At 70.4% G+C, this 57,671-nt stretch carries 48 protein-coding genes and 1 pseudogene (1 of these 49 running past the window's edge); 19 read left to right on the top strand and 30 right to left on the bottom strand.

Annotated features, from left to right (window positions below; all coding sequences use genetic code 11):
• The 3 genes from ADK57_RS33115 to ADK57_RS33105 all read right to left on the bottom strand — a co-directional run.
• Positions 1-628 carry the start of an ABC transporter substrate-binding protein gene (locus ADK57_RS33115; RefSeq protein ID WP_053753341.1) on the bottom strand. The gene continues 698 nt to the left of window position 1, outside the view, so the window shows 628 of its 1,326 coding nt (coding positions 1-628); the start codon lies at positions 626-628; the stop codon falls past the left edge of the window.
• A 38-nt stretch (positions 629-666) separates the two neighbouring features.
• The gene (locus tag ADK57_RS33110) at positions 667-2,322 is read right to left on the bottom strand and encodes a glycoside hydrolase family 13 protein (RefSeq protein WP_420711934.1); all 1,656 of its coding nucleotides are present in this window, start codon (positions 2,320-2,322) and stop codon (positions 667-669) included.
• A gap of 166 nt (positions 2,323-2,488) precedes the next feature.
• On the bottom strand, positions 2,489-3,760 hold the full coding sequence (locus ADK57_RS33105) for an ABC transporter substrate-binding protein (RefSeq protein WP_053753340.1): 1,272 nt from the start codon (positions 3,758-3,760) through the stop codon (positions 2,489-2,491).
• Between the two features lie 120 nt (positions 3,761-3,880).
• On the opposite strand from ADK57_RS33105, the gene ADK57_RS33100 reads away from it, so the two are divergent.
• Genes ADK57_RS33100 through ADK57_RS33090 form a run of 3 tightly spaced genes read left to right on the top strand, consistent with a single transcriptional unit; the run spans position 3,881 to position 7,778 of the window.
• Entirely contained in the window at positions 3,881-4,396 is a 516-nt protein-coding gene (locus ADK57_RS33100) for a PadR family transcriptional regulator (RefSeq protein WP_053753339.1), read from the top strand.
• Positions 4,366-5,142 (top strand): ABC transporter ATP-binding protein, encoded by a 777-nt coding sequence (locus ADK57_RS33095; protein WP_053753338.1) that lies wholly within the window; start codon positions 4,366-4,368, stop codon positions 5,140-5,142. Before ADK57_RS33100 ends, ADK57_RS33095 begins: the two co-directional genes overlap by 31 nt.
• Before the next feature lie 53 nt (positions 5,143-5,195).
• On the top strand, positions 5,196-7,778 hold the full coding sequence (locus tag ADK57_RS33090) for an ABC transporter permease (protein WP_053753337.1): 2,583 nt from the start codon (positions 5,196-5,198) through the stop codon (positions 7,776-7,778).
• 114 nt (positions 7,779-7,892) lie between these two features.
• Here the strand turns inward: ADK57_RS33090 and pgi are convergent, their stop codons facing one another.
• From pgi to ADK57_RS51565, 13 genes and pseudogenes are all read right to left on the bottom strand, one after another.
• Complete coding sequence (gene pgi / locus ADK57_RS33085) at positions 7,893-9,548, bottom strand: glucose-6-phosphate isomerase (RefSeq protein WP_053753336.1); 1,656 nt, start codon at positions 9,546-9,548, stop codon at positions 7,893-7,895.
• A gap of 53 nt (positions 9,549-9,601) precedes the next feature.
• Positions 9,602-10,870 carry an MFS transporter gene (locus tag ADK57_RS33080; protein ID WP_199830736.1) on the bottom strand — a complete coding sequence of 423 codons (1,269 nt, stop codon included), beginning with the start codon at positions 10,868-10,870 and terminating at the stop codon, positions 9,602-9,604.
• A 136-nt stretch (positions 10,871-11,006) separates the two neighbouring features.
• Complete coding sequence (locus ADK57_RS33075) at positions 11,007-11,342, bottom strand: RNA polymerase-binding protein RbpA (RefSeq protein ID WP_078615979.1); 336 nt, start codon at positions 11,340-11,342, stop codon at positions 11,007-11,009.
• A gap of 213 nt (positions 11,343-11,555) precedes the next feature.
• Positions 11,556-11,786, bottom strand: coding sequence for a preprotein translocase subunit SecG (secG, locus tag ADK57_RS33070; RefSeq protein WP_053753335.1), 231 nt, complete (start codon positions 11,784-11,786; stop codon positions 11,556-11,558).
• Positions 11,787-11,888: 102 nt separating this feature from the next.
• A complete protein-coding gene (gene tpiA / locus ADK57_RS33065) occupies positions 11,889-12,644 on the bottom strand; it encodes a triose-phosphate isomerase (protein WP_053753334.1) in 756 nt (251 codons plus the stop codon).
• Between the two features lie 39 nt (positions 12,645-12,683).
• Entirely contained in the window at positions 12,684-13,895 is a 1,212-nt protein-coding gene (locus ADK57_RS33060) for a phosphoglycerate kinase (protein WP_053753333.1), read from the bottom strand.
• 143 nt (positions 13,896-14,038) lie between these two features.
• Positions 14,039-15,049 (bottom strand): type I glyceraldehyde-3-phosphate dehydrogenase, encoded by a 1,011-nt coding sequence (gene gap, locus ADK57_RS33055; protein WP_053753332.1) that lies wholly within the window; start codon positions 15,047-15,049, stop codon positions 14,039-14,041.
• 226 nt (positions 15,050-15,275) lie between these two features.
• Positions 15,276-18,227: a M14 family metallopeptidase gene (locus ADK57_RS33050; RefSeq protein ID WP_053753331.1), complete on the bottom strand. Its 2,952-nt coding sequence runs from the start codon at positions 18,225-18,227 to the stop codon at positions 15,276-15,278.
• 152 nt (positions 18,228-18,379) lie between these two features.
• Positions 18,380-19,369: a DNA-binding protein WhiA gene (gene whiA, locus ADK57_RS33045; RefSeq protein WP_030039584.1), complete on the bottom strand. Its 990-nt coding sequence runs from the start codon at positions 19,367-19,369 to the stop codon at positions 18,380-18,382.
• Positions 19,360-20,427: a gluconeogenesis factor YvcK family protein gene (locus tag ADK57_RS33040; protein ID WP_053753330.1), complete on the bottom strand. Its 1,068-nt coding sequence runs from the start codon at positions 20,425-20,427 to the stop codon at positions 19,360-19,362. Before ADK57_RS33040 ends, whiA begins: the two co-directional genes overlap by 10 nt.
• A complete protein-coding gene (rapZ, locus tag ADK57_RS33035) occupies positions 20,424-21,383 on the bottom strand; it encodes an RNase adapter RapZ (RefSeq protein WP_053753329.1) in 960 nt (319 codons plus the stop codon). The genes ADK57_RS33040 and rapZ overlap by 4 nt, the downstream gene beginning before the upstream one ends.
• On the bottom strand, positions 21,380-23,422 hold the full coding sequence (gene uvrC, locus ADK57_RS33030; protein ID WP_053753328.1) for an excinuclease ABC subunit UvrC: 2,043 nt from the start codon (positions 23,420-23,422) through the stop codon (positions 21,380-21,382). The genes rapZ and uvrC overlap by 4 nt, the downstream gene beginning before the upstream one ends.
• Before the next feature lie 66 nt (positions 23,423-23,488).
• A pseudogene (locus tag ADK57_RS51565) lies at positions 23,489-23,710 on the bottom strand (response regulator transcription factor); the annotation flags it as partial.
• 436 nt (positions 23,711-24,146) lie between these two features.
• Between ADK57_RS51565 and ADK57_RS33020 the strand changes: the two are divergent.
• The 3 genes from ADK57_RS33020 to ADK57_RS33010 all read left to right on the top strand — a co-directional run bounded on the left by ADK57_RS33020 (position 24,147) and on the right by ADK57_RS33010 (position 27,283).
• Positions 24,147-25,103 (top strand): hypothetical protein, encoded by a 957-nt coding sequence (locus tag ADK57_RS33020; protein ID WP_053753326.1) that lies wholly within the window; start codon positions 24,147-24,149, stop codon positions 25,101-25,103.
• Positions 25,104-25,241: 138 nt separating this feature from the next.
• Positions 25,242-26,381, top strand: a complete 1,140-nt coding sequence (locus ADK57_RS33015; RefSeq protein WP_053753325.1) for a LacI family DNA-binding transcriptional regulator — start codon at positions 25,242-25,244, stop codon at positions 26,379-26,381.
• A complete protein-coding gene (locus tag ADK57_RS33010) occupies positions 26,378-27,283 on the top strand; it encodes a carbohydrate kinase family protein (protein WP_053753324.1) in 906 nt (301 codons plus the stop codon). The genes ADK57_RS33015 and ADK57_RS33010 overlap by 4 nt, the downstream gene beginning before the upstream one ends.
• A gap of 125 nt (positions 27,284-27,408) precedes the next feature.
• On the opposite strand, the gene ADK57_RS33005 is transcribed toward ADK57_RS33010, so the two are convergent.
• From ADK57_RS33005 to uvrA, 3 genes are all read right to left on the bottom strand, one after another.
• Entirely contained in the window at positions 27,409-29,361 is a 1,953-nt protein-coding gene (locus ADK57_RS33005; protein ID WP_053753323.1) for a tetratricopeptide repeat-containing protein, read from the bottom strand.
• Positions 29,358-29,813, bottom strand: coding sequence for a DUF4231 domain-containing protein (locus ADK57_RS33000; protein WP_063786044.1), 456 nt, complete (start codon positions 29,811-29,813; stop codon positions 29,358-29,360). Before ADK57_RS33000 ends, ADK57_RS33005 begins: the two co-directional genes overlap by 4 nt.
• 184 nt (positions 29,814-29,997) lie before the next feature.
• The gene (gene uvrA / locus ADK57_RS32995; RefSeq protein ID WP_053753321.1) at positions 29,998-33,051 is read right to left on the bottom strand and encodes an excinuclease ABC subunit UvrA; all 3,054 of its coding nucleotides are present in this window, start codon (positions 33,049-33,051) and stop codon (positions 29,998-30,000) included.
• Positions 33,052-33,275: 224 nt separating this feature from the next.
• On the opposite strand from uvrA, the gene ADK57_RS32990 reads away from it, so the two are divergent.
• The 5 genes from ADK57_RS32990 to ADK57_RS32970 all read left to right on the top strand — a co-directional run bounded on the left by ADK57_RS32990 (position 33,276) and on the right by ADK57_RS32970 (position 37,621).
• The gene (locus tag ADK57_RS32990) at positions 33,276-33,962 is read left to right on the top strand and encodes a maleylpyruvate isomerase family mycothiol-dependent enzyme (protein ID WP_053753320.1); all 687 of its coding nucleotides are present in this window, start codon (positions 33,276-33,278) and stop codon (positions 33,960-33,962) included.
• A gap of 54 nt (positions 33,963-34,016) precedes the next feature.
• Positions 34,017-34,673: an MBL fold metallo-hydrolase gene (locus ADK57_RS32985; RefSeq protein WP_053753319.1), complete on the top strand. Its 657-nt coding sequence runs from the start codon at positions 34,017-34,019 to the stop codon at positions 34,671-34,673.
• A 376-nt stretch (positions 34,674-35,049) separates the two neighbouring features.
• Positions 35,050-35,934, top strand: a complete 885-nt coding sequence (locus ADK57_RS32980) for an ABC transporter substrate-binding protein (protein ID WP_053753318.1) — start codon at positions 35,050-35,052, stop codon at positions 35,932-35,934.
• Entirely contained in the window at positions 35,931-36,872 is a 942-nt protein-coding gene (locus tag ADK57_RS32975) for an amino acid ABC transporter permease (protein WP_053753317.1), read from the top strand. Before ADK57_RS32980 ends, ADK57_RS32975 begins: the two co-directional genes overlap by 4 nt.
• Positions 36,869-37,621, top strand: coding sequence for an amino acid ABC transporter ATP-binding protein (locus ADK57_RS32970; protein ID WP_053753316.1), 753 nt, complete (start codon positions 36,869-36,871; stop codon positions 37,619-37,621). The genes ADK57_RS32975 and ADK57_RS32970 overlap by 4 nt, the downstream gene beginning before the upstream one ends.
• A gap of 27 nt (positions 37,622-37,648) precedes the next feature.
• Here ADK57_RS32970 and aroQ read toward each other — a convergent pair whose 3' ends face one another.
• Positions 37,649-38,122: a type II 3-dehydroquinate dehydratase gene (gene aroQ / locus ADK57_RS32965; protein WP_053753315.1), complete on the bottom strand. Its 474-nt coding sequence runs from the start codon at positions 38,120-38,122 to the stop codon at positions 37,649-37,651.
• Between the two features lie 102 nt (positions 38,123-38,224).
• Between aroQ and ADK57_RS32960 the strand changes: the two genes are divergently transcribed.
• Positions 38,225-39,271, top strand: a complete 1,047-nt coding sequence (locus ADK57_RS32960) for a S66 family peptidase (RefSeq protein WP_053753314.1) — start codon at positions 38,225-38,227, stop codon at positions 39,269-39,271.
• Between the two features lie 436 nt (positions 39,272-39,707).
• Here ADK57_RS32960 and ADK57_RS32955 read toward each other — a convergent pair whose 3' ends face one another.
• The 5 genes from ADK57_RS32955 to ADK57_RS32935 all read right to left on the bottom strand — a co-directional run bounded on the left by ADK57_RS32955 (position 39,708) and on the right by ADK57_RS32935 (position 47,058).
• The gene (locus tag ADK57_RS32955; RefSeq protein WP_199830734.1) at positions 39,708-40,709 is read right to left on the bottom strand and encodes a TerC/Alx family metal homeostasis membrane protein; all 1,002 of its coding nucleotides are present in this window, start codon (positions 40,707-40,709) and stop codon (positions 39,708-39,710) included.
• 226 nt (positions 40,710-40,935) lie between these two features.
• Entirely contained in the window at positions 40,936-43,116 is a 2,181-nt protein-coding gene (locus tag ADK57_RS32950; RefSeq protein ID WP_053753313.1) for a TerD family protein, read from the bottom strand.
• A gap of 49 nt (positions 43,117-43,165) precedes the next feature.
• Complete coding sequence (locus tag ADK57_RS32945) at positions 43,166-43,732, bottom strand: TerD family protein (RefSeq protein ID WP_053753349.1); 567 nt, start codon at positions 43,730-43,732, stop codon at positions 43,166-43,168.
• Positions 43,733-43,968: 236 nt separating this feature from the next.
• The gene (gene uvrB, locus ADK57_RS32940; protein ID WP_053753312.1) at positions 43,969-46,107 is read right to left on the bottom strand and encodes an excinuclease ABC subunit UvrB; all 2,139 of its coding nucleotides are present in this window, start codon (positions 46,105-46,107) and stop codon (positions 43,969-43,971) included.
• Positions 46,108-46,188: 81 nt separating this feature from the next.
• Entirely contained in the window at positions 46,189-47,058 is an 870-nt protein-coding gene (locus tag ADK57_RS32935) for an MHYT domain-containing protein (protein ID WP_053753311.1), read from the bottom strand.
• A gap of 280 nt (positions 47,059-47,338) precedes the next feature.
• On the opposite strand from ADK57_RS32935, the gene ADK57_RS32930 reads away from it, so the two are divergent.
• From ADK57_RS32930 to fdhA, 3 genes are all read left to right on the top strand, one after another.
• The gene (locus ADK57_RS32930) at positions 47,339-48,214 is read left to right on the top strand and encodes a glycerophosphodiester phosphodiesterase (RefSeq protein ID WP_053753310.1); all 876 of its coding nucleotides are present in this window, start codon (positions 47,339-47,341) and stop codon (positions 48,212-48,214) included.
• Positions 48,215-48,295: 81 nt separating this feature from the next.
• Positions 48,296-48,850, top strand: a complete 555-nt coding sequence (locus tag ADK57_RS32925; RefSeq protein ID WP_053753309.1) for a methylated-DNA--[protein]-cysteine S-methyltransferase — start codon at positions 48,296-48,298, stop codon at positions 48,848-48,850.
• Between the two features lie 131 nt (positions 48,851-48,981).
• Positions 48,982-50,208 (top strand): formaldehyde dehydrogenase, glutathione-independent, encoded by a 1,227-nt coding sequence (gene fdhA / locus ADK57_RS32920; RefSeq protein WP_053753308.1) that lies wholly within the window; start codon positions 48,982-48,984, stop codon positions 50,206-50,208.
• 70 nt (positions 50,209-50,278) lie between these two features.
• Here fdhA and ADK57_RS32915 read toward each other — a convergent pair whose 3' ends face one another.
• Complete coding sequence (locus ADK57_RS32915; protein ID WP_053753348.1) at positions 50,279-50,707, bottom strand: VOC family protein; 429 nt, start codon at positions 50,705-50,707, stop codon at positions 50,279-50,281.
• Between the two features lie 99 nt (positions 50,708-50,806).
• Between ADK57_RS32915 and ADK57_RS32910 the strand changes: the two genes are divergently transcribed.
• Positions 50,807-51,715 carry a pseudouridine-5'-phosphate glycosidase gene (locus ADK57_RS32910; RefSeq protein WP_053753307.1) on the top strand — a complete coding sequence of 303 codons (909 nt, stop codon included), beginning with the start codon at positions 50,807-50,809 and terminating at the stop codon, positions 51,713-51,715.
• A 50-nt stretch (positions 51,716-51,765) separates the two neighbouring features.
• A complete protein-coding gene (locus tag ADK57_RS32905; protein WP_053753306.1) occupies positions 51,766-52,674 on the top strand; it encodes a carbohydrate kinase family protein in 909 nt (302 codons plus the stop codon).
• 202 nt (positions 52,675-52,876) lie between these two features.
• On the opposite strand, the gene ADK57_RS32900 is transcribed toward ADK57_RS32905, so the two are convergent.
• Entirely contained in the window at positions 52,877-53,671 is a 795-nt protein-coding gene (locus ADK57_RS32900; protein ID WP_053753305.1) for a methyltransferase domain-containing protein, read from the bottom strand.
• Positions 53,672-53,908: 237 nt separating this feature from the next.
• On the opposite strand from ADK57_RS32900, the gene ADK57_RS32895 reads away from it, so the two are divergent.
• On the top strand, positions 53,909-55,036 hold the full coding sequence (locus ADK57_RS32895) for a magnesium and cobalt transport protein CorA (protein ID WP_053753304.1): 1,128 nt from the start codon (positions 53,909-53,911) through the stop codon (positions 55,034-55,036).
• Positions 55,037-55,063: 27 nt separating this feature from the next.
• Here the strand turns inward: ADK57_RS32895 and ADK57_RS32890 are convergent, their stop codons facing one another.
• The 3 genes from ADK57_RS32890 to ADK57_RS32880 form a co-directional block, all read right to left on the bottom strand.
• Positions 55,064-55,495: a CBS domain-containing protein gene (locus tag ADK57_RS32890; protein ID WP_053753303.1), complete on the bottom strand. Its 432-nt coding sequence runs from the start codon at positions 55,493-55,495 to the stop codon at positions 55,064-55,066.
• Positions 55,496-55,618: 123 nt separating this feature from the next.
• On the bottom strand, positions 55,619-56,032 hold the full coding sequence (locus tag ADK57_RS32885; RefSeq protein ID WP_053753302.1) for a PPOX class F420-dependent oxidoreductase: 414 nt from the start codon (positions 56,030-56,032) through the stop codon (positions 55,619-55,621).
• A 69-nt stretch (positions 56,033-56,101) separates the two neighbouring features.
• A complete protein-coding gene (locus ADK57_RS32880) occupies positions 56,102-56,743 on the bottom strand; it encodes a uridine kinase (protein WP_053753301.1) in 642 nt (213 codons plus the stop codon).
• 97 nt (positions 56,744-56,840) lie between these two features.
• Here ADK57_RS32880 and ADK57_RS32875 point away from each other — a divergent pair, with 97 nt between their 5' ends.
• Entirely contained in the window at positions 56,841-57,545 is a 705-nt protein-coding gene (locus ADK57_RS32875) for a DUF2293 domain-containing protein (protein ID WP_053753300.1), read from the top strand.
• The last annotated feature ends 126 nt before the right edge of the window (positions 57,546-57,671 follow it).

Genomic DNA, 57,671 nt, shown 5'->3' with positions numbered 1-57,671 from the left:
TGTTCTCGAACCAGTCGGTGAGCGTCCAGCCGTCCTGCCCGGCCACCGAGAAGGCGGCGAGGCCGGAGTCGGAGACGGTGTGCCCGGCCTTCAGCATCTGGTCGTACGTCGTCGGCGGCTTGACGCCTGCCTGGGTGAGGGCGTCGGGGCTGTACCAGACGGTCGACTTGTGGGCGGCCTTGAAGTAGAGGCCGTAGAGGGTGCCGTCGACGCTGCCGTACGTCTTCCACACGTTCGCGTAGTTGGCATCGACGGACTGCCGGGTCGTCTTGGACAGGGGCTTGAGCCAGCCCTTCTCGGCGAACTGCTGGAGCACGCCGACCTGCGGGACCATCACCACGTCGGGGGCGTTGCCGCCCTCGATCTTGCTGCCGACGACGGTGGAGACGTTGTCCCCGGTGGACACGAACTGCGTCTTGGCGCCGGTCTTCTCGGAGAAGGCCGCCAGGACCTTCTGGAAGTTCTTCTGTTCGCTGCCCGACCAGACGCCGGCCACGGTGACCGTCTGGCCACTGAGCGCCTTGTCGCCGCCTCCGGCCGTGACGGGGCCGCCGCCGCAGGCGGTCGCACCGAGCGTCAGGGCGAGGGCCGTACAGCTCGCGAGCAGGGTCGTACGTCGTCGCATCATCGTTGATGTCCCTTCGAGGGTTGGAAGTTGACGGAATGTCAGAGGATGGAGCCGTCGCTGATCCACCAGGCGGCGGTGGAGCCGGGGAGCACTCCGGCCGGGCAGGGGCCGCTGGACAGCAGCGGTGTGCCGGAGACCGGCGCGGGCGTGGGCGCCGTACCGAAGTTGACGGCGCATACGAAGTCGTCGTCGCGGACGAAGGCGAGGACGCCGGGCGGGGTGTCCAGCCAGCGCAGCGTGCCCTCCCCCAACTGCGATAGTGCGGCGCGCAGTTGGAGGCCGTCGCGGTACAGGTGCCAGAAGGAGCGGGTGTCGGCGAGGGCACGGTCGGTGGCGTGCTCGGCGAACCACTCGGGCTGCGGCAGCCACGGCTTGGCGCCCTCGGCACCGGAGGTGAACCCGAACGGTGAGGCCTGCCCCGACCACGGCAGCGGCACCCGGCAGCCGTCGCGGATCCGGGCGCGGCTGCCGGTGCGGCGGAAGATCGGGTCGGTGAGCACGTCGTCGGGCAGGTCGACGACCTCGGGCAGGCCCAGTTCCTCGCCCTGGTAGATGTACGCGGCTCCGGGCAGCGCCAGCATCATCAGCGCGGCGGCGCGGGCGCGGGCGGCGCCGAGGCCGCTGCCGTCGATGGCGGGTTCGCCGTAGCGGGTTACGGTGCGGACCTGGTCGTGGTTGTTGAGGACCCAGGTGACCGTCGAACCCGTGCCGGCGATGTCCTGCATGGCCTCGGAGATGACCTTGCGGAAGGCGTCGGCGTTCCAGGGCGCGCTCAGCAGGTCGAAGAAGAAGGCCTGGTGCAGTTCGTCGGGGCGTACGTACTGCGCGTGCTCGCGGGCCGTCGGGACCGAGACCTCGCCCACCAGGAGCCGCTCGCGGCCGTCGCGCTCCGTGTACTCCTCGCACACCGCCCGCCAGTGCCGCCACACGTCGTGCACCTCGGGCTGGTTCCAGGCGAGCGGGTTGACCGAGTCGCGGGTGCGGGCGTCGGCCTCGGGGTCCGGCGAGTCGGGCAGCTCGGGGTGCTTGAAGAGGCCGGCGGCGACGTCGATGCGGAAGCCGTCGACGCCCCGGTCGAGCCAGAAGCGGAGGGTGCGGCCGAACTCCGCGGCCACCTCGGGGTTGCGCCAGTTCCAGTCCGGCTGTTCCGGCGTGAACATGTGCAGGTACCACTGGCCGGGGCGGCCGTCCGCCTCGGTGACGCGGGTCCAGGCCGGGCCGCCGAACATGGCGTGCCAGTTGTTGGGCGGCTCGGCGCCGTCCGGGCCGCGGCCGTCGGCGAAGTGGAAGCGGGCGCGAGCGCGGGCCGCCTGGCTACCGGGAGGAGAGGCGAGCGCCTCACGGAACCACGGGTGCTCGCTGGAGCAGTGGTTGGGGACGATGTCCAGGAGTACCTTGACGCCGAGCCGCCGTGCGGACGCCACCAGCAGGTCGAACTCGGCGAGGTCTCCGAAGACCGGGTCGACGTCGCAGTAGTCGGCCACGTCATACCCGTGGTCGTGCTGCGGCGATGGGTAGAAGGGGCTCAGCCAGATCCCGTCGACGCCGAGCTTCTTCAGATACGGCAGTCCGGCCCTGACCCCGGCGAGATCGCCGACGCCGTCGCCGGTGCTGTCCAGGAAGCTGCGGACGTACACCTGGTAGATCACTGCGTCACGCCACCAGCGGTGGATGTCGATGCGCTTGGGACTCACCCCGTAGACCTGTCTGTGCGTGCTGACGGTTATGCATGCATGTTAGGTAGGGGTTTCGAGGGAGTGTCAACGAGTAGACAGGAGTTACTTGGAAGTTGGGCAGTAAAATCAGTATTTATCGGGCGCGAAAGGCGCGACCGAGATGGGCCCGTTACCTAACAGGTAACTATCGCTGGGGAATGGCCGCAAGCTCCCGCGCCAGCCGCCGCACCGCGGCCTCGGGCGTCTCGTGCCCCGCCATCGCGTCGTGCACGACCGCCTGCACCACCAGGCTGACCTGGTCGTAGCGCGGGCTCTTGGGGCGCGGCTCGGCCGAGCGGATGCTCGCGCGCAGGGTCGGCAGGTACGGGAACTGCCGGATCAGCTCGGGGTCTTCGTACATCGCGGCCCGTACGGGCGGCAGCGCGCCGCGGGTGAGGACCTGGCGCTGGACACCCTCGCTGGTGAGATACGCGATCAGCCGGGCGGCCGAGTCGGGGTGCCGCGCGTGCGAGCTGACGGCCAGGTTCGAGCCGCCGAGGACACTCGTCCCCGGCCCGTCCCGACCCGGCAGCGGTACGGCGCCGATCTTGCCGGCGACCTTGGAACCCTTGGCCGAGGCGACGACGTAGGCGTACGGCCAGTTGCGCAGGAAGAGGAGCCGGCCGTCCTGGAAGGCCTGCTTGGACTCCTCCTCCTTGTACGTCAGCGCCTGCTTCGGTATCCAGCCCTCGCGGACACCCCTGGCGAGGAACCCGATGCCCTCGCGGGCGGCGGCCGACTTGACGGTGACGCGCTCGCCCTCGTCGCCGAGGATGCTGCCGCCCGCCGAGTAGACGGCCTCGGCCGCGTTGACGGTGAGGCCCTCGTACGGCAGGAACTGGCCCGCGTAGCCGTCGAGTCCGTACTTCGGGGCGATGGTCCTCGCGTCCCGCTCCAGTTCGGCCCAGGTGCGCGGCGGTGGGACGCCCGCCTTGGCGAGGACGTCCTTGCGATAAAGGAGAAGCCCGGCGTTGGTGACGTACGGGACGGCGTACAGCTGTCCTTCGTAGGTGGCGGTGTCGACGACCGGCGGCAGGAAGCTCTTCAGCGGGAAGCGGTCGCGCGGCAGCGGGCGGATCCAGTCGGCGGCGGCGAACTCCGAGGTCCAGTTGACGTCGATGTTGAGGATGTCGAACCGGCTGCGGTCGCCGTCGCGCAGGTCGGTGGCCATCTGGGCGTGGGTCTCGTCGGCGGAGTCCGGAAGTTCGACGAGGGTCACTTTCTCGCCGGGGTGGGTGCGGTTCCAGCCCTCCAGCAAGGGGCCGAGATAGCCGGTGAGGTCTCCGGCAGTGGCGAGGGTGAGCGGGCCACGGCTGCCCCCGAGCCCCTCGTCGGCCCGCGCGCCGGAGGCGACGTACCCGGTCAGGACCACGACAAGGACGAGAAGGCCCCTACCGGCGGCGTGTATCCACCGCATAGGTTCCTCCCTGTACACCGGCACCGGGCACCTTCGCCCGGGTCAGAGGCCATGTATACCTGTTAGGTATGGGCGATACTAGGGCCTGGAGCACATTCGAAGACTAGGAGGACAGCACGAGTGCGCCTGCCCCTCCTGGCTCTCCTCGCACGCGGCCCGGCCCACGGCTACGAGCTCAAGCAGGACCTTGAGCAACTGCTGGGCTCCGCGTACCCTCAGCCGAACGTCGGCCAGATCTATGTGACCCTCGGCCGCCTCGAGAAGTCGGGACTGATCGAGGGCGAGGAAATCGAGCAGTCCAGCCGACCCAACAAGAAGATCTACCACCTCACCGACGCCGGGCGTGAGGCGCTGCGCGCCTGGTACGAGGAGACGGCGGACGAGCCGAGGGTTCGGGACGAGTTCTTCATGAAGCTGGCCCTCGCTCCGCAGACCGCTCTCGCCGACCAGATCGCCCTCATCAACAAGCAGCGGCGCCACTACCTCAACACCATGCGCGGTCTGTCGAAGCTGGCCGCCGCCGAGAACCGGGACAACCGCATCGCCCACCTGCTGATCGAGGGTGCGATGCTGCATCTGCAGGCCGACCTCGACTGGCTGGAGCGATGCCAGGAAGAGCTGGAGGAGCTGGAGTGAGCAACAGCCCCACTCCTGTGCTGCGCGCCGACGGCCTGGTCAAGACGCACCACGGCGAGGGAGCCCCGGCACATGCCGTGCGCGGGGTCGATCTGCGCGTACGGCACGGCGAGTTCGTGGCGATCACCGGCCCGTCCGGCGCCGGGAAGTCGACGCTGCTGCACCTGCTGGGCGGCCTGCAGCGGCCGGACAGCGGCAGCATCTGGCTGGACGGCGAGTGCACCGACTCCTACAGCGAGGCGCGCTGGGCCGTCGAGCGCAGGAAGCGCATCGGGATCGTCTTCCAGTTCTTCAACCTGGTCTCGAACCTTTCGGTCGCCGACAACGTGGAGCTGCCGGCGCTGCTCGCCGGGGTCTCCCCGAAGCGGGCGCGCGCCGAGCGGGAGGAACTGCTGGCCGAGCTGGGCCTCGGGGGCAAGGAGCGGAGCATGCCGGGCGAGCTGTCCGGCGGTGAGCAGCAGCGGGTGGCGCTGGCCCGGGCGCTGGTCAACCATCCGCCGCTGCTGCTGGCCGACGAGCCCGCGGGCAGCCTGGACAGCAAGGGCACCCGCGAGGTGATGCGACTGCTGTCCCGCTTCCACCAGCGCGGCCAGACCATCCTGCTGGTCACCCATGACGCACGGCTGGCGAGCGCCGCGGACCGGGTGATCAGCTTCTTCGACGGACGGATCGCCGATGACGCGGAACTGGACGGCACGCAGTCGCCCGGCACCGGCATATCCGGTGTGCTGCAACTCAAGGACTGACATGCGGGTGTACGACCGTTCCCTCACCGTGCGCGAGCCGAGGGGCTGAGGCCGTGCGAGCCACGTTGCGCTGGGCGCACTCCGATCTGCGCACGCACCGCGGTGAAGCGCTGTTCCTCGTGCTCGCCACCGCGGGCATCGTCGCCTCGCTCCTGCTCGCCACGGCGCTGTTCGGGTACGCGACCAATCCCTGGCAGCGGGTCTTCGCGCAGTCGCGCGGCGCGCACGTGTGGATCCACACCGGCCAGTCCGCGCAGGTGCGGAAGCTGGCGGGGCTGGACGGCGTCGAGTCCGTCTCCGGCCCCTACTCCACCGCCTCCACCACCCTCTCCTCCCGTGGCGCGCGCGCCACGGTCGAGCTACGCGGCACGGACGAGCGCCCCACCGTCGACCGCCCGCTGGTCACCTCCGGCCACTGGCTGGACCCCGCGACCCCCGACGGGGTGGTCGTGGAGAGCCGCCTCGCCCGCGCGTTGCTGGCCGAACCCGGCGACACCCTCACTCTCCCCGGCACCGCGCGGAGACTGACCGTCCTCGGCATCGCCGACAGCGCCGAGCCGCGCTACCGACCGGGCGAGCAGCCGGGGCTGGTCTGGGCACTCCCCTCCGCCGTACCCGACCCCGCCGGCCAGGCGATCGGACTGCGCCTGACGAACCCCGACGACACGGACTACGTGGTCCAGCGCGCCGTCACCTTGCTGGGCGCCGGCGCGGTCAGCGAGGTCTCCACCTGGCAGCAGGCTCGCGCAGAAGCGCAGGGCGACAACCGGCTGCTGGGGCAGGTGCTGGGCCTGTTCGGCCTGGGCGCGCTGATCGCGGCCGGGCTCGCCGTGCACGGCGCGATCGGCACCCGCATCCGCGGCCACCTCCGGGACATCTCCATCCTCAAGGCCATCGGCTTCACCCCCGGTCAGGTCGTCCGCGTCTTCCTGCTCCAGCACATCGCCTACGCGCTGATCGGCGCCGTGGCCGCGGCGGCGCTCGCCCAGGCTCTCGGCAGCCGGATCCCGGGCCGCCTCGGGGACGCGGTGGGCGTGTGGCAGGGGCTGCCCGGGCACACAGTGGCGCTGTTCGCGGTACCGGTGGGCGCGGTGCTGTTCATCGTCGCCACCACCGGACTCGCGGCCTGGCGAGCGGGCCGCGTGCCTCCGGTACCGGTGCAGCGCCCCGCAGCCGCACCGACCGTCCGGCTGACGGACGTGGCACGCCGAGTCCTCGGCCTGCGGTCCTCGGCTCCATCGGCCGGACGACCGACAGACCCGACACGCCGAGTCCTCGGCCTGCGGCCCTCGGCTCCCCCCACCGGGCAACACCCCGACACCGCACACCAGGCCCCCGTTCCCCGGCCACCGGCCCCGTCGGCCGGACGGCAGCCCGACGCGGCACGCCAGGTCCCTGGTTCGCGGCCCGCGACCCGGCACATCGGGCAACAGCCACACGCGGCAGGCCCGGCCCCCGGCCTGCGGCCTTCGGCCTCGCCCGCCGGGCAGCTGGGCGGTCTGGCGCGCCGGGCACTCGGGCTCGGGCTCCCGCCCGCGCTGGTGCTGGGCTGGCACCGGGCCTTCCCGCGCCGCGCGCGGTCGCTGGGGACGGTGGCCCGGCTCGCGCTTCCGCTCCTGCTGATCGTCGTGGCGATGAGTGCGTGGACCACCATCGACCGCTTCCACAGCAGCCCTGAGCAGATCGGTCTCCCGACCGCGCTCACCGTCCACGCGGACGCCGGTCTGACCGACCGGAAAACACTGACGCTGCTGGACCGTGACCCGCAGGTGGCCGCCGCCTACCCGGGAGTGGAGGTGGCGGCCCTGGTCCCGGGCCAGACGGCCACCATCGCTCTGCGCGGCCTCGGCACCCGCCTGGACCCGTACCCGTACACCCTGGCCGAGGGACGTCCCGCGCGCGGCCGCGACGAGGCGGTGGCCGGGCAGGGCCTGCTCGACCTGCTGGACGTGCACGTCGGCGACTGGGTGCGGATGACGGTGGGCGACCAGCCCCAGATCCTGCACATCGTGGGCCGCAGCATCGAGCCGGAGAACGCCGGCCGGGTCATCTCCACCTCCCTCGACACCCTCCGCGAGAACGACCCGGGACTTGGCCCGACGCTCTACCAGCTCCGGCTGCGCGCGGGCGCCGACCCGCACGAGGTCGCCGGCCGGCTGGCCACGGCCGGCCGTGGGCACCTGGACGTGCACGCCGTGACGAACCCGGCCGACGGGCTCTCGCCGCTGCGCGGGGTCGTCGTGGGTCTGATCGCCGTACTGGCCCTGATCGGGCTCATCGAGCTGCTGACCGCGATCGGCGGCACCGTGCGCGAGGGCGAGCGGGACCTGCTGGCGCTCAAGGCCATCGGCCTGTCCCCACGGCAGATCACTGCGATCACCGTCACGGCCACCGGCTGCACCGCCCTGGCCGCCGTCCTCGTCGGTACGGCGCTGGGCACGCCCCTCGCTCACTGGCTGATCGACGCCCAGGGCAGGTCGAGCGGCATCGGTGCCGGCCTGGCCCAGAGCCCGTCCCCCACGCTCCTGGTGCTGTTCGGGGCGGCCGCGGTGCTGGGCGCGGCCGCGCTCGCCGCCCTGCCCGCGGCCCGCGCGGCACGCCGCCGGCTCGCGGACACGCTCAGCGCGGTGGCCTGAGACGACGCCGTCCAGCCAGGTCGGGCCTCTTGAGGAACTGTAGGGGGCGCATGGGAAGCGGACGGTCGCGCGCCGCCCGCTTCCCGCGGTCATGTCACCTCTGACCGCTCGGCTTCACTGCCGGCCGCGCAGCTCCCGGTACGTCGCCACCAGGGCCTTCGTGGACGCGTCCAGGCCCGGCACGTCAGCGCCCTCGGTGAGCGCCGGCTCGACGCGCTTGGCGAGGACCTTGCCGAGTTCGACGCCCCACTGGTCGAAGGAGTCGATGTTCCACACCGCTCCCTGGACGAACACCTTGTGTTCGTAGAGCGCGATGAGCTGGCCGAGGACCGACGGGGTCAGTTCGCGGGCGAGGATCGTGGTCGTGGGGTGGTTGCCCTTGAACGTCTTGTGCGGCACCAGTTCCTCGGGCACGCCCTCCGCGCGCACCTCGTCCGGCGTCTTGCCGAACGCCAACGCCTGCGTCTGGGCGAAGAAGTTGGCCATCAGCAGGTCGTGCTGGGCCACCAGTGCGGGCTGAAGGTCGGCGACCGGCTCGGCGAAGCCGATGAAGTCCGCCGGGATCAGCTTCGTGCCCTGGTGGATCAACTGGTAGTACGCATGCTGCCCGTTGGTGCCCGGGGTGCCCCACACGACCGGCCCGGTCTGCCAGTCGACGGGCTTTCCGTCCCGGTCCACCGACTTGCCGTTGGACTCCATGTCCAGCTGCTGGAGGTAGGCGGTGAACTTCGACAGGTAGTGACTGTAGGGCAGTACCGCGTGCGACTGGGCGTCGTGGAAGTTGCCGTACCAGATGCCCAACAGGCCGAGCAGCAACGGCACGTTGGACTCGGCGGGCGCGGTGCGGAAGTGCTCGTCGACGAGCCGGAAGCCGTCGAGCATCTCCCGGAAGCGGTCCGGGCCGATGGCGGTCATCAGCGAGAGGCCGATCGCCGAGTCGAAGGAGTAGCGGCCGCCGACCCAGTCCCAGAACTCGAACATGTTCGCCGTGTCGATGCCGAACTCCGACACCTTCTCGGCGTTGGTCGACAGCGCCACGAAGTGCCGGGCGACGGCTTCCTGAGAGGCCTTGAGTTCGGTGAGCAGCCAGTTGCGCGCCGATGTCGCGTTCGTGATCGTCTCGATCGTGGTGAAGGTCTTGGAGGCGATGACGAACAGTGTCTCGGCCGCGTCCAGGTCGCGGACGGCCTCGTGCAGGTCGGCGCCGTCCACGTTCGACACGAAGCGGACCGTGAGGTCGCGGTCGGTGAACGCGCGCAGCGCCTCGTAGGCCATCGCGGGGCCCAGGTCGGAGCCGCCGATGCCGACGTTGACCACGTTCCTGATGCGCTTGCCGGTGTGGCCGGTCCAGGCGCCGGAGCGGACGCGCTCGGCGAAGTCGGCCATCTTGTCCAGGACGGCGTGCACACCCGGCACGACGTCCTCCCCGTCGACGTCGATCACCGCGTCGCGCGGCGCCCGCAGCGCGGTGTGCAGCACAGCCCGGTTCTCGGTGGTGTTGATCTTCTCGCCGCGGAACATGGCGTCCCTGAGGCCGAAGACGTCGGTCGCGGCCGCCAGCTCGCGCAGCAGCCGCAGGGTCTCGTCGGTGACGAGCTGCTTGGAGTAGTCGATGTGCAGGTCACCGACCTGCGCCGTGTATCCGGTGCCGCGCCCGGGGTCGGCGGCGAACAGCTCGCGCAGTTGCGCCTCGCCGAGCTCCTCGCGGTGCTTGGCCAGAGCAGTCCACTCGGGCGTCTGGTTGAGCCTGGTACGGCCGTCTGCGTTCATGTCGGACTTCAGCCCTCTTTCCTACCTGTCCCTGCCGGTCCCAACCTAGTTGATCAGCGCGTGACAGGACCTGTCCTGGCGTCGTCGTCCGACGCAACATCAGATACGTCCGGCTTCCCCGCCGGTATCAACGAGGTGACGGCGAGCGCGAAGAGGACGGCCCCCAGCAGGGCGGGTGCGTTCAGCCCGAAGGCCCCGGCCACGGCTCCGCCCAGCAGCGCGCCGAGCGGCGCTCCGGACGTCGAGGCCGTACGGAAGGCGGCGGCGATGCGGCCCACCATGGCCTCGGGGCTGCGCTGCTGCATCAGGGTGACCTGGTTGACGTTCCACACCATGTTCATGGCGCCGAGCAGCAGCATGCCCGCCATGAGGGCGGCCAGGTGACGGACGGAACCCATGAGAAGGAGGGAGACCGTCTGGACGCATCCGGCCAGGAGCAGGGCGCGTGCCCTCCCGCTCCGGCGCGCCACTCGCTGGGCGAGGAAACCGCCGGCGAGGCTGCCGACCGAGAACGCCGTCAGCACGGCCGCGTACTCCGCTTCACCCGCGTGCAGCCAGCGCGTCACGTGCAGGACCAGCGTGGCGATCAGAGCGCCCACTCCGACGTTGCACAGGAGGGTGGCCACGCAGATCGCCCGCAGCACGCGATCGTGCCAGAGCGCGCGCATGCCTTCGCCTATTTCCGCCCGGAGGGTGCTGCCGGCCGGGCGTGGCTCCCGGTCGGGCGGCGTCACCCGCAGCGATGCCACGAGGGCGGCGGCCAGCAGATAGGTGCTCGCGTCGGCCGCGAACGGTATGGCCGCCCCGACCGTCAGCAGCAGCGGCACGACCGGGGCCGCCAGCAGGCCGCCCGCGAGCTGCTGGCCGGTCATCAGCCTGGCGTTGGCACTGCCCAGGGCCCCGCGGTCCACCAGGGACGGCAGCAGGGCGGTGGAGGCGTTGTCGAAGAGCGTCTGGAGCGTGGTCAGCGAGAAGGCGAGCACGAGCAGCAGGGGGATCGACGCGTGCCCGAGGCCGACGGCGAGCGCGAAGCAGGCGACGAGCAGCGCTCGTACCGCGTCCACCGCCCACATCGCCCGCCGCTGGTCCACGCGGTCCGCGACGGCCCCGCCGAGCAGCCCGAACAGCAGCCAGGGCACATAGCCGCAGGCGGTGACGGACGCGATGACGAGGGGATCGTGGGTGAGCTGCACGGCGAGCAGGGGCAGCGCCGCGTTCCGCAGCGCGTCGCCGAACCGCGACACCACGGCGGCGGTCCACAACCGCCCGAATCCCCCGCGCCACGCGGGCACATCCACGCCCGTCGCATCAGCCGTCGCCACAGTCCCCCCTCACGATTCGCCTGTTCACAAACCGTAGAGGGCACCACTGACAATCGGACTCGGCGCGACAGCCGGTCCTCGGGGCTCCCGACAAGTCCGGCCGGGCATCCATGGATGCCCGGCCGGCTCTCAATTCCTAGATTTCGCCCCGCAGTTTGGCGAGCGCCTCGGCGAGGATCGCCTCACCGTCCGCGTCGCTGCGCCGCTCCCGTACATAGGCGAGGTGCGTCTTGTAGGGCTCGGTGCGCGGTGGGTCCGGCGGGTTGTCCCGGTCCTGACCGGCTGGAAAGCCACAGCGCGGGCAGTCCCAGGTTTCGGGAACCTGCGCGTCGCTGGCGAAGCTGGGCACCGTTTCGTGCCCGTTGGAGCACCAGAAGGAGATGCGCAGCCGGGGCGCGGACTCGCCCCGCTCGGCCTCGCCCATCGGCCCCGCCCCGACCCGGCTTCCTCGGATCGCGTTGCCACTTGCCACGGTCGTAACTCCCTGCGTGATGGTGCCGCAAAGCGAGTCGGCGTTTCGCTTCGCTGCGAGCGCCTCAGTCTACGTAAGGCCCAACGCGCGTCCAGTGATTCGAGTTACAGCTCCCACACACAGACGCAAGCCCCATGATAGGCCGCGCAAAGGTGCGCGTACCGAACATGGGGCCTTACGTGCGGATCGGGCGTGCTGCGTGTGCGACGCTGATCAGTTGTTCGCCTTCATCAGCAGACCGAGCACGACAATGCACGCAAACCACAACAGACCGACCACCACGGTGATGCGGTCGAGGTTGCGCTCGGCGACCGAGGAGCCACCGACGGACGACTGCATGCCGCCACCGAACATGTCGGAGAGGCCGCCGCCCTTGCCCTTGTGCATCAGCACCAGCAGCATCATCAGCAGGCTGAAGACGATCAGGGCGATCGAAAACCCCATAACCACGGCTGGACCAACTTCCTCGGATCTGGATAGACGACGGGGGCACAGCGACAGCGCTGCGCCCCCGCAAGAGTACGACGTTCCGTCGCTACCGCATACTCACTGGTCGCGGAAGCGCGCGATCTTGACGAACTCGTCCGCGTCCAGCGAGGCACCGCCGACCAGAGCACCGTCGATGTCGGCCTGGGCCATGATCTCGGCGACGTTGCCGGACTTCACGGAGCCGCCGTACTGGATGCGGACCTTGTCGGCCAGCTCCTGCGTGTACAGCTCGGCGAGCTTGCCACGGATGGCCGCGCAGACCTCCTGGGCGTCCTCGGCGCCGCAGACCTTGCCGGTGCCGATGGCCCAGACGGGCTCATAGGCGATCACGACGGACTCGGCCTGCTCGGCCGGAACGCCCTTGAGGCCGCCCTCGACCTGGGTGAGCGTGTGCGTGACGTGGTTGCCCGCCTCGCGGACCTCCAACTCCTCGCCGACGCACAGGATCGGGGTCAGACCGTGCTTGTAGGCGGCCTTGACCTTGGCGTTGACCAGCTCGTCGGTCTCGTTGTGGTACTGGCGGCGCTCGGAGTGGCCGATCGCCACGTACGTGCACTTCAGCTTGGCCAGCATCGAGCCGGAGATCTCGCCGGTGTAGGCACCGGAGTCGTGCGCCGAGATGTCCTGGGCACCGTACTTGATCTTGAGCTTGTCGCCGTCGACCAGGGTCTGCACGGAGCGCAGGTCGGTGAAGGGCGGCAGGACGGCGACCTCGACGGCGTCGTAGTCCTTGTCGGCCAGGGCGAAGGCGAGCTTCTGGACGTGGGCGATGGCCTCGAGGTGGTTGAGGTTCATCTTCCAGTTGCCCGCCATCAGCGGCGTGCGCCCCGAAGAAATAGTGGCCATAAGGGGTCAGTCCTCCAGTGCGGCGAGGCCGGGGAGCGTCTTGCCCTCGAGGTATTCGAGGGAAGCGCCGCCGCCGGTCGAGATGTGGCCGAATGCGTTCTCGTCGAAGCCCAGGATGCGGACGGCCGCGGCGGAGTCGCCACCGCCGACGACCGTGAAGGCCGGGGAGTCGAGGAGGGCCTGGGCGACCGCCTTGGTGCCCTCGGCGAAATCAGGGTGCTCGAAGACGCCCATCGGGCCGTTCCAGAAGACGGTGGCGGCGTCGGTGATCTTCGAGGCGTACAGCTTGCGGGACTCCGGACCGATGTCCAGGCCCATCTGGTCGGCGGGGACGGCGTCCGCGGCGACGGTGGCGGGATTCGACGCCGCCTTGGTCTTCAGGTCCGGGAACTCGGGGGCGACGACCACGTCGACCGGGAGGACCAGTTCGACGCCGTTCTTCTGCGCCCGCTCGACGTACTCCTGGACGGCCGGGATCTGGTCCTCCTGGAGGAGGGACTTGCCGATCTCGTACCCCTTGGCCTTCAGGAAGGTGTACGCCATGCCGCCGCCGATCAGGATGCGGTCGGCCTTGCCCAGCAGCTGGTCGATGACGGCGAGCTTGTCGGAGACCTTGGCACCGCCGAGCGCGACCACGTACGGGCGCTTGACGTCCTCGGTGAGCTTCTTCAGGACGGCGACCTCGGTGGCGATGAGGAAGCCGGCGGCGTGCGGCAGGCGGGCCGGGAGGTCGAAGACCGAGGCGTGCTTGCGGTGCACCGCGCCGAAACCGTCGCCCACGTACACGTCGGCGAGGGCCGTGAGCTGATCGGCGAAGGCACCGCGCTCGGCGTCGTCCTTGGACGTCTCACCGGCGTTGAAGCGCAGGTTCTCGATGACGGCGACCGAGCCGTCGGCGAGGCCGGCGACGGTGGACCGGGCGGACTCGCCGACCGTGTCGGTCGCGAACGCCACCTCGACGCCGAGGAGTTCACCGAGGCGCGCGGCGGCCGGACCGAGCGAGAAGGCCGGGTCCGGGGCGCCCTTGGGGCGGCCCAGGTGCGAGGCGACGACCACCCGGGCGCCCGCCTCGGCGAGGGCCTTGACGGTGGGCAGGACGGCGCGGATGCGGCCGTCGTCGGTGATGGTGGTGCCGTCCAGCGGCACGTTCAGGTCGGCGCGGACGAAGATCCGCTTGCCGGCGACGCCTTCGGCGAGAAGTTCGTCGATCGTCTTCATTGAGGGAACTCCTGAGGAGGGCTCGTGATGCTCGTGACGCTCGTGATCGTAAGAGGGCTGATCCGTACGTGAGTCAGGGCTCGGGCAGCGCGTCCCTGCGCTGCCCGAGCCCTGCTCTCACATCAAAGTGCCTGCTCTGTTGATCAGAGCTGGTTGCCGACGAAGACCGTCAGGTCGACGAGGCGGTTGGAGTAGCCCCACTCGTTGTCGTACCAGCCGAGGATCTTCACCGAGTTGCCCTCCTGGACCATGGTCAGGGAGGAGTCGAAGGTGCAGGAGGCCGGGTCGCCCACGATGTCCGAGGAGACGATCGCGTCCTCGGTGTACGCCAGGTAGCCCTTGAGGTCGCCGTCGTCGGAGGCCTTCTTGAACGCGGCGTTGACCTCGTCCTTGGTGACCTCGCGCTGCAGCGTCACGACCAGGTCGGTGGCCGAGCCGGTCGGGACCGGGACGCGCATCGCGATGCCGTCCAGCTTGCCCTTGAGCTGCGGGAGGACCAGCGCGGTGGCCTTGGCGGCACCGGTGGTGGTCGGGATGATGTTCTCGGCGGCGGCGCGGGCGCGGCGCAGGTCCGAGTGCGGGAAGTCCAGGATGCGCTGGTCGTTGGTGTACGCGTGGACCGTCGTCATCAGGCCCTTGACGATGCCGAAGTTCTCGTCAAGAACCTTCGCCATCGGCGCCACACAGTTGGTGGTGCAGGAGGCGTTGGAGATGACGTGGTGGTTCGCCGCGTCGTACTTGTCCTGGTTGACGCCCATCACGATGGTGATGTCCTCGTCCTTGGCCGGAGCCGAGATGAGGACCTTCTTGGCGCCGCCGGCGATGTGCTTCTCGGCGTCGGCCTTCTTCGTGAAGATGCCGGTCGACTCGATCACGATGTCGACGCCCAGGTCGCCCCACGGGATGTCGGCGGGGTTGCGCTCGGAAAGCACCTTGATGGTGTGGCCGTCGACGGTGATCGTGTCGGCGGTGTGCGACACCTCGGCCTTGAGACGGCCCAGGATGGTGTCGTACTTGAGCAGATGAGCGGTGGTCGCGGTGTCACCCAGGTCGTTGACAGCCACGATCTCGATGTCAGCACCCTGCTCCAGCAGCGCGCGGAAGTAGTTACGACCGATGCGGCCAAAGCCGTTGATGCCTACGCGGATCGTCACGAAACCGATCTCCTCGTTGGTACGCCGGGTTCGACTCCGGCGAGCTGTATGGGATGTCCCCGACCGCCTACGACCCTACCTCTCTGAGGGCGCCGGGGTGACATCGAGATGCCCCATACACGGCAGTGCGGTCCGTACCCGCCAGTAGGGGTACGGACCGCCCGGGCCCGAAGGCCCGATCACCCGATTTGACCACTAAGGGTCACACGCGGTTGACCAGGCAGGTTCACCCGTCGAGGGCCGCGAGTGCCTTCTTCACCAGAGCCGTCCGCTCGGCCGCGGAAACGACGTGTTCCAGGCCGAACCCCAGCAGCACGGTGTCGTCCGTGGTGACCGCTCCGTACGTCTGGAAGAGCGCCCCGGTGCGCGCCCAGTCCTTGAGGACGGCCGGGCTGCCCGCGGGCGGTCCGGCCGCGCTCCAGACGCCCAGCGACGTCTCGAAGCCCTCGGCCTGGGTGGGGGTGCCGCCGACGACCAGCGAGGCATCGTCGGCGAGGACGCCGTGACCGCCGCTGCCCGGGTCGGTGACGTAGCTGATCGAGACCTCGACCGACTTCCCGGCGTACGCGCTCAGGTCGAAGTTCACCTGCTGCCAGCCGCTGGAGGCGCCGGTGAGGGCGTTCCACGCGCCGGTGGTCCCAGTCGCGGTGCAGCCGTCGGCCGCCACGGTCAGGTAGTGCTCCAGCTGGGGATGCTCGCCCACGTAGTACCCGGCCTCGCACTCCGCGGGCACGGTGGTGCGGGTGGCACCGCCCGCCTCCGGGAGCGTGGTCCAGTCGTCGGCGCCGGTGGTGTGGGCCTCGACCAGCACGTTGTCGTAGCCGGGCTCGGTGTCCCACAGCAGCTGGGTGCGCAGAGTGGGCGCGTCGGCCGCGCTCACGCCGGTGAGGTCGACGGTCCGGGTGAGTCGCTTGTAGGCGTCGTCGGTGTGGACGGCGGCGGCCATGTAGGAGCCCGCGTACGGCCCGTACGGGCTGACCGTCCCAGCGAACCGGCCGGCGCCCGCGCCGGCGAACTGCGGGTACGTGTCCACAGGCAGTTCGTCGGACGTCACGCCGTACGTCCCTGCCCGGTCCAGCGGGTTGCCGGTCGCGGGGCCGAGCGCGCCGGTGAAGCCGCCGAGCTTGCCGGAGCCGGTGAAGCCGGTGGCCCCGGCGGTCGACGTACGCGTGTAGGCGCCCAGGTAGTACTGGCTGAAGTCGTTCGACAGGGTGCCGCCGCCGAGGTCGACGTTGCCGCCGGCCAGCTCGCCCGCCTCGACCAGCTTGCCGCCCTCGTTCAGGAAGGCGCGCAGCTCCAGCTGGGTGGCGACGCCCGGGGTGCTCGCGCCGGTGTAGTGGACGACGGTGTCGAAGTGGCTCAGCACGCCGAGCGCGTCGGGCGCGCCCTGGGTGGCGACGTCCCACACCAGCGCCTTGCGGCCGTTGGCCTTCAGCGCGTCGACGTACGTCTGCGCCTGCGTGGCGGCCGCGCCCTCCTCGGCGACCACGAGCGTGTCCGCTCTGGGACGTTCGGCGACGGTGTACGTGAAGTGCTCGCTGGAGACGGCCTTCCCGCTCTTCGTCTCGCCGGTGAACCACACCTCGACCTTGTCGCCCGGATCGCCGTCGGCGACCTTGGCCCGGTACTCGTCGAAGTAGAGGTTGTCGTCACCGCCGTACGTCTCGCCGCCCTTCCACGCCCTGAGCGCCATGTCCTCCGTACGGCCGCCGTTGACGCGGTACTTGAGTTCCTTGTCGCGCACGGACCTCCGTACGACGACCGAGACCTCCTGGTCCGCTCCTCGCGAGTACGACGTCGAGAACGCGGCCGGGGTGAAGTCGGCGGCACTCAGGCCGACCGCGGACTTCGGCTGGTCGGGCTTGGCGGCGGTCTCGGCGAGGGAGAGCGCGAACGGGATGTTCTTGGCGAACTCCTGCTGGATCAGCTTCTCGTCGTCGGGGAAGTTGAAGACCGACTGGCAGTCCGCCGCGTTCCAGGCATCGTTCGGATCGAGGTCCGAGGCGGTCTGGCAGGTCGACATCTCGGGGGTGAACATCGCCATGCTGTTGACGTTCGCCGCGTGGCCGTCGGCCTCGCCGTTGGTGGTGTACAGCTCCGAGGAGACCTGCGGGTGGTAGCCCGGGACCGCGGAGTTCTCCGGGGTGCCGGCTAGCGCCTCGTAGAGCACGTCGTCCGGGGTGGGGGTGGCGACCTGCCAGCCGACTCCGTAGAGGAGGAGTTCGGCGGCGGAGTGGTAGTTGATGCCGTACGTGAACCCGATCCGCTTCTCGAAGGCGTCCAGCGCCCGGGTCTCGGGCTCGGAGCCGGGGGCGCTGCCTCGGTAGGTCTGGCTGGTGGGGTTGGGGGACGAACCCTCGTCGTCGTAGCCCCACTTGTAGGCGAAGTTGCGGTTGAGGTCGACGCCGTCGCCGGAGGTGATGGCGCCGTCGCTGTTGTTGTCGCGCAGGTTCTTGCGCCACAGGCGGTTGTCGGAGTTCTGGAAGGTGTAGTCGTAGCCGTCGGGGTTGGCCGACAGCACGAACCACAGCTCGGTCGAGTCGACGAGCTTCTTGATCTTCTTGTCCGTCTTGTAGTTGTCCAGGTAGTGGTGCATCAGCCGGCGGGTCATTTCCGGCGTGATCCACTCGCGCGCGTGCTGGTTGGACAGGTACAGGACGGACGGCTTGGAGCCGTCCTTGGACTTCTTGGCGCCCTTGGTCATCTTCAGGGCCAGGATGTCCTGGCCGTTGACCGTCTTGCCGATGGAGACGACCTTGGTGAGGTCGGGGTTCTCCTGACCGGTCCTGACGATCTCCTCCTTCAGACCGCCGCTTCCGCCGTACGGGCGGAACACACCCTCGGCGGCGGCCTCGACGCGGTTCTCGGCCTTGGCGGACAGCTTGTGCTCGGTGAGGTCGACGCCCTGGTCCTGGAGCTTCTCGGCCTGCTGGTCGGTGAGGTAGACCTCGACCGTGGCCTCGCCCTTCTCGGGTACCTGCTCACCGAGTTCGTGGCCGTCCTGGCCGGCCGCCAGCAGCAGGGGTACCTGCTTCTGCGTGACGTCGGCGCGGAAGACCTTGACCTCGTTCGGATCGGTGGAGCCTTCGCTCCCTGCGGCCTGGGCGATGGGTGCGATTCCCGCACCGCCCAGCAGGAGCGCGCCAACAGCGAGGATCGGTCTCGCTTTTCGTCTCATGAACCCCCCTAGCAGTGGTTCGCCACGTCAGCGAACAGATGCCAGGCTCATGTCACTCCATGATCCAGTCAAGGGTGCCTCAGCGACACGCAAACGCTGGTGCCGATCACCCAAGTGGGCGTCGGCACCGGCGTGTTGAGCGTGCTGTGGGTTCACCCCACGAGGTTGTCCGCCATCTCCTCGGTGATGCTGGACTCCGTGCCCGGGATGCCCAGGTCCTGGGCCCGCTTGTCGGCCATCGCCAGCAGGCGGCGGATACGGCCGGCCACGGCGTCCTTGGTCAGCGGCGGGTCGGCGAGCGCGCCCAGCTCCTCCAGGGAGGCCTGCTTGTGGTCCATGCGCAGCCGACCGGCGGCCGCGAGGTGCTCGGGCACGTCGTCGGCGAGGATCTCCAGCGCGCGCTGGACGCGGGCACCGGCCGCGACGGCCGCGCGCGCGGAGCGGCGCAGGTTGGCGTCGTCGAAGTTGGCGAGACGGTTCGCCGTGGCCCGCACCTCGCGGCGCATCCGGCGCTCCTCCCAGGCCAGCACCGACTCGTGGGCGCCGAGCCGCGTCAGCAGGGCGCCGATCGCGTCACCGTCACGGACGACGACCCGGTCCACTCCGCGCACCTCGCGGGCCTTCGCCGCGATCGACAGACGGCGGGCGGCGCCGACCAGGGCGAGCGCGGCCTCGGGGCCCGGGCAGGTCACCTCGAGGGAGGAGGAGCGGCCGGGCTCGGTGAGCGAGCCGTGCGCCAGGAAGGCGCCGCGCCAGGCCGCCTCCGCGTCACAGGTGGCACCGGAGACGACCTGCGGGGGCAGCCCCCGGATCGGACGGCCCCGCCCGTCGACCAGGCCCGTCTGCCGGGCCAGCTGGTCACCACCGGCGACGACGCGCACGACGTAGCGCGAGCCGCGGCGCAGTCCGCCGGGTGCCATCACGATCAGCTCGGAACTGTGGCCGAAGATCTCCAGGATGTCCCGCTTGAGGCGGCGGGCCGCCATCGCGGTGTCCAGCTCCGCCTCGATCACGATGCGCCCGCTCACCAGATGGAGGCCGCCGGCGAACCGCAGAATGGCGGAGACCTCCGCCTTTCTGCAGCAGGTACGGGTGACGGGGAGCCGGGAGATCTCGTCCTTCACCGCTGCCGTCATCGCCATGGGCCGATCCTTCCATGCATCCGAAAAATACGGTCGTACGCGGCGGCCAACAGCTCCGGGTCGTGCCGAGGAGTTCCGTCCCTCCGGGCGACCGGGGCCAGCTCGACCGCGGCACCGAGCCGCTTGGCGGCCTCGATGAGCACATCGCGGTCGGGCACGGCGGCCTCGTCGGCCAGCACCACGTCCAGGGCGAGTTTAGGGGCGTGTCGTCCCAAAACCTCCAAATGACGCTGCGGGGAGAAGCCATCGGTTTCTCCCGGCTGCGGGGCGAGGTTCAGGGAGAGTACCCGGCGGGCCTTCGTCTGGGTGAGCGCGTCAAGGAGTTCGGGCACGAGCAGGTGCGGGATCACCGAGGAGAACCACGAGCCGGGGCCGAGGACCACCCAGTCCGCGTCGAGGACGGCCGCCACCGCCTCCGGCACCGCGGGCGGGTCGTGCGGCACCAGGTGCACGGACTGCACCTCGCCGGGTGTGAGGGCGACGGTCGCCTGTCCCCGTACGGTGTCGACGTCCTCTGGGCGGTCCGGGTCGTGGCCCCTGACCAGGGCCTGGAGCTCCAGCGGTACGGCGGACATGGGCAGCACGCGCCCGTGCGCACCCAGGAGCCTGCCGACCAGGTCGAGGGCCTGGACGTGGTCGCCGAGCTGCTCCCACAGGGCGACGATCAGCAGATTGCCGACCGCGTGTTCGTGCAGGTCGCCCTTGGACTGGAAGCGGTGCTGGATGACGCGGGCCCAGGTCTGGCCCCAGTCGTCGTCGCCGCACAGCGCGGCCAGCGCCTTGCGCAGGTCGCCGGGCGGCAGCACGCCCAGCTCGTCGCGCAGGCGTCCGCTGGAGCCGCCGTCGTCGGCCACGGTGACGACGGCGGTGAGGTCGCCGGTGATCCGGCGCAGGGCGGCGAGCGAGGCGGACAGGCCCATGCCGCCGCCGAGGGCGACGACCTTGGGCTGGGCGCCGCGGCGGCGCGGTTTGGCACCGCGGGCCTCGACGGGCCGGCTCGCGCGCCCCTCGGGCACCGCCCGGCGCAGCCTGCTCAGCCGCGGAGTACGTCCCGTCATTCCCGTCCCATGTCCCGGTGCACGACCACCGTCTCCACGCCTTCGGCAGCGAGGCGGGCGGCGAGCTTCTCCGAAGTGGCGACCGACCGGTGCTTGCCGCCGGTGCAGCCGATGGCGATCGTCACGTACCGCTTGCCCTCACGGCGGTAGCCGGCCGCGATGAGCCTGAGCAGCTCGGAGTACCGGTCGAGGAACTCCTTGGCGCCGGGCTGGTTGAAGATGTACGCGGCGACCTCCTCGTTGAGGCCGGTGAAGGGGCGCAGCTCCGGGACCCAGTGCGGATTGGGCAGGAAGCGCATGTCCGCGACCAGGTCGGCGTCGACCGGGAGGCCGTACTTGAAGCCGAAGGACATGACGGTGGCCCGCAGCTCGGGCTCCTCGTCGCCGGCGAACTGGGCGTCCATCTTGGCGCGCAGTTCGTGCACGTTGAGGCTGGAGGTGTCGATCACCAGGTCGGCGTCGCCGCGCAGCTCGCGCAGCAGTTCGCGTTCGGCGGCGATGCCGTCGACGATGCGGCCGTCGCCCTGGAGGGGGTGCGGGCGGCGCACCGACTCGAAGCGCCGCACCAGGGCCTCGTCCGAGGACTCCAGGAAGACGATCCGCCGGGTGACGTGCTTGCTGTCCAGGTCGGCGAGGGACTCGCGGAGGTTGTCGAAGAAGCGGCGGCCTCGTACGTCGACGACGACCGCGATCCGCGCCACGTTGCCCTGGGAGCGGGCGCCGAGCTCCACCATGGTGGGGATCAGCGCGGGCGGGAGGTTGTCGACGACGAACCAGCCGAGGTCCTCCAGACACTTTGCGGCCGTCGAGCGGCCGGCGCCGGACATGCCGGAGATGATCACCAGCTCGGGGATGGCCACTTCCGGGACTCCGGCCGTGTCGTTGGGCGTGCCCGTACTCACCTGTGCTCCGTCTCCGGCTTGGCCTTGTTGACCGTCGCGCTCGTTCACATTCATGTCTCCTGCCCCCGTCGTTCGTCCGGGGCGCCCGTCGCCACGGGCTCCCCACTGGAACCCATGGTGCCGGGTTCCTCTTCCATGATCTCTCCAGTCGCCGTGTTCACCGCCGGCGTGGCCGGAGCCGCCTGGGCGAAGGCCACGGCGATCGTCTCGGCCGTCTTGCGGCCTATGCCGGGAACCTCGCAGATCTGGTCGATGGTGGCGGATCGCAGTTTCTTCAGCGAACCGAAATGCTTCAGCAGTGCCTGCTTGCGCGCGTCCCCGAGCCCCGGTACATCGTCCAGCGGGCTCGACCGGAAGCGCTTGGCGCGCTTGGTGCGCTGATAGGTGATGGCGAAACGGTGGGCCTCGTCGCGGACGCGCTGGAGGAGGTAGAGGCCCTCGCTGGTGCGGGGCAGGACCACCGGGTCGTCCTCGCCGGGCACCCAGACCTCCTCCAGGCGCTTGGCGAGACCGCAGACGGCGATGTCGTCGATGCCGAGCTCGTCGAGGGCCTTCTTGGCGGCGGCCACCTGGGGCTGTCCGCCGTCGACGACGACGAGCTGGGGCGGGTAGGCGAACCGCCTGGGACGGCCGTCGTCGTCCTTGAGGCCGTTGTCGAGACCGTCCTCGCCGTCGGTCCACTCCCCCGTCCGCTCCTTCTCGGCGAGGTAGCGCCTGAAGCGGCGGGTGATCACCTCGTGCATGGAGCGGACGTCGTCCTGGCCCTCGAAGCCCTTGATCTGGAAGCGGCGGTACTCGCTCTTGCGCTGGAGCCCGTCCTCGAAGACGACCATGGAGGCCACCACGTCGTCGCCCTGGAGGTGCGAGATGTCGTAGCACTCGATCCGGAGCGGGGCGCTGTCCAGTTCGAGGGCGTCGGCGATCTCCTCCAGCGCGCGCGAGCGCGTGGTCAGGTCGGAGGCGCGCTTGGTCTTGTGGAGGCCGAGTGCCTGGAGCGCGTTGCGCTGCACGGTCTCCATGAGGGCCTTCTTGTCGCCTCGCTGCGGGATGCGCAGCGACACGTTGGACCCGCGGCGCCCGGTCAGCCACTCCTGGACCGGCTCCACCGGGTCGGGCAGGGCCGGGACGAGGACCTCCTTGGGGACCGAGTCGCCGGTCTCCTCGCCGTAGAGCTGCTGGAGGGCGTGTTCCACCAGGGCGCCGGTGGTGATCTCCTCGACCTTGTCGGTGACCCAGCCGCGCTGGCCGCGCACGCGTCCGCCGCGGACGTGGAAGATCTGCACGGCCGCTTCCAGCTCGTCCTCGGCGACCGCGATGAGGTCGGCGTCGGTCGCGTCGGCGAGCACGACCGCGCTCTTCTCCATGGCCTTCTTCAGGGCCCCGATGTCGTCGCGCAGGCGGGCCGCCCGCTCGTACTCCATCTCCTCGGCCGCCGCCGTCATCTGCTTCTCCAGGCGGCGCAGGTACGTGCCCGTGCGACCGGCCATGAAGTCGCTGAACTCCTCGGCGAGTTCGCGGTGCTCCTCGGCGGACACGCGGCCGACGCAGGGCGCTGAGCACTTGCCGATGTAGCCGAGCAGGCAGGGGCGGCCGGTGCGGGCGGCGTTCTTGAAGACACCGGCCGAGCAGGTGCGCACGGGGAAGACGCGCAGCAGGAGGTCGACGGTGTCGCGGATCGCCCACGCGTGGCCGTACGGCCCGAAGTAGCGCACGCCCTTCTTCTTTTGACCGCGCATCACCTGCACGCGCGGGAACTCCTCGTTCATCGTCACCGCGAGATACGGGTAGCTCTTGTCGTCGCGGTACTTGACGTTGAACCGGGGGTCGTACTCCTTGATCCAGGAGTACTCCAGTTGCAGGGCCTCGACCTCGGTGGACACCACCGTCCACTCCACGGACGCGGCCGTGGTGACCATGGTGCGGGTGCGGGGGTGCATGCCCGCCAGGTCCTGGAAGTAGTTCGCCAGGCGTTGGCGCAGGCTCTTCGCCTTTCCGACGTAGATCACCCGGCGGTGCTCGTCACGGAACCTGTACACCCCGGGAGAGTCCGGGATCTGTCCCGGCTTGGGGCGGTAGCTGGAGGGGTCGGCCATGTCTCACACCCTACTGGCGGGGGCTGACAGCGCGGCGGGCCTGTGGACAACGGACCGACAGCGCCGGCGGGACTCCGGAAAGGTGAGAACGGCCGGCACGCGGCGGTGGTCGTCGTCGGTGTCCTCCTGGAGCGCGAGCTTGTCCAGGATGCTGCGGACGTGCTTCTCGACGGTGCCCTCGGTGACCCTCGGACGGCGGCCGATGCCTGCGTTGGAGCGGCCCTCCGCCATGAGGGCGGGAACCTCGCGCTCGCGGGTGCCGAGGGGGGACAGGGGATCGTCGCGGCGATCGTCGCGGCCTTCTCCAGGGCGCCGCCCTGCTACCACCCGTGGGAGCGGCGCTGCGCTGTGTGAGCGGGAACCTTCAGGCCGCGCGCGCCGTGCTGGAGCAGGGTGGGACATGCGCCGCCGGCCTCGCCTCGACCGGCGCCGAGGCCCTCGCGCGGCCTGCCCGAGTCGGCACTGTCCGCGCGGGCGATCAGAGAGGTGCCGGGCGAGGACGGGCCGACCGCCCTGCGCGAGGGCCGTGCAGTCGGCCAGGAGTGCACCACGGTTGGGCATCAGGTGTTGTCGGGGCTTGGTCAACACGCTTCAATGCGGGAGAACTCAGGGCCCTGAACGACGGCGTACGGATGTGAAGACCCCCGGCGCCGGCGCAGTGGCCCCGACGACTCCCGCGAACGGTCTGACCAGCCGTTGTGAACATTCACAGAAAGGCCCCTGCATGCCGCACGCCACACAGCACGCGGACGTCGCCACCGTCGCCACCGCGGAACTGGACTCGGCCCTGCGTGGCGGCCCCTTCCACGTCGCGCTGCGCGCCGCGATAGCCGCCCGCGGACTGCCGCTGCAGCGCGTGCAGCACCATCTGTCGCGCCACGGGGTCAAGGTCGGCGTGACGAGCCTGAGTTACTGGCAGCAGGGCGCCCGGCGCCCGCAGCGCCCCGAGTCGCTGCGGGCCGTACGGGCACTGGAGGAGATCCTCCAGTTGCCGGAGGAGTCGCTGATCAGGCTGCTCGCCCAGACCGACGAGGACCCGGCCGGGCAGCGGCCCGCGGCACGCTCCTACCGTTCCCTCGTCGAGGCCTCCGGCGTCCTGGAGCGGCTGCTGGCCGAGCTGGACTCGCCGCTCGACGGCGGGCTGCACACCCTCGGCCACCACGAGCGGATACGGATCGGCGCGCGCCGCGAGCTGGCGGGCCGCGAGTCGCACCACATCGTGCGAGCCCACCGGGACGGCATCGACCGCTTCGTGGCCGTCCACCACGGCGACCCGGAGTGCGCACCGGAGCGCATGACCGTCCACGCCTTGGAGAACTGCCGTACGGGACGGATGCGTTCGGACCACGAGACCGGGGTGCTCGTGGCCGAGTTGCTCTTCGACACCCGGCTGCGGGCCGGTGACACGTTCCTCTTCCGCTACGGGGTCGAAGACGGCACGGCCGGGGTGTCACGGGAGTACGTCCGTGGATTCGGGCCGGCGGGCGGCCAGTACGCGCTCCAGGTGCGCTTCGACGAGCAGGCGCTGCCGGTGCGCTGTCACCGGTTCGCGCAGCACTCGGCGGCGGCGCCGCGCAGCGGGCGCCAGGAGCTGGCCCTGACCGGTCGGCACCACTCGGTGCACCTCGTCGAGCCGCGGGTGCGGTCGGGGGTCGTGGGGATCGGGTGGGACTGGGAGTGACTCTCCGCTCCTGGACGGTTGACCGCACGTAAACGCTTGCGCAAACGTTTACGTGGGCGGCGACATGCGATACGTTCCCGGTGCTGTTGCCGTTCCGGGAGGGAATCCGCTCCCGGTGCCGTTCCGGGAGGAGACCCCATGCCGACCATGGCCGACGTCGCACGCAGCGCCGGCGTGTCCGTGGCGACCGTCTCGCACGTGCTGAACGACACCCGGCCGGTCCTGCCGCACACCCGTCAGGCCGTGCTGGAGGCCGTCGAGGAGCTCGGCTACACGCCCAACACCCTCGCCCGCTCCCTGGTGACCTCCCGGACCCGGTCCATCGGCCTCGCGGTGTCGGCGATCAGCAACCCCTACTTCACGGAGATCCTCCAGGGAGTCGAGGCCGCCGCCCTGGAGCACGGCTACAGCCTGCTCATCGCCGACCCGCACGACGATCCGGAGCACGAACGCAAGGTCGTCCAGCTCCTGCACGAACGTCGGGTGGACGGCATGATCGTCGCGCCCTCGGCCGACCCCCACGAACTCGTCGCCTACCTCACGCGTCACGACGTACCGGCCGTGTTCCTCGACCGGGTGGTCGACTCCCCCGGCAACCACACACAGCGCTTCGACCAGGTCTGCGCCGACAGCGCCGAACCGACCGCCCAGCTGGTCACACATCTCGCCGGGCTCGGCCACCGGCGGATCGCCCTGGTCGCGGGCCGGCCCGGGCTGAGCACCACCGGCGAGCGGATCACCGGGTACCGGCACGGCCTCGCCGCCGCCGGGTTCCCCTACGACGAACGCCTCGTCGTGCACGGCGACTCCGAGTCGGCCGGCGGCGAACGGGCGACCGCGGCCCTGCTGTCCCTCGCCGCGCCGCCCACCGCGCTCGTCACCGCCAACAACGCGATGACCATCGGCGCCCTGCGTGCGCTGCGCGAGCGCGGCCTGTCCGTGCCGGACGACATCGCGCTGTGCTGCTTCGACGACTTCGCCTGGGCGGACCTGTTCACGCCCCGGCTCACCGCGATCGCCCAGCCCAGCAGGGAGATCGGCGCCCAGGCGGTCCGGGTGCTCCTGGAACGTCTCGCCGCGCCGGACCGGCCCGCCCGGACCCTGCGGCTCGCCTGCACGTTCGTCCACCGCGCGTCCTGCGGCTGCGCCGACGAGCCGGACCACGCGGCGCAACGCTCGCAGCCCCCGGAGCACTCACAGCTCCCTCAGCCTCAGCAGCCCCCTCAGCCCTTGCAGTCCCCGCAGTCCCCGCAGTCCGAGAGAGGAACCGTCTCGTGATCGTCGTCGCCGGAGAGGCCCTGATCGACCTGGTACCGCAGGGCACTGGCGCCCTCGCGGGCCTCAAGCCGGCGCTCGGCGGCGGCCCGTACAACACGGCCCTGGCCCTCGGTCGCCTCGGCTCCGCCACGGCTTTCTGCTCCCGTGTCTCGGACGACGCCTTCGGCGAGGCGCTGCTCGACGGGCTGCGGGCGGCAGGGGTGGACGTGACGGCCGTACAGCGTGGCAAGGAACCGACCACCCTCGCTGTCGCCACGATCGACACGCACGGCTCGGCCGCCTACTCCTTCTACGTCGACGGCACCGCGGACCGGCTGTTCGCGGCGCCCAGGGAACTTCCCGCGGGCACGCGGGCGGTCTCCTTCGGCACCTGCTCGCTGGTCCTGGAACCGGGCGCGAGCGCCTACGAGGAGCTGATGCGGACCGCGGCGGCGCAGGGTGTGTTCACCGCGCTCGACCCCAACATCAGGGCGGGGCTGATCCCCGACGCGGACGCCTACCGGGCCCGCTTCAAGAGTTGGCTGCCGTCGGTGTCACTGCTCAAGCTCTCCGAGGAGGACGCTCTCTGGCTGGGCGGCACTCCGCGCGAGTGGCTGGCCGCGGGGCCCTCGGCCGTCGTGATCACCCACGGCGGCGACGGACTGACCGCCTTCACCCGGGACGGCGCGGTGCACTCCGTGCCGGGCGAGAAGGTCGACGTCGTCGACACGATCGGCGCCGGCGACACCGTGAACGCGGCCCTGCTGCACGGCCTGTCCGCCCGGGACACCCTGTCCTGCGAGGCACTCGCCGACCTCGGCCCCGACGGCTGGGCACAACTTCTGCGCTTCGCCGCGCGGGCAGCGGCGATCACCTGCTCACGCGCGGGGGCCGAACCGCCGTACGCGGCGGAACTGGCCTGAGCACGCCGACGTCCTGTCGGAGCAGGCCGGGTCACCTGCGACGCGGTCCCGGCCAGCAGGGTCACCTGCGACGCGGTCACGGCCAGAGGAACTCTCCATCACGTACGGCGCGGTCGTCCCGGCCGTCACAGGGTGTTTCCCTCGGCGGGTGCGGGGATGGCCGCGAGCAGTGGTTCGAGCACCTCGGGCGGGTCTCCCACGGCCAGCAGGAACTCGAGTTGACGGCGCATGGAGGACAGTTCGGCGCCGTCGGCGGAATGGGCCGCCAAGGTGTAGTGGCGCAGCGCTGCGACAGGCGGCACCGGAGCCATGCCCTTGTCCAGCAGGTGCTGGTGCAGGGCGAGTTCGGCCAGGGTCGCGTGTTCCCAGGTGTCGTGCGGGCCGATCGGGCGGCGCTCGACGGCGAACCGGACCACCGGGAGCAGGGACTCCGCCAGCGCCACATCGGCCTGACCACCACCGAAGTACTGCCCCCTCACCCTCAGGAGGGCGAGCGCGTTGATCCCCGGGTAGTGGTCACCGGGATCGGCCGCCATGCCGCTTCGGTACGCCTCGATGGCACGGTTCAGATGGAGCGAGGCGTTCTCCGCTCCGAGTCGGAGAGCGAGCTCGAAGGCACGCTTGGCCGCGCTGCCGAGCAGTCCCCAGGTCTCGGAGGACCCCGGGTGACGGTGGTCGAGCACCAGTAATCTGCGTTCCGCGTCTTTCAGGTACGTCAGCCGCTCCTCGGGCGTTCCGTCACGATGGATCAGCGTGAAGGCGTACGCCTGCTGCATGCGGACCCGGCCGAAGGAGACGTCGGCCGCGGCCAGCGGCGCGAGCAGCTTCCTCCCCTCGTCGAATTCGCCCAGCGTGACGAGAGCCAGCCCGATCTGCTCCAGCTGGGTGCGGCAGTTGCTGTCGGACAGCCCGTCCTCCCGTACCTGATCGGCGAGGTCGAGCAGTTTCCCGGAGTCGCGCAGGGCCGCCGCCAGGGAGATCTCCTCGCTGTAGCGCGTGAGCCGCGCGAAGAGCTCCATGTCGGCGTCAGGGGGCAGCTGTACGGGCTCCAGCGTGGGGAACACCGCCCACACCGGGCTGTCGGGCCCTGTCTGCGTCGCGCTCAGCGCGTCCTTGAGCTTACGAATGGCCGCGACCGCCTGCCGGTCACTGACCCTCTTCATTCCCCGCTCGTAGCGCTGAATGGTCGAGTGCCCCAGGTCGAAGGGCGGCGTGACCCAGTGCGGCGCCATGAGGAGCGTTGCCGAGGGCCGCCAGGCGTGCCGAACTCCCAGTTCCCACAGGACGTTGGGGTTGAGCGTGGCGAGATCCGCCACGAAGAGACTGGCGGAGTTGATGCTGTGCAGCATGCGCGCGTCGATGCTCTTCAGGCCGGCTTCCAGGTCCGTGCGGATCGGCCGGTACCCGCCGTCGAGCAGGGCGGGCACGAGCACCCGGTGCCAGGACTCGTCCGCCTCGAACCGCTTGAGTTCCCGTGTGGAGTCGGCCTTGCCGCCGTACGGCATGGCGACGAAGGCCGTCGGCGCCGCGGACCGGCTCTGCGAGGGGTTGAGGCGCAGCACGAGGTGGTTGAGAGCCTGGGCCGACCGGGCCAGGGATTCGGTGTGGTCCTCTCCCTCGCGGCGTCCCTCGGTCACCGCGACGACCACGAGCTCCTCCGGTTCGTCCGCTGCCCGGACCGGGTCGCGGAGGCTGTCGCAGGCGTGGCGCAGGATCGCCTGGTTGACGGCACGGAACCCGTCGTCGTCGGCCTTCGCTCCCGGTACGGGGATCAGGGCGGCCCTTGTCTGCGCCGTCAGCGTGCGAAAGCGCTCCTCCCATTGCGGCCCCTTGTCGGCGACGGAAGCGCTCACGAACTCCTCGGGGTCCTCGGTGACCAGGAGGTCGGCCCGGATACCGGCGCTCAGTGCCGCCCCGGCGGCCAGCAGGTCCGTGCCCGCGGCGGCGGAACCCACGACGAGCCGCGGCCGCAGTCCGGCGAAGAGGAGCTTCAGGCGCTCCTCGAGCCAGTCCACGGCGGCAGCGGGAAACACACCGTCCGGCCCTGATGGGCGCCGGCCGGTGAAGACGACGATCATGTGGCCTCCCGTTCCACCCAGTGGGTGGTCTCCTGGCCGATGATCCGCTCCACCATCTCGGCGAGCAGAGTGTCGACGTCGGCCGTGTCGCCGTAGTGCGCCGCGCGCGCCAGGTACAGGTACTGCTCGCGGCGCAGGCTCTCACACACGGACCGGTAGTTGATCCAGTTCTCCTGGAACTTGAACAGCTGCTGCGCGCCCTCGATGACCGCGACGAGGGCGCCCATCAATGCCGGGATCCAGTCGGGCGCGGAGGCGGCGACGGTCACGGGGAGACCGGCCGCCAGCATCAGTGTGGCCAACTTCAGTTGCTTGAAGCGCCGTTGGGCGAGACCGCTCTTCCGGTCGAACCAGTCCAGCTGGTTCTCGAGCCGCTCCCAGGTGACATCGGCGGGCCGTGCCGCACGTGGTTTGGGCGGCCCGCCCCGAGCTGCCGGAACGTCGGGTTCCACCACCGGCTCCCCCTCCGTGGTCGTCTGCGGTGCGGCCCGATTGATTACGGACAGTTCCGCCACGATCACGATGACGTAAGCACGCAGGCGGGGCAAGAACGCAGGGGCAGTCCTCGGGGAGACCCGGACCGCTGCGGGCTTCTGGTGCTCAGCCCGCAGCGGTTCCCGCTCCGGTGGTCTCTCCTCAGGCCTTGCGGGCCCGGGTCGTCTTCTTCGCGGGCGTGGCCTTCTTCGTGGCTCCGGTCGCCTTCTTCGCCGCCGTGTTGTTGACGGCCTTGGCCGTCTTCGCGGTGGCCGTCCGGGCCGTTGCCGTCTTCTTCGCCGCCGACGTGGCCGCCACGGCCTTCCTGGCCGCCGTCTTGCGCGGGGCCTTCACCGGGGCCGCGTCGCTGATCCGGTCGGCGCCGAGGACCTCCTGGAGGAACTTGCCGGTGTGGCTGGCCGGGACGCCCGCGACCTGCTCGGGCGTGCCCTCGGCGACGACCAGGCCGCCGCCTGCGCCGCCCTCGGGGCCCATGTCGACGACCCAGTCGGCGGTCTTGATCACGTCGAGGTTGTGCTCGATGACGATGACCGTGTTGCCCTTGTCCACGAGACCGGCCAGGACCGTCAGCAGCTTGCTGATGTCCTCGAAGTGCAGACCGGTGGTCGGCTCGTCCAGGACGTAGACCGTGCGTCCGGTGGAGCGCTTCTGGAGCTCGCTGGCGAGCTTCACCCGCTGAGCCTCGCCGCCCGACAGGGTGGTCGCGGACTGGCCGAGGCGGACATAGCCGAGACCGACGTCGTTGAGCGTCTTCAGGTGGCGGGAGATCGCGGGCACGGCCTCGAAGAAGTGCATGGCTTCCTCGATCGGCATGTTCAGTACGTCGGCGATGGACTTGCCCTTGTAGTGGACGTCCAGGGTCTCCCGGTTGTACCGGGCGCCGTGACAGACCTCGCACGGGACGTACACGTCCGGGAGGAAGTTCATCTCGATCTTGATCGTGCCGTCGCCCGCGCAGTTCTCGCAGCGGCCGCCCTTGACGTTGAAGGAGAAGCGGCCGGGCATGTAGCCGCGGACCTTCGCCTCGGTGGTCTCGGCGAACAGCTTGCGGACGTGGTCGAAGACACCGGTGTACGTCGCCGGGTTCGAGCGGGGTGTACGGCCGATGGGCGACTGGTCGACGTGCACGACCTTGTCGACGAGGTCGTCGCCGTCCACGCGCGTGTGCCGCCCCGGGACGCTCCGGGCGCCGTTGAGCTCGCGGGCCAGGTGTGTGTACAGGATGTCGTTGACCAGCGTCGACTTGCCGGAGCCGGACACGCCCGTGACCGCGGTGAACACGCCCAGCGGGAAGGACACGTCGATGTCCTGGAGGTTGTTCTCGCGGGCGCCGTGCACCGTGAGCCGGCGGGACGGGTCGTGCGGACGCCGGATGTCGGGCAGCGGGATGGCCTTCTTGCCGGACAGGTACTGGCCGGTCTGCGACTCGTCGTTGGCCAGCAGCTCCTTGAGGGAGCCGCTGTGCACGACGTTGCCGCCGTGCTCGCCCGCGCCGGGGCCGATGTCGACGATCCAGTCGGCGACCTTGATGGTGTCCTCGTCGTGCTCGACGACGATGAGCGTGTTACCCATGTCGCGCAGCCGGACCAGGGTCTCGATGAGCCGGTGGTTGTCGCGCTGGTGCAGGCCGATGGACGGCTCGTCGAGGACGTAGAGGACGCCGACGAGGCCGGAGCCGATCTGGGTGGCGAGGCGGATGCGCTGGGCCTCGCCGCCGGACAGCGTGCCGGCCGCGCGGTTCAGCGAGAGGTAGTCCAGGCCGACGTCGACCAGGAACTTGAGCCGCTCGTTGACCTCCTTCAGCACGCGCTCGGCGATCTTCTTGTCGCGGGCGGTCAGCTTCAGCTCGCCCAGGAAGTCCGCGCAGTCGCTGATGGACATCGCAGCGACCTCGGCGATCGACTTCCCCATGACGGTGACCGCGAGGACGACCGGCTTGAGGCGCGTGCCCTCACAGGTGGGGCAGGGCACCTCACGCATGTACCCCTCGAAGCGCTCCCGGCCGGCGTCGCTCTCGGACTCGCTGTGGCGGCGCTTGACGAAGGGGACGGCGCCTTCGAACGGGGTCGTGTAGACGCGCTCGCGGCCGTACCGGTTGCGGTAGCGGACCTCGATCTGGGTCTTGTGACCGTGGAGCAGGGCCTTCTTGGCGCGCTGCGGGAGGCCGGCGAAGGGGATGTCCGTACGGAATCCCAGCGCGTCCGCGAGGGCGCCGATCAGGCGGCCGAAGTAGTCCTTGGTGTGGCCGTGGGACCAGGGGTGGATGGCGCCCTCGTCGAGGGACTTGTCCTCGTCCGGGACGATCAGCTCGGGGTCGACCTCCATGCGCGTGCCGATGCCGGTGCACTCGGGGCAGGCGCCGAAGGGCGAGTTGAAGGAGAAGGAGCGGGGCTCCAGCTCTTCGAAGGACAGGTCGTCGTAAGCGCAGTACAGATGCTCCGAGAACATGCGCTCGCGCTCCGGGTCGTCCTCGGGGAGGTCGACGAAGTCGAGCACGACCATGCCGCCGGACAGGCCGAGGGCGGTCTCGACGGAGTCGGTGAGGCGGCGCTTGGCGGAGTCCTTCACCGTGAGGCGGTCGACGACCACCTCGATGGTGTGCTTCTCCTGCTTCTTCAGGGTGGGCGGGCTGGAGAGCTGGATGGTCTCGCCGTCGACCCGCGCGCGGGAGTAGCCCTTGGTCTGGAGGTCGGCGAAGAGGTCGACGAACTCGCCCTTGCGCTCACGCACCAGCGGCGACAAGACCTGGAAGCGGCTCCCCTCCGGCAGCTCCAGGACCCTGTCGACGATGGCCTGCGGCGACTGGCGCGAGATCGGACGGCCGCACTCGGGACAGTGCGGTTTGCCGATGCGCGCGAAGAGCAGTCGCAGGTAGTCGTAGACCTCGGTGATGGTGCCGACCGTCGAGCGCGGGTTGCGCGAGGTCGACTTCTGGTCGATGGAGACCGCGGGCGAGAGGCCCTCGATGAAGTCGACGTCCGGCTTGTCCATCTGGCCGAGGAACTGACGGGCGTACGAGGAGAGCGACTCCACGTAGCGCCGCTGGCCCTCGGCGAAGATGGTGTCGAAGGCCAGGGAGGACTTGCCCGACCCGGACAGGCCCGTGAAGACGATGAGCGAGTCGCGAGGCAGGTCGAGCGAGACGTTCTTCAGGTTGTGCTCGCGCGCGCCACGGACGATGAGACGGTCGGCCACGCCGGTCCGCACCTTTCTTGAGAGAAGTGACAGGGGCGGGGCCCCCGTGCTTTCTCAGACTAGGGGGAGCCACTGACAACGCCGGTCGGATTCCCAGGAGGCATAACAATCCCCGGCCATCCAGCATGCCCCACGCCACGCCCGACCATATAGCACGTGCATTCGATTAACGGCACTGCTTCACCACCTTCACCCAAAGGTGTGGCGCGGCTAGGGTCAGCAGCATGATGGATCACGCGCATGACCTGGCGTCTGTACGTGACGCGACCGAACGCTTGCTCATCGCAGTCGCCAAACTGGACAACGCGGCTGTGACCGAGCCGTCACGGCTGCCCGGCTGGACCCGCGGCCACATCCTCGCCCACCTGGCCCGCAACGCGGACGCCCTGGTGAACGTCCTCGCAGGCCGTCCCATGTACGTGTCCGGGGACGCCCGGGACGCCGACATCGAACGGGACGCCCCGCGCTCCCTCGACGTCCAGCTCGCCGACCTGCGCGACAGCGCGGCCCGCTTCCAGGAGGCGGGGGCCGCTCCGGCGGACTGGTCACGCACCGTCGAGCTGCGGGGCGGGGTCACCGACGCGGCGTCCCGGGTGCCGTTCCGGCGGTGGATCGAGACGGAGCTGCACCACGTGGACCTCGGGATCGGGTACGAGCTGGAGGACCTCCCCGAGGAGTTCACCCGGCGCGAGATCGACTTCCTCGCCGACCGCTTCCGGGGCCATCCCGACGTGCCCGCCGTGCTGATCGAGCAGGACGACGGTCGGCACATCACGACCGGCCGCGACGGGGCGGCGGAGATCACCGTCACCGGCCGCCGGGCCGATCTGCTGGGCTGGCTCGCCGGACGCCGTGACGGATCCGGCCTGACCGTGGACGGCGGCTCGCTGCCGGCCCTTCCCCCGCTGTAGTCCGCTCCGCTTCGGCCGGGCCGCTCCCCCGTCCTCCGCTATAGGCTGGCCGCCATGACGTACAGCGGAGCGGTGAAGGTCGGTGGCCCGGCCGACGTGCATGAACTGTCGGACCTGATGATCACCAAGATCGCGGTCGGCCCGATGGACAACAACGCCTATCTGCTGCGCTGCCGGGCCACGGACGAGCAGCTGCTGATCGACGCCGCCAACGACGCGGGCACCCTGCTCGGCAGCATCGGCGACGACGGCATCGCGTCGGTGGTCACCACGCACCGGCACGGCGACCACTGGCAGGCGCTCGCCGAGGTCGTCGCTGCCACGGGCGCGCGCACGTACGCGGGACGGGAGGACGCCGACGGCATCCCCGTACCGACCGACGTCCTGGTCGACGACGGCGACACCATCCGCGTGGGGCACGTGGAGCTCACCGCGCGCCATCTGGTCGGCCACACGCCGGGCTCGATCGCCCTCGTCTACGACGACCCGCACGGCCATCCCCATGTGTTCACCGGCGACTGCCTGTTCCCGGGCGGCGTGGGCAACACCCGCAAGGACCCGAAGGCGTTCGCCAGCCTGATCCACGACGTCGAGACGAAGATCTTCGGCGCCCTCCCGGATGAGACCTGGGTGTACCCCGGGCACGGCAACGACACGACCCTGGGTGCCCAGCGACCGCATCTGCCGGAGTGGCACGCGCGCGGGTGGTGAGCCCCGGCGCTCGCAAGTGGTGAGCTCCGGCGCACGGCCCGGCTTCGCCGAACTGCCGGACGCGCCGGGCGGCGGCGAGCGCGCGCCGCACCAACTCCGGTTTCACACGCCCCGTGTGAACCCTTCACACGCGCCGGTGCCATGCGCACGCTCCCGGCGCACGTAATTGCACAGTCAACTGGTGACAGCCCCGCACAGGATGACGGCTCCTGCGCGGTACGGGCCGCCGGCCTCTCGATCCCCGCCCTCGGCCGGCGGCCCCGGCGAGCCGCACTTCACGGGGCGCGTTCACAAGAACGCAACACCCGTTCCCACTATGCGGACGAATCCTGCCGTGACCTCGACAAACGGGGCGACGGACTGTCACTCTCCCGCCATGCATCTTGCCTCGCGCGCGCTGCACCGCGCCGTCGCCGCCGCGACCACAGCCCTGCTCGCCACCGCCGTCGGCTGCGCTCCGCAGCCGGAGGAGAAGGCCGCCGACACGCCTTCGGGGTCGGCGGGGACCACCTGTGCCAAGGGCAAGTTGGCCACCGAGACCTCCGGCAAGCTGACCATCGCGACCGACGAGCCCGCGTACGAGCCGTGGTTCAAGGACGACAAGCCCGCGAACGGCGAGGGATTCGAGTCGGCGGTGGCATACGCCGTGGCGAAGGAGCTGGGCTACGACAAGAGTGCCGTCGTCTGGCAGAGCGTCCCCTTCAACAAGGCCTTCGCGCCCGGTGAGAAGACGTTCGACTTCGACATCAACCAGGTCTCGATCAGTGACGAGCGCAAGAAGGCCGTGGACTTCTCGTCCGGCTACTACGACGTGCGTCAGGCCGTGATCGCCCTCAAGGACAGCAAGGCCGCGAAGGCGACGAGCCTCGCGGACCTGAAGGGCCTCAAGCTGGGCGCCCAGGTCGGCACCACCAGCCTCAACTACATCGACGACGTGGTGAAGCCGACGCAGGAGCCCGCCGCCTACGCCAAGAACGACCAGGCCAAGTCCGCTCTGAAGAACGGCCAGGTCGACGCCATCGTCGTCGACCTGCCGACCGCCTTCTACATCACCGCGGCCGAGGTGACGGACGCGAAGATCGTGGGGCAGTTCGAGAACCAGGGCGGTACGCCGGAGCAGTTCGGGCTCGTGCTCGACAAGGGCAGCGCGCTCACCTCGTGCGTGACGGACGCCGTCAACACCCTCCGCGAGAACGGCACGCTGGCGAAGCTCGAGCAGCAGTGGCTGTCCGACGCCGTCGACGCCCCGGTGCTCAAGTGACGCTCACGAAGGACGAGTCCGGCCAGGAGGGCGCGGACGACAAGGGCGACGTGACCGGCGAGGGCGAGGCGGGCCGGCCGGGAGACGGCGAGGGGTACGTCCCCTCGCAGCGGCGGATCGACCGCGAGGCCTACAAGCGTGCCCGCTCCCGCCGCGCCACCGCGATCGCCGCGCTCTCGACCCTGGTCACGGGCGTCGTCCTCTATCTGGTCGTCGTCAACGCGCCGGGCTGGCCACGCACCAAGGAGACGTTCTTCAGCGCCGAGTACGCGCGCGAGGCGTTGCCCAAGGTCCTCGAAGGACTGTGGCTCAACGTCCGGCTGCTGCTGATCTGCGGTGTCGCCGTACTGGTCCTCGGGATGCTCATCGCCGTCGCGCGCACACTGCGCGGCCCGGTCTTCTTCCCGCTGCGGGTGCTGGCCGCCGCGTACACCGACTTCTTCCGGGGCCTGCCGCTCATCATCAACCTGATGATCGTGGTCCTCGGCGTCCCCGCGCTGCGGCTGCAGGGCGTGACCGTCGACCCGGTACTGCTGGGCGGTACGGCGCTGACGCTGACGTACTCGGCGTACGTCGCGGAGGTGTTCCGCGCAGGCATCGAGTCCGTCCACCCCTCGCAGCGCGCCGCGGCCCGCTCGCTCGGCCTCAACAACCGACAGGCGCTGCGGTACGTCGTCCTCCCCCAGGCCGTACGCCGTCAGGTGCCGCCCCTGCTCAACGACCTGGTGTCGCTCCAGAAGGACACCGGGCTCGTGTCGATCGGCGGCGCGGTGGACGCCGTACGGGCCGCCGACATCATCGTCGGCCGCAGCCTCAACTACACGCCGTACATCGTCGCGGGCCTGGTCTTCGTGGCGTTGACCATCCCCATGACGCGGTTCACGGACTGGGTGACGGCCCGGATGGACCGCAAGCGGGCCCAGGGAGGATCCCTATGAGTGACGCCCCCGTGCTGCGCATGGAGTCGGTCCGCAAGACGTTCGGCGGCACGGTCGTGCTGCGGGACGTCGACCTGGAGGTCGCCCCGCACACGGTGACCGCGCTGATCGGCGCCTCCGGCTCCGGCAAGTCGACGCTGCTGCGGTGCGCCAACCTCCTGGAGGACATCGACGACGGGGCGATCTGGCTGGACGACGAGGAGATCACCGATCCGCGTGTCGACCAGGACGCGGTACGCCGCCGCATCGGCGTGGTCTTCCAGGCGTACAACCTGTTCCCGCACATGACGGTTCTCGAGAACATCACCCTTGCCCCGCGCCGGGTGCACGGCGTGTCCCGTGCGGAGGCCGAGGCACGCGCGCGTGAGCTGCTGGAGCGGCTCGGCCTCGCAGGGAAAGCGGGCGAGTACCCGGACCGGCTGAGCGGCGGACAGCAGCAGCGGGTCGCGATCGTGCGCGCCCTGGCCGTGCGTCCCCGGCTGCTGCTGCTCGACGAGGTCACCGCCGCCCTCGACCCCGAGCTGGTGGGAGAGGTCCTCGCCGTGGTGCGCGACCTGAAGGACGACGGCATGACCATGGTGCTGGCCACGCACGAGATGGGCTTCGCCCGCGACGTCGCCGACCAGGTGTGTTTCCTGGACGGCGGCGTGGTGCTGGAGCGTGGCAGCGCCGAGCAGATCTTCGGCGACCCGCAGGAGGAACGCACGCAACGCTTTCTGCGACGGATCGTGGAGGCGGGCCGGCTCTGAGTGGGCCGCGGGGGGGGGCGTAAACGCTTACGCGTCGGCCTGCCCCGCCCCCGCCAGCGCCGCGACCCGCTCCACCCCGAACACGTACCCCTGCACTCCGCACCCCGCGATGACCCCGTTGGCACGCAGCGAGACGTACGAGTGGTGCCGGAACGACTCACGCTGGTGGATGTTGGAGATGTGGACCTCCAACACCGGAAGGCCGTCACAGGTGTTGAGCGCATCCAGGATCGCGACCGAAGTGTGCGAGTAGGCGCCGGGGTTGATCACGATCCCGCAGTGGTTCAGCCGCGCCTCGTGGATCCAGTCGACCAACTCGCCCTCGTGGTTGGACTGGCGGAAGTCCACCGTGCCGCCGTGCGCGGCCGCCGCCTTGGCACACAGGGCCTCGACGTCGGCGAGGGTGTCGGAGCCGTAGATCTCCGGCTGGCGCTGGCCGAGCAGGTTCAGGTTGGGGCCGTTGAGGATCATGATCGGGGCGTTGGCCAGGGTACGGGGCACGGTTCCTCCGGTCCGTTCAGGGTGGGCGATCCGTCGAGGACCGCTGCTCAGACCCGGTTTATCACGGTGCACGGCCGGGCCGTCGGCCCATACCCTCCCCCCATGACGACGATCTCGTACCCGCCCAAGCCGTCGCCCGGCGACCGCATAGCCGTGATCTCGCCGTCGGCCGGTCTGCCCGGGCTCTTCCCGCGCCCTTACGAGCTGGGGCTGGAGCGACTGCGCAAGGACTACGGACTCGAACCCGTCGAGTATCCGGCGACGCGCAGGATGGGCTCCACACCGCAGGAGCGGGCCGACGACATCCACGCCGCCTTCGCGGACCCGGACATCAAGGCGGTCGTCGCGTCGATCGGCGGCGACGACCAGATCACCGTGCTGCCGCTGCTGGACCGGGAGTTGATCGCCGCGAACCCGAAGCCCTTCTTCGGGATGAGCGACAACACGAACCTGCTCGCCTATCTGCGCAATGCCGGAATCGTCGGCTACCACGGTACGTCCGTGATGTGCGAGCTGGGCCGCCCCGGTGCCATGCATCCGCAGACCGCCGAATCCCTGCGGGCCGCGCTGTTCACCACCGGCGAGTACGAGCTCAGGCCCGCCGAGCGCTGGAACGACGTCGACCGCGACTGGGCCGACCCCGCGACCTTCGACGCGGAGCCCCAGACCCGGCCCGGCTCCGGGTGGACCTGGGTGAACGCCGACCGGGTGGTCGAGGGCCGGAGTTGGGGCGGCTGCCTGGAGATCATCGGCTGGCTGCTGATGGCCGACCGAGAGGTCTCGCACGACCTGACGGAGTACGACGGCGGAGTGCTGTTGCTGGAGACCTCGGAGGACATGCCGAGTGCCACGGAGGTCTTCTGCACGCTGCGGAGCATGGGCGAGCGCGGGCTGCTCCACCGCTTCTCCGCACTGCTGATGGGCCGAGCGAGGACCTGGTCCTTCGAGCGCCCCAACAGCCCGCAGGAGGCCGCTCGTTACGCCGCCGAGCAGCGCGATGCCGTACTGCGCGCCATGCGGGCGTACGCCCCCGACACCCTGATCGTTCTCGACGTCGACTTCGGGCACACCGATCCACAACTCGTCATCCCCTACGGCGGCACGGTCCGCGTCGACGGCCCCGCCCGGCGCATCACCGTCACGTACTGACGCGCGCCGCGCGCCCGTGCGCCCCCGTCACCCGCGACCACCATGGGCAGTTGACGCGGCATGCACGATGTACGCACCGTAAGGGCGCCCTCCATGCTGCGGCTCGCGTCCGCCTCGCCCGCCGGGACTGATCGGTGTGCGGGGACCCGTAGGCGTCACTTGAACTCGGTCATCTCCAGCACGTCGCAGTCGTACGAGGCTGTTCGTGGGGCCGCTGCCTGCGGCCCGCTCCTGCATCGCCTGAGCCGGATCCCCCATCTCTTCCATGCGGTCGGTCTCGAAGTCGATGATCTGGACGAACTTCATGGGTGCCTCCCACCCGGACGAGGGGCGTCCCCGGGCGGGGAACGCTCGGTCCCAACGAAGCACCGGGAGCGGTGGTCGGCAATTCGCCGAGCACCGCTCCCGGTGGTGGTTGTTCCTACGTCCGACGTGGTCAGGCCTCGATGCTGTCCTTCGGAGCGCCTTCGCTCTGCTCCTGCGCCGCCTCGGCCGCCGCCTGCTTCTTGGACGCTCGCAGGCTGGTGATCGTGGTGACGATCAGGACGGCGCAGATCACGCCGAGGGAGACCGGGATGCTGATCTCCGGGACGTGGACCCCGGACTCGTGCAGCGCGTGCAGGACCAGCTTGACGCCGATGAAGCCGAGGATGATCGACAGGCCGTAGCTGAGGTGGACCAGCTTCCTGAGCAGGCCGCCGATCAGGAAGTACAGCTGCCTCAGGCCCATCAGCGCGAACGCGTTGGCCGTGAAGACGATGTACGGGTCCTGGGTCAGACCGAAGATCGCCGGGATCGAGTCGAGCGCGAACAGGACGTCCGTCGTACCGATCGCGAGCATCACGACCAGCATCGGGGTCATGACCCGCTTGCCGTTCTCCTGGATCCACAGCTTGGTGCCGTGGTAGCGGTCGGCCACGCCGAAGCGGCGCTCGGCGGCCTTGAGCAGCTTGTTCTCCTCGAACTCCTCGTCCTCCTCGTCGGCGCGGGCCTCCTGGATGAGCTTCCAGGCGGTCCAGATCAGGAAGGCGCCGAAGAGGTAGAAGACCCACGAGAAGCTGGCGAGGATCGCCGCACCGGCCGCGATGAAGATCGCTCGCAGCACCAGGGCTATGAGGACACCGACCAGCAGCACCCGCTGCTGGTACTGCGAGGGCACAGCGAACTTCGCCATGATCAGAACGAAGACGAAGAGGTTGTCGACACTCAGGGACTTCTCGGTGATGAAGCCCGCGAAGAACTCGCCGGAGGGCTGGCCGCCGGCGAAGACGAGCAGGCCGAGTCCGAAGAGTCCGGCCAGGACGATCCAGACGATCGTCCAGATTCCGGCTTCCTTGATGGACACGTCGTGCGGCTTGCGGCCGATGAAGAAGTCGACCGCGATGAGGGCGGCAAGGCCCACGATCGTCAGGACCCACAGGGTCAGGGAAACATCCACTGCGCCTCCGGCAGATACGTAACGGCAAGTAACCAGCGTCGTCGCGCTGCCGGAGGTCTCTTCCACCCAGGATGGGCCGACGCCCCGGGATCTGGCCTGATCCGTATTGACGGGTACGCCGCAGTCGACAGGGAGTACTCCCCTCCGTGGCGACAACGGTACCCAATCACCAAGGAAAGGTAAAGCGATTGGCAAAATAAGGGTCAAACCAGCTGGTCAGAAGCCTTTACGTGTACTTGGTGCGAGCCGCCGCGACCTGGGTGAGCACCTGCTGGAGCACCTGGCTGCCGGGCGGCAGGAGCGAGGGGTCGTACGTCCAGGCATGCCCGACCCACGGGTCCGCGAGGTGGTCGTCCGGCACCGGAGTGAGGCGTAGCAGCGAACGCCACAACGGGTCGAGCAACGGGCCGTACTCGGCGGCTTGCTCACGGTCCGCGACCATCATCAGGTGGACGCCGACGGCCGGTCCCTCGTCCGCGAGGTAGCGGAGCCGGGTCACGGCGCGGTCGTCGAAGCCGTGCGGGAAGTCGTTCACGATCAGCAGTTGCTCGGCGGTGTCGAGACCGGGCGGGAGCGAGTCGGCCGCGCCCGCGCGCACCGCCATCTGCACCAGGTCGACGCGCTCGGTGAGCCGGCCCAGGACGTCCGCCACGCCTGCCGCCCCTACGGCGGGCGGGGCGGCGAGCACACCCGTCCGCACCAGCGGAGCGAGCGGCTGGGCCGCCGAACCGGCGGGGTCGATGACGTGCACGGTGAACTCGCCCGCCGGATACACGGCCAGCAGCCGGGCCGCGTGCGCCACCGCCGTCTCCATCGCGAGGCGTCCCAGGTCGTAGGAGTCCGTGAACGAGCCGTCGAGCGACCCGGCCGCTCCGCTGTCGATCCACAGACCGCGCTCCAACGGCAGGCGGACCAGCAACGGTATCCGCAGCTCGGCGGCCTCGGGCAGGTGCAGGTCTCCGAGGCGCAGGGCCATGGGCACCTCCATCGGCACGCGGTAGCCGTGCCACACGGGGTTGTCCCAGCGCGCGTACGCCGGCGGCAGCGCGGGCTCGACGACGTCGGCCTCGGCGGTGAGCTGGGCGAGGTCCCGGTCGAGGACCGCTCTGGCCCGGTCGACGAGCTGGGAGCGCTTGGCCCGGGCCGTCTCCCGCGCGGCGTCGCCCTGTCCCCCGAGCCGACTGCGCGGGTCGGACAGAGCCTGGTCGAGTTCCTTCTCCATGCGCGAGTCGGCGAAGTCGACGGCGCTGCGGTACGCGGCCATGGTGCGGGCCAGGTCCTCGAACATGCCCCACACCTGGTTGTAGAGCCGCTCGTCCATGGACCACCCGGTGGCGTCGCCCGCGACCGGCTGCGCCGGCTGTCCGGGCTGGGCCGGGGGCGCCGTCGGCGGGGGCGGCGGAGCCGCGCTCTGCCGCCGCGGGTGGCTGTAGTCGATCGGGCCGCCGCCGGGGGTGGCACCGGGCGTGTGGGCGACCGCGGAGGTGTCCTCGGGCGCGGGCCCCTGGGGGTGGCCGGGCTGCGGTGCGGCGGCTGCCGCGGGGGGCTGCGCGCTGTAGGGGGATGTGGGTTGTTGCGGTGTGCCTGCCGCGGGGGCGTCCTGCGTGCCGTAGGGCGCGCCGGGCTGCTGGGGGGCGCCGGCCGCCGGAGTGCCCTGCGGGCCGTACGGAGACGTGGGCTGTGCCGGGACGCCTGGTGCCTGCGTTCCGTATGGGGGCATCGGCTGTTGCGGTACGACGCTGGAGGTCCCCTGGGGCGCGGGGCCGCCCTGGTCGCCGCCGAGGGCCGGTGCGGCCGTCTGTCGGGAGCGGTCGGGGTCCGTGGGGCGCGGCGGGGCCGGGAGCGAGCGGGCCAGGCCCCGGGCCACCGCCTCGTTGATGCCGGTCGCCAGCTGGTGGGCCTCGGGCAGGCCCTGGTCGGTGAGGAGCTCGGCGAGTCCGCCCGCGTACCCCTGTCCGACGGCACGGACTTTCCAGGCGCCCTGGCGGCGGTAGAGCTCCAGGGCGACGACGGCCGACTCGGCGTCCAGACCGGTGATCGTGTAGCTGGCGACCTGGGTGCCGTCGAGGTCGGTGACCGCGACGAACGGGGCGGCTACGGCGCCGAAGCTCGCCGGTCCTCCCCCGCCCGCCGCGGGCAGGGCGAGCAGCACGCTGACCCGGTGCACTGCCTCCGGCACGGCGCCGAGGTCGACCGCGAGACGGTGGTCGGCGGCCGCCTGACGGGAGACCTCGAGCCCCGGCAACATGGGGGCGCCCGGGTGGGCGACCCACTCGACACCGTGCACCTTGCCGTGCTCGTCGCCGAGCGTGGCCCCCGCCACGATCGGCGTGCCGGCCGCGACCCGGACCTCGAGACGGGCCTGGGAGAGCGGGTGATTCTGTCCCCGCACCAGCTCGGCCGTCATCGCCTTCTCCCCCTGTGTCGTTGTGTCGAGTGCTGCCCGCCGTGCCGCCCTACAGGTGCGGCAGGATCGCCGGCATCAGGTCCTGGAAGGTGCGGCCGTTGGCCGGAGTGCCGAGGGCCGTCATCGTCCAGCCCGGGCCCGTGCGGTGCACCTTGGCCATGATCTGCGCCGTGTAGGCACCGCCGCCCGCGAGTGTGTAGCGCGCGAGTTCCTGGCCGTTGGTCTCGTCGACCAGGCGGCAGAACGCGTTCTGCACCTCCTGGAAGGTCTGGCCCGTGAAGGAGTTCACGGTGAAGACGATCTGGTCGATGTGGACCGGCACCCGCGCCAGGTCGACGAGGATCGCCTCGTCGTCGCCGCCCTGACCCACGCCGCCGACGAGATTGTCGCCGGTGTGGCGCACCGAGCCGTCGTCACTCACCAGGTGGCGGAAGAAGACGACGTCGACCGGCTGCTTGTCCGCGAACAGGACGGCCGAGGCGTCGAGGTCGACCTCCCGGGTGCGCGAGCCGAACAGACCGCGCCGGGGCGCCGCCTGCCAGCCGAGACCCATGCGCACGGCCGTCAGGCTGCCACCGTCACTCTTCTGCAGGCTGATGGCCTGACCCTTGGTCAGATTGACGCCGCCGCCGGGCGCGCCGCCCTTGGATACGTCCACCACGGGCTGGTCCCCTCTCGTATTTCCCCTGTTGCCGCGGGATCCGCGGATGACCCGAACCCTACGCAGGGTCACTGACAGTGCCGTACCCCGGTCCGCACTTTGTGTCGGTCTTGCAACACAGCACGCATGCACCGGGGGTGACGGATCTCGGAAGGCGCCGATCCGGTCGGTGACCGGCCCTTCGTGGACCCTCAGGCCAGGCCGGCCTCCCTCATCTGGCGGAGTTCCTTCTTCATCTCGGAGACCTCGTCGCGCAGCCGGGCCGCGATCTCGAACTGGAGGTCGGCTGCGGCGGCGCGCATGCGCTCGGTCATCTCCTCGATCTGCCCGGCGAGCTCGGCTGCGGGGCGGTCGGTCGGCACCGCCTCCTTGGCCTTGCCCTTGGCGGCCTTGGTGCCCTTGGCCGCCTTGTCGCCGAGAGCGGGCACGGGAGCCTTGGCGCCCTTGCCGTCCTTCAGCTTGCGGTAGCCGGAACCGAGCAGCTGCTCGGTGTCGATGTCCTCGCGGGCGATCTGCGCGACGATGTCGTTGATCTTCTTGCGGAGCGGCTGGGGGTCGATGCCCCTCTCCTCGTTGTATGCGACCTGCTTCTCCCGGCGGCGGTTGGTCTCCTCGATGGCCTTCTCCATCGCCGGGGTGATCTTGTCGGCGTACATGTGGACCTGGCCGGAGACATTGCGCGCCGCGCGGCCGATGGTCTGGATGAGCGAGGTGCCCGAGCGCAGGAAGCCCTCCTTGTCGGCGTCGAGGATCGCCACCAGGGACACCTCGGGCAGGTCGAGACCCTCGCGGAGGAGGTTGATTCCGACCAGCACGTCGAACTCGCCGGACCGCAGCTCGCGCAGCAACTCGACCCGGCGCAGGGTGTCGACGTCGCTGTGCAGGTAGCGCACCTGGATGCCGAGCTCGAGGAAGTAGTCGGTGAGGTCCTCGGCCATCTTCTTGGTGAGGGTGGTGACCAGGACGCGCTCGTCCTTCTCGACGCGCCCCCTGATCTCGTGCACCAGGTCGTCGATCTGGCCCTCGGTGGGCTTGACGACGACCTCCGGGTCGATCAGGCCGGTGGGGCGGATGATCTGTTCGACGGCGCCGTCCGCGCGCGAGAGCTCGTACTTGCCGGGGGTCGCCGACAGGTAGACGGTCTGCCCGGTGCGCTCCTGGAACTCCTCCCACTTCAGGGGGCGGTTGTCCAGGGCTGAGGGCAGCCGGAAACCGTGGTCGACGAGGGTGCGCTTGCGGGAGGCGTCGCCCTCGTACATGGCGCCGATCTGCGGGACGGTGACGTGGGACTCGTCGATGACGAGCAGGAAGTCGTCCGGGAAGTAGTCCAGCAGGGTGTTCGGCGGGGAACCGGGCTCGCGGCCGTCGAAGTGCATCGAGTAGTTCTCGACTCCGGAGCAGGAGCCGATCTGGCGGAGCATCTCCAGGTCGTACGTCGTGCGCATCCTCAGGCGCTGGGCCTCCAGGAGCTTGCTCTGCTTCTCCAGCTCGGCCAGGCGTTCCCCGAGCTCCTTCTCGATGTCGTTCACGGCCCGCTCCAGGCGCTCGGGGCCGGCGACGTAGTGGGAGGCGGGGAAGACGTACAGCTGCTGGTCGTCGCTGATGATCTCGCCGGTGAGCGGGTGCAGGGTGGACAGGGCCTCGATCTCGTCGCCGAACATCTCGATGCGGACGGCGAGTTCCTCGTAGACCGGGAAGATCTCGATGGTGTCGCCGCGGACGCGGAAGGTGCCGCGGGTGAAGGCCAGGTCGTTGCGCGTGTACTGGATGTCCACGAAGCGGCGCAGCAGCTGGTCCCGGTCGATCTCGTCGCCGATCCTGAGGGGGACCATGCGGTCCACGTACTCCTGCGGAGTGCCGAGGCCGTAGATGCACGACACCGAGGCGACCACGACGACGTCGCGGCGGGTGAGCAGCGAGTTGGTCGCGGAGTGGCGCAGCCGCTCGACCTCCTCGTTGATCGAGGAGTCCTTCTCGATGTAGGTGTCCGACTGCGGGACGTAGGCCTCGGGCTGGTAGTAGTCGTAGTACGAGACGAAGTACTCGACTGCGTTGTTCGGCAGCAGCTCCCGGAACTCGTTGGCCAGCTGAGCGGCCAGCGTCTTGTTCGGCGCCATCACGAGGGTGGGTCGCTGGAGCTTCTCGATCATCCACGCGGTGGTGGCGGACTTGCCGGTGCCGGTCGCGCCGAGCAGGACGACATCCTTCTCACCGGCCTCGATGCGCCGGGCGAGCTCGGCGATGGCCGCGGGCTGGTCGCCGCTGGGCTGGTACGGGCTGACGACCTCGAAGGGCGCCACCGTGCGTTCGATGTGGGAAACGGGCCGCATGTCACCAACCGTACGACCCCCCACTGACAACGCGGCCGGATCAGCGGTTTTGCACGCGGGGGCCTCGGCGGACCTGACCGGTCAGCGGTTCTGCGGGGTGCGGGAGTCCCGGTGGCCCAGGTTCCGGCGGGTGCGGAGGGAGGGGCGGCGGGGGGCGGGGTGGGAGACCAGTTCGCGGGCGGGAACACCCGGCTTGTTCTCGACCGGGGTCCAGGCGGGCTTCCCCATCACCATCAACGGGTCGAACATCACGACGACGCCGGCGAGGAGCAGGAAGGCGAGCGGGCCGATCATCATGGGCGCGATCAGGGAGGTCGCGGAGTCGCCCCCGGTGGGGGCGTTGGTGCTGTGCAGATGGACCCTGAGAGCGGCCATGCCCGTGTAGTGCATGCCGGTCACGGCGAGCCCCATGATGAGGCTCGCGCCCACGCTCCACAGAAAGCCGCGCACCTGCCCGGCGGCCCACAGGGCGGCGGTGGCGGCGACGACGGCTATGACCACGGACGCGGCCACGGTGAAGGTGTCGTACTCCAGCTTGCCGTTGAGACGCATGCCGGCCATGCCCAGGTAGTGCATCGAGGCGACGCCCAGGCCGGTGATGGCACCGCCGGTCATCAGGGCCGTTCCGGCCGCACCCCGGTAGCCGACGATGAAGATCCCGATGCCCACCATCACGATGGCCACACCCAGACTCGCGAACGTCGTCGCCCTGTCGTAGTGGATCGGCGCCTGCTCGACCTTGAAGCCCATCATCGCGACGAAGTGCATGGTCCATATGCCCGAGCCGATCGCGGCCGAGCCGAGTGCCAGCCATCCGGGGCGCCAGGAGTTGCCGACCAGCATGGATCTGGTGGTGCAGCGCAGGCCGAGGGCCCCGCCCAGGCAGGCCATGAGGTAAGCCACCAGCGGTGTGACGAGTCCGTAGCTGAATCCGTCGACCGTGCCTTGCATGCGCGGCTACCCTTCCGCCCTTTTGCTTCCCGGAATTCCCTGATGTGCGCCCCTTCCCAGGACCGCCCGAGCGGTCAGGGTTGACGCAGAGAGTATGACTCCCACCGGAATGGTCGAACGATTTTCCGGCAAAGAAACACGCCCTTGCCCCAGTTGTGCGGCATCAGTGAGCGGACTCGGGACAACCTCATTCAACTTGTGGCCATTCTGCACCCCTCTACTGTTGACCCTCTGCTGTCACAGTTGTGCTGTCCGTGATCGCTCGACGCGAGGAGTACGCATGCACGCGCGCGCACTTGCCGCCACGACCACCGCGCTCCTGGGGACCGCCGCGTCCCTGTTTCCCACCTCCGACGTCCGCGCCGCCGAGGCCGCCACGCGCCCCACGGTCATCGCCCACAGGGGTGCTTCCGCCTACGCGCCCGAGAACACCCTGGCCGCCGTCGACAAGGCGGCCGCGCTGGGCATCGACTGGGTCGAGAACGACGTCCAGCGCACCAAGGACGGCGAGCTCGTCGTCCTCCACGACGACAATCTGCGGCGCACCACCGACGTCGAGGAGGTCTTCCCCGGCCGGGCGCCCTGGAAGGTGCGGGACTTCACCGCCGCAGAGATCGCGCACCTCGACGCGGGCAGCTGGTTCGGCCCCGCGTACAGGGGCGCACGCGTGCCCACGCTCAAGCAGTACGTGCGCCGCGTCGAGGTCCACCATCAGAAGCTCCTCCTGGAGATCAAGAACCCGGACCTGTATCCCGGCATCGAGGGCCACACCCTGAAGGTCCTCGGCAACGAGGGCTGGCTCGACAGGCAGCACCTCGCGGGCCGGCTGATCGTGCAGAGCTTCGGCGCGGCCAGCGTGCGCGCGGTCCACGAACTGCAACCCGGCGTCAGGACCGGCTTCCTCGGTACGCCGTCCGTGGCGAACCTGTCCGCGTACGCGGCCTTCGCCGACCAGATCAACCCCTCGCACAGCTCCCTCTCCGGGAGGTACGTCTCCGCCGTCCACTCCTTCAAGGGTCCGCACGGCAGGCCGCTGAAGGTCCTCACCTGGACCGTCGACACCGCGGCCACCGCCCGTAAGGTCGCCGGGTACGGCGTCGACGGCGTCATCAGCAACAAACCGGACGTGGTGCGCGCCGCGCTGCGCTGCGACTGAAGAACCCCGACCGGCCGGGGAGCCTCGGCTCCTCGGGCACTCGCACGGGCGTTGTCAGTGGTGGCCCGTACGGTGGATCGCATGAACAGCGATGGGCAGGACGAGCGGCAGATCGTGTGGACCGTCGTCGCCACCGACATCGGTCCGCTGCTGCTGGCCGCGACCCGCGAGGGTCTGGTCAATGTGGTGTTCCACGCCACGGACGAGGTCCGCGACAAGGCGCTGGACCGGCTCGCGTCCCGGCTGGGAGGCGAGCCCGTCGAGGCGCCCGCCTCCCCGCTGCTGGCCGAGGCGATACGCCAGGTGGAGGCGTACTTCGCGGGTGAGCGGCACGACTTCGAGCTGCCTCTGGACTGGTCGCTGATCTCGGGCTTCAACCGTCAGGTGCTGCGCGAGCTGGCGTCCGGCGTCTCGTTCGGCTCGGTGGTCGGGTACGGCGATCTGGCGGGGCGCGTGGGTCAGCCGGGCGCGGCCCAGGCGGTGGGCGTGGCGATGGGCTCCAATCCGCTGCCGGTCGTCGTGCCCTGTCACCGGGTCGTGGAGAGCGACGGCGGCATCGGCGGGTTCGGGGGCGGCCTGGAGACCAAGCGGAAGCTGCTGGCCCTGGAGGGTGTGCTGCCCGAGCCGCTGTTCTGAGCCGTCGGGCGACACGGCGCGCGCGACGGCTGGCCGGAAGGCCGAGGCGGTAGCAGACTCCGCCATGCGCACAGCCGCTGGCATCCGACTGGCATCCGCAAGACGCGGAGCCGAAGGGACGGCGATCACGCATGAGCGGAAACAGGGCAGTGGCGTATCTCAAGCCGGGGGCGGTGGAGGTCAGGACCATCGACCACCCGACGCTGGAACTCCAGGACGGGCCGGGGGTCGCTCCGCGCAACGTCGGCCGTAAGTGCCGGCACGGGGTGATCCTCAAGGTGCTCGCCAGCAACATCTGCGGCAGCGACCAGCACATGGTGCGCGGGCGGACGACCGCGCCCGAGGGGCTGGTCCTCGGACACGAGATCACCGGAGAGGTCGTCGAACGGGGTCCGGACGTCGAGTTCATCGACGTCGGCGACATCGTCTCCGTACCGTTCAACATCGCCTGCGGGCGGTGCCGCAACTGCAAGGAGCGCAAGACCGGCATCTGTCTGAACGTCAACCCCGCTCGTCCGGGGGCCGCTTACGGCTATGTCGACATGGGCGGCTGGGTCGGCGGCCAGGCCGAGTACGCGCTGGTCCCGTACGCGGACTTCAACCTGCTGAAGTTCCCGGACCGGGACGAGGCGCGCGAGAAACTGCTCGACCTGACCATGCTGTCGGACATCTTCCCGACCGGCTTCCACGGCGCGGTCACCGCCGGCGCGGGCGTCGGCTCGACGGTGTACGTCGCCGGGGCCGGCCCGGTGGGACTGGCCGCGGCCGCGTCGGCGCAGCTCCTGGGTGCCGCCGTGGTCATCGTCGGTGACCTCAACGCCGAACGCCTCGCCCAGGCGCGGAGCTTCGGTTGCGAGACCGTCGACGTGTCGCGCGGAAGCGTGGAGGAGCAGATCGCCGAGATCCTCGGGGAGCCCGAGGTGGACGCGGCGGTCGACGCGGTCGGCTTCGAGGCACGGGCCCACGGCAAGGACGCCCCGGAGGCGCCCGCGACCGTCCTCAACTCGCTGATGGGCCTGACGCGCGCGGGCGGCGCCGTGGGCATCCCCGGGCTGTACGTCACGGACGACCCTGGAGGCGTCGACGAGGACGCGAAGATGGGGACGCTCAAGGTGCGGCTCGGGCTCGGCTGGGCCAAGAGCCACCGCTTCACCACCGGACAGTGCCCGGTGATGAGGTACAACCGGAGCCTGATGATGGCGATCCTGCACGGGCGCGTGCACATCGCCAAGGCCGTCAACGCGACCGTCATCGGGCTGGATGACGCCCCGCGCGGCTACGCCGAGTTCGACCAGGGCGCGAGCCGCAAGTACGTGCTGAACCCGCACGGCGCGCTGGACGGCGTACGGCCGGTCTGACGTCTCTCAAAATGAGGGGTCAAGCCCTCGAAAAAGGGAGGGGGCCACGCGCGCGTGGCCCCCTCGCACGCTAGTTGTAGTGTCGCGCCTCGAAGACATTGCCGTCCGGATCGCGGAAGTAGAAGCTCCGCCGGGCCATTCCGCGCGCGCCGAAGGAGTCGTACGAGAAGTCCGAGACGGGGACCGACCGTTCCTCCAGGCGGGCGCGCAGTGCCTCGAAGTCGTCGCCGGGCAGGGCCAGGCAGACGTGGTTGACCGGGTGGCCCGCGCTGTCGGCGGCGCCGGGGACCATCTTCATGGTCTCCGCCAGGGAGAGCGGCATGAGGTCGAAGATGGTCTCGTCATTGAGCCGTACGGAGGGGAAGGACACCGCCCCCGCGGCGAAGTCGGTGATCCTCAGGGGTTCCATGCCGACCGCCTTCTCGTAGAAGTCGGCCGCCGCCACCGGGTCCTGCACCCAGAGGACGACATGGTCGAGACGTGTCGTGTTGTCCGTCATGCTGCCCAGGCTGGTGTCGTCCCCCACAGGCCGCAAGTGTTTGACGGGGTGCGCCGCCCGCCAGAGATGAGGGAAGACCGACCGACAGGAGGCAGGCACGTGGTGCTGGTGGTGTCCGAGGAAGTGCGCGACGCGATCGACGCGCGTCAACCCGTGGTGGCCCTGGAGTCCACGATCATCGCGCACGGGCTGCCGCGCCCGCGCAATCTGCAGGTGGCTCTGGAGCTGGAGGCCGTCGTACGGCAGCAGGGTGCCGTGCCCGCGACGATCGCCGTGCTGGACGGACGACCCCATGTCGGCCTGGACAAGACGCAGTTGGAGCGGGTCGCGAACGAGGACGGCATCCGCAAGCTGGGCCACCGTGACCTGCCGCTCGCGGTCGCCTCCGGGGCGAGCGGGGCGACCACGGTGTCGGCGACCGCGCTGCTGGCGGCACTGGCGGGCGTACGGGTGTTCGCCACGGGCGGGCTCGGCGGAGTGCACCGGGAGTGGACGGTGACGCAGGACGAGTCGGCCGACCTGGGGCTGCTGGCCCGGACACGGGTCACCGTGGTGTGCGCGGGTGTGAAGTCGATCCTGGACGTGCCGGCGACACTGCAGCGGCTGGAGACGCTGGGGGTCGCGGTGGCCGGCTACGGCACGGACCGGTTCCCCGGCTTCTACCTGTCCGACTCGGGACATCCCGTGGAGTGGACGCTGGACAGCCCCGGGCAGGTGGCGGACGTGATGCGGGCGCAGGACGCGATCGACGGGCCCGAGTCGGCACTGATCGTCGCCAACCCGGTGCCCGAGGAGGAGCAGCTGGATCCCGAGCTGCACGCGCGCGTGCTCGCCGACGCGCTGCACGCGTGCGAGGAGTCGGGGGTCACGGGGCAGGGAGTCACGCCGTTCCTGCTGAACTACCTGGTGCAGCACACCGACGGCGCCTCGCTGACCGCCAATCTCGCGGCGGTGCGCGGCAACGTACGGCTGGCGGCGCGGATCGCGGCGGCCTGGGCCAGGGCGTGACGGAGCGGGCTGGGCGCGGTACGGCCGCCGCGGATCACCGGCGCGGCGGAGTGCACCCGGACGGCGCGCTGCTGGTCGTCGGAGACGTCGTGACGGACGTCGTGGCCCGGCACCGGGGGCCGCTCGCGGCGGGTACGGACACCGCGGCGGCGATCCGGACGGTGCCGGGCGGGGCGGGCGCCAACGTGGCGTGCTGGGCCGCTCACCGAGGCGGTGCAGAGGTGCGGCTGCTCGGACGGGTGGGCGCGGACTCGGCCGCGTGGCACGAGCGGGAGCTGGTCGCGTGCGGCGTGCGTCCCCGGCTGATCGTCGACCCCGAGGCGCCGACCGGGACGGTGATCTGTCTCGTCGACACGGGTGCCGCCGCCGAGCGGACGTTCCTCACGGACAGCGGCGCGGCGCTGCGACTCGCGCCCGAGGACTGGTCGGACGCGCTGCTCGACGGGGTGGCGCGGCTGCATCTGTCCGGCTACCTGATGTTCTCCGAGCCGAGCCGCGCGCTGGTGGCGGTCGCACTGGAGGCGGCACGCGCACGTGGGGTGCCGGTGAGCATGGATCCGGCGTCGACCGGTTTCCTCGTGGAGCTGGGGGTCGACCGTTTCCTGGCGCTCGTCGAGGGCGTGGACGTTCTGCTGCCCAGCCGTGACGAGGCATGCCTGCTCACGGGGTTGCCCGATGCGGCGGACGCGGCGGCCAAGCTGAGCCGCCACGTCCCGCTGGTGGTCGCCAAGCAGGGCGCGGAGGGTGCGCTGGTGGCCCGCTCCGGCACCGTGGTCGCCCACGTCCCCGCGATACCCGCGACACCCCGGGACACCACCGGAGCCGGCGACGCGTTCACGGGCGCCTTCCTCGCCGCCCTCCTCATAGGCGCCGGGCCCGAGGCCGCGGCAGCGGAGGGGTGCCGGGCGGGGTCGGCGGCGGTGGAGCGGGTGGGGGGTCGACCGCCGGTGAACAGCTGACGAGAGTGGGGCGATCGCCGATGATCGCTGACGAGAGCGGGGCGGGCGCTTGTGGACGGCTGACGGGAGCTCGTCGGGAGGACCGCCCTTGAACGGCCGACAGCGGACGGCCGACAGCGGGCCGACAACGGCCGCGCCGCCCACCCGTGGCGCCGGGCCTGGGGCTCCCGGGGTCAACTACCGCTGTTCTACCGCTGTTCTCCTACGCCTTACGGCCCCATGCCGAGATCATCGGTGCCGTGGCGAGGTCCATGGCACCCGAGGCCACGTTCGCGAGGTGGCGGTCGATGTCCTCGTCCGTGGCGAGGCCGGCGGTGACGAGCTGGTCGCGGATCTGGCGGATCGTGGCAGATTCCAGGGCGGCGCAGGCGGGCGAGGTGACCGGGAAGTACGCGTCGGCCTCCACCCGGCGCAGACCGGCCTCACGGAGCAGGCGCGGAAGCCTGCGGCCGTAGGCGAGGTCGGCGCCGCGGTCGGCGAGGAGTTGGCGGAAGCCCTGCCGCAGCCGGTTCGCCAGCTGCTGCTCGGGGCCGTGGTCGTCGGGGCAGAGCAGGGGCTGCAGGGCGGGATCGGCGTCCTCGATCAGGATCCGTCCGCCGGGGCGCAGGGCCTTGACCATCGATCGCAGCGCCCTTTCCCGGTCCGGCACATGGACGAGGACGAGCCGGGCGTGGACCAGGTCGAACCCCTCCCCGGGCGGCTCCTGGGCGCCGACGTCGTGGACGCGTACCTCGACCGGCGGGCGGGCGGCCGCGGCGAGGCGCGAGGTCTCGATGTCGGTCGCGACGACCCGTCCGGTCGGGCCGACCTTCTTGGCCAGCCAGGACACCACCGAGGTGCCGCCGGCGCCGACCTCCCAGCAGCGCCAGCCGGGTCCGATGCCGAACGCTTCGAGGTGCCGGAAGGTCGTGGGGTCGAAGAGGGTGGCGAAAGCGTCGAAACGCTCCGCCGCCTCGGTCTGCCGGTTGTCGAGGAGATACCCGTCGGTTCGCATCATGCCGCGATCATCCCAGTTACCCGTCTTGTCCGGAGCGGTTGACGCGGCGCCTACGACGAGATGGCCCACACTCCGCCCGGTGATCCCCCCGTCCCGGTCGTATCCGTTGTCCACAGCCGGGAACAAAGCGGAGCCCCCTGTTCCCACAGGCTTACCCGGCCCTCACCCCGAGCTGGCAAACTGGCTCGCCAGGACGCGGAAACGCGGTACGAGGGAGATCCACGCAAGGAGATCCAGATGTCCATGGCAGGGAATCTGCGGAAGGTCACGAGCCTCCGCAGGGTCGGCGGCCTCCGCAAGGTGGCACGGCTGGCACGGCGGCGCCCGCGCGTCGACCTGAGCCACCCGGCCCGGTCCCCGCTGGGGTCCTCGGTGGTGAACTGCGTGACGTACCGGGACGGCGTCCGGCTCCCGGCCGGCGTCGATCTGGTCGACGCGGTGGAACGGGTGCGCAAGAACCGCGACGGCTTCGTCTGGCTCGGTCTCCACGAGCCCACGGACCAGGAGTTCGCGGGGATCGCGGAGCTCTTCGATCTGCATCCGCTGGCGGTCGAGGACGCGGTGGAGGCCCACCAGCGCCCGAAGCTGGAGCGCTACGGCGAGACGCTGTTCGCGGTGTTCAAGACGGTCTGTTACGTCGAGCACGAGGAACTCACGGCGACCAGCGAGGTGGTCAACACCGGCGAGATCATGGTGTTCGTCGGCCATGACTTCGTGATCACGGTACGACACGGACGGCACGGCTCACTGGGCCCGCTGCGCGAGGAGCTGGAGGCCGCTCCCCAGCAGCTCGCCAAGGGACCGGCGGCCGTGCTGCACGCGATCGCGGACCACGTGGTCGACGACTACCTGAACGTCACCGACGCCGTGCAGGCGGACATCGACCTGGTCGAGATGGCCGTGTTCGCGGAGAACGGCGCGCGAGTCGACGCGGGACGCATCTACCAGCTCAAGCGTGAACTCCTGGAGCTGAAGCGAGCCGTGGTCCCGCTCGGCCGACCGCTCGAGGATCTCGCCACCCGGCCGATCCGGGTGGTCGATCCGGAGATACAGGCCTACTTCCGCGACGTCTCCGACCATCTGCTGCGAGCCAAGGAACAAATCGCCGCGTTCGACGAACTGCTCAACTCGATTCTGCAGGCGCACCTCGCGCAGGTGACGGTCGCGCAGAACGAGGACATGCGGAAGATCACGGCGTGGGCCGCGATAGTCGCCGTACCGACCATGGTCTGCGGGGTGTACGGCATGAACTTCGACCACATGCCGGAGCTGCACTGGCGGTACGGCTACGGCATGGTGATCGGCGTGATATCCGTCGCGTGTCTGGTGCTGTACCGCGGATTCCGGCGCAACGGCTGGCTCTGACGGCCGGGGCGACCGGGCGGAACGGGTTCAGCGGCGGTCAGAAGTCCTGGCGTAGACGCTCCCGGCCCAGGACGCGATCTGGTCCTCCGGCAGGTTCTGGGCCAGGTCGGCCTCGCTGATCATGCCGACCAGGCGCTTGTTCTCGATGACGGGGAGCCGGCGGATCTGGTGCTCCTGCATCTCGTGGAGCACCTCGCTGACATCGGCGTTCGCGTCGATCCAGCGGGGGGTGCCATGGGCCATCTCTCCCGCGGTGACCTTGGCGGGGTCACGCCCCATGGCCACACAGCCGACCACGATGTCGCGATCGGTGAGGATGCCGCAGAGCCGCTCGTTCTCGTCGCTGATGGGCAGCGCTCCGACGTTCAGCTCGCGCATCAGCTGGGCGGCGCGGTCCAGGGTCTCGTGGGCGGGGATCCACTGGGCCCCACGGTGCATGATGTCTCCGGCGGTGGTCATGAAGTACCTCCCGGTGCCGGACGGCCGGCGCGGCGCGAGGGGAAGCACCGCAAGTCCCGGCGCCCTACATTCTCGTCGCGCAGCCCGACGCACGCACCCCGGGCCCATGGCCCGTCCGGCGAATCATGCCGAGAAGCCCACGATCTTCCGTGGGACGACCCGGATGATCACGCGGACCTCGTCGTCCTTCTCGGCGGGCGGGTCGATGCCGAGGTACTTGTGCGAGAGGTCGTACGGGAGCCGCTTGCCCTCGTCCGGGAGGATCTCGGCGGTGCCGCGGATCTCGACCGAGGTATAGGGGTTGGCGAGGTCGAAGACCGAGATGCTGATGCGGGGGTCGCGGCGGAGGTTGCGCACCTTCTGGCGTCCGTCGGTGGAGGACAAGAGCACGGTGTCGCCCTCGCGTTTGATCCAGACCACCGAGTTCTGCGGGGCGCCGTCGGGGCCGAGGGTGGCGACGGAGGCGAAGTTCTTGCCGTCGAGGAGGGCGCGGACAGAGCCGTCGAAGGCGACGGAAGCGCCAGAGGAGGTCGTCATGAGGACAGCGTAATTAAATGCATGCGCATATAAAAGCGGTTTGCCGGATCCCTTCCACGCCGGTTCGGATCAGCCGTTCCACGCCGGGTGTCGCGGATCGTCGGCGCGTACCAGGACGTCGGCCGTACCGGCCGGATCGGTCTCGTCCTCGTAGCGCTCGAAGGCGGGGAGGGTCCAGTGCTCGGCATCGGGAGTGCGGCGGCGCAGGGCGCCGGGCGAGAGGAGGACATGGACGGTCAGATCGAAGGGGAACCAGTGGCGCAGCAGAAGGGGGCCGTGCAGCAACAGGAAGCCGCCGGGCGGAAGTTGGACGTAGGGGCTGCGGGTGGCGCGGTCCGTGGTGGGGTCCCACAGGTCGGGCAGGACGCGGCCGTCGCCGTCGGCTTCGAGGGGGCCGAAGACCTCGCGCCAGAGGGAACCTGTGTCGAACCAGCCGTCGTAGTAGGCCTCCACGTCCTGGTGGCCGTACTCCAGGCGGAGCGAGGCGGGGCGCAGGAAACCTTCCGTGCCGACGACCAGCGAGGGACGGCCGCGTATGCGCAGTGCCTCGGAGACCCGGTCGGCGAGGTCGCCCGGGCAGGCCGCCGGGGCGCCGTCGAAGGCGATGCGCGGCCAGGGACTGCCGTCGGCCGGCTTCAGGTCGAGCAGTCGCTCGGCCAGGAGGTCGCCGAGCCGGTCCCAGGTGATCGCTTCGAGTCGCACATGGCCCATGATGCGTCAGGCCGGGGTCGGGCTGCGTTCCGCTCTTGGGCACGGCGGGCGGCGAGCAGGTGGGGGAAGTGGGTTTCGCAGCGGGAATGAACCCCCTATGGCGTCGCTCGCAACTCCCCCGCTCCGGACCGGACTTCTCGTCATCCAGCCGTTGCGGAGACGGCACTGCGCCGAGTGTCGCGGCGGGCCGTTGTCGCTGCTCGTGCTGGAGGACGGTGCGCCGCGGTGCCTCGACTGTGCGGATCTCGGGCACCTGGTGTTCCTGCCGCGCGGTGACACTGCGCTGACGCGCCGGTCGCGGGAGGAGAGTGCGTTGTCGGCGGTGGTCGTACGCTTCAACCGGCGCAAGGGCCGTTACGAGCGGCAGGGCGTCCTCGTCGAGGAGACGGGGCTGGCCCGGGCCGAGGCGCGCTGCCTCGCGGACGCGGAGGCACGTCGGCGACGCCGAGTCCGGGACGCGGCGCGGCGGGCGGCTCAGGACATGCGGTTCGCCGACTCCTTCGCGGCGGAGATACGGCGGCTCTTCCCGGGATGCCCGGCGGACCGGGCGCGGGCGATCGCCGAGCATGCCTCGGCGCGGGGCAGCGGCCGGGTGGGGCGCAGTGCGGCGGGGCGGGCGCTGTCCGAGGGCGCGGTGATCTCGGCGGTCGTGGCATCCGTACGGCATGTGGACACGCGCTACGACCAGTTGCTGATGAGCGGGGTGGCACGGCACGAGGCGCGACGGCGGATCTCGGCAGGGGTGGAGACGGTGCTGCGGGGATGGCGGGCGGAGGGAACAGCGCAAACGGACCTCGGCTGAAGGCGAGGGCCCGCCCCCACGACCACACGCCCCCGCACGGCAACCGTCATTGGCGCCCCGCCCCGCCCCGCACGACCCGCACGACCCGCATCACCGACGCCCCGGCCGACCTGGACTCTCGCGTAT

The sequence above is a fragment of the Streptomyces sp. MMG1533 genome (genome assembly GCF_001279775.1).
Classification (GTDB): Bacteria; Actinomycetota; Actinomycetes; order Streptomycetales; family Streptomycetaceae; genus Streptomyces.
The sequence above is the reverse complement of the archived record's forward strand: the minus strand, read 5'-3'. Positions and strand labels throughout refer to the sequence as shown.

Excerpts from the sequence above, each read along its gene's own strand:
- ADK57_RS33105 (WP_053753340.1), bottom strand. The coding sequence starts at position 3,760 with ATGCGGTGGATACACGCCGCCGGTAGGGGCCTTCTCGTCCTTGTCGTG.
- ADK57_RS33095 (WP_053753338.1), top strand. The coding sequence starts at position 4,366 with ATGCCAGGAAGAGCTGGAGGAGCTGGAGTGAGCAACAGCCCCACTCCT.
- pgi (WP_053753336.1), bottom strand. The coding sequence starts at position 9,548 with ATGAACGCAGACGGCCGTACCAGGCTCAACCAGACGCCCGAGTGGACT.
- secG (WP_053753335.1), bottom strand. The coding sequence starts at position 11,786 with ATGGGGTTTTCGATCGCCCTGATCGTCTTCAGCCTGCTGATGATGCTG.
- tpiA (WP_053753334.1), bottom strand. The coding sequence starts at position 12,644 with ATGGCGGGCAACTGGAAGATGAACCTCAACCACCTCGAGGCCATCGCC.
- ADK57_RS33060 (WP_053753333.1), bottom strand. The coding sequence starts at position 13,895 with ATGAAGACGATCGACGAACTTCTCGCCGAAGGCGTCGCCGGCAAGCGG.
- ADK57_RS33050 (WP_053753331.1), bottom strand. The coding sequence starts at position 18,227 with ATGAGACGAAAAGCGAGACCGATCCTCGCTGTTGGCGCGCTCCTGCTG.
- whiA (WP_030039584.1), bottom strand. The coding sequence starts at position 19,369 with ATGGCGATGACGGCAGCGGTGAAGGACGAGATCTCCCGGCTCCCCGTC.
- ADK57_RS33040 (WP_053753330.1), bottom strand. The coding sequence starts at position 20,427 with ATGACGGGACGTACTCCGCGGCTGAGCAGGCTGCGCCGGGCGGTGCCC.
- rapZ (WP_053753329.1), bottom strand. The coding sequence starts at position 21,383 with ATGAATGTGAACGAGCGCGACGGTCAACAAGGCCAAGCCGGAGACGGA.
- uvrC (WP_053753328.1), bottom strand. The coding sequence starts at position 23,422 with ATGGCCGACCCCTCCAGCTACCGCCCCAAGCCGGGACAGATCCCGGAC.
- ADK57_RS33020 (WP_053753326.1), top strand. The coding sequence starts at position 24,147 with ATGCCGCACGCCACACAGCACGCGGACGTCGCCACCGTCGCCACCGCG.
- ADK57_RS33015 (WP_053753325.1), top strand. The coding sequence starts at position 25,242 with ATGCCGACCATGGCCGACGTCGCACGCAGCGCCGGCGTGTCCGTGGCG.
- ADK57_RS33005 (WP_053753323.1), bottom strand. The coding sequence starts at position 29,361 with ATGATCGTCGTCTTCACCGGCCGGCGCCCATCAGGGCCGGACGGTGTG.
- ADK57_RS32990 (WP_053753320.1), top strand. The coding sequence starts at position 33,276 with ATGATGGATCACGCGCATGACCTGGCGTCTGTACGTGACGCGACCGAA.
- ADK57_RS32985 (WP_053753319.1), top strand. The coding sequence starts at position 34,017 with ATGACGTACAGCGGAGCGGTGAAGGTCGGTGGCCCGGCCGACGTGCAT.
- ADK57_RS32980 (WP_053753318.1), top strand. The coding sequence starts at position 35,050 with ATGCATCTTGCCTCGCGCGCGCTGCACCGCGCCGTCGCCGCCGCGACC.
- ADK57_RS32970 (WP_053753316.1), top strand. The coding sequence starts at position 36,869 with ATGAGTGACGCCCCCGTGCTGCGCATGGAGTCGGTCCGCAAGACGTTC.
- ADK57_RS32960 (WP_053753314.1), top strand. The coding sequence starts at position 38,225 with ATGACGACGATCTCGTACCCGCCCAAGCCGTCGCCCGGCGACCGCATA.
- ADK57_RS32950 (WP_053753313.1), bottom strand. The coding sequence starts at position 43,116 with ATGACGGCCGAGCTGGTGCGGGGACAGAATCACCCGCTCTCCCAGGCC.
- uvrB (WP_053753312.1), bottom strand. The coding sequence starts at position 46,107 with ATGCGGCCCGTTTCCCACATCGAACGCACGGTGGCGCCCTTCGAGGTC.
- ADK57_RS32935 (WP_053753311.1), bottom strand. The coding sequence starts at position 47,058 with ATGCAAGGCACGGTCGACGGATTCAGCTACGGACTCGTCACACCGCTG.
- ADK57_RS32930 (WP_053753310.1), top strand. The coding sequence starts at position 47,339 with ATGCACGCGCGCGCACTTGCCGCCACGACCACCGCGCTCCTGGGGACC.
- ADK57_RS32925 (WP_053753309.1), top strand. The coding sequence starts at position 48,296 with ATGAACAGCGATGGGCAGGACGAGCGGCAGATCGTGTGGACCGTCGTC.
- fdhA (WP_053753308.1), top strand. The coding sequence starts at position 48,982 with ATGAGCGGAAACAGGGCAGTGGCGTATCTCAAGCCGGGGGCGGTGGAG.
- ADK57_RS32915 (WP_053753348.1), bottom strand. The coding sequence starts at position 50,707 with ATGACGGACAACACGACACGTCTCGACCATGTCGTCCTCTGGGTGCAG.
- ADK57_RS32900 (WP_053753305.1), bottom strand. The coding sequence starts at position 53,671 with ATGATGCGAACCGACGGGTATCTCCTCGACAACCGGCAGACCGAGGCG.
- ADK57_RS32895 (WP_053753304.1), top strand. The coding sequence starts at position 53,909 with ATGTCCATGGCAGGGAATCTGCGGAAGGTCACGAGCCTCCGCAGGGTC.
- ADK57_RS32890 (WP_053753303.1), bottom strand. The coding sequence starts at position 55,495 with ATGACCACCGCCGGAGACATCATGCACCGTGGGGCCCAGTGGATCCCC.
- ADK57_RS32885 (WP_053753302.1), bottom strand. The coding sequence starts at position 56,032 with ATGACGACCTCCTCTGGCGCTTCCGTCGCCTTCGACGGCTCTGTCCGC.
- ADK57_RS32880 (WP_053753301.1), bottom strand. The coding sequence starts at position 56,743 with ATGGGCCATGTGCGACTCGAAGCGATCACCTGGGACCGGCTCGGCGAC.
- ADK57_RS32875 (WP_053753300.1), top strand. The coding sequence starts at position 56,841 with ATGGCGTCGCTCGCAACTCCCCCGCTCCGGACCGGACTTCTCGTCATC.